This window comes from Alishewanella sp. HL-SH06 (assembly GCF_052656265.1).
The window spans coordinates 2,270,515-2,328,185 of sequence record NZ_CP199752.1 but is presented as its reverse complement, the minus strand read 5'-3'; the positions used below and the strand labels follow the sequence as shown (position 1 = coordinate 2,328,185).

Sequence of the window (57,671 nt, the reverse complement as noted above, 5' to 3'; positions counted from 1 at the left end):
ACTTACTGTCATACACTAGATTGTTTGGCGCAATTTCACGTAAATAAGTATTAATGTCTTTTGACGCTTGTTGGCGAGCGATACCAAAACTGTTACACAAATGATTAGTCGTGAGCCGACCTTCCCATTGCGCCACAATTTCAATCAGCCGATAACGCATCAGTAATTCCCAACGTAGCGGCCAATTTTCGGTGGGCGCTGATACAGCAATAGCGTTAGATAGCATAAAAGTCCTTTTCAAATGCAGCTGATCTGTTTACAAAACAGACACCACTAAATGGGCCAAGCTAAATGATGCTCGTTTAAAATGGCATGTTATTGCACTAACCCGGTGACAACACTGTCGGTATTTAAATCGAAGTGTTTTGACAAAAATAATACTGGTAAACAAGATACACTAAATCAGCAAAACACCCTATGCTGCCTGCATAAATCGCTTTATCCTGACAAGCCCTTCTTTTTGTGTTGGTTTCACGCAGGTTGGCTAAACGAATAAGCGTAAAGCGACAAAAGCGAAGCGTGGCTAGGTACTTGACTTAACCGTTTACCGGCTCATCAAACCGTAGAACATACTGAGGTTAAGGCCTAATACTTTTTTTGCAAGGTAAACGAGATCTGCCTGAAAAAGCGACACTGCATACTTACACAGTATGGTGGCTTTTTTACGTTGCGTTATGCTGTTTGCAGCAAGGATGTACGCCGCTGTTGATTCAGTAGTTAACGCGGCGCGACTGCTAAAAGTAGGTCAGGATGAGCAAGGGATAACGAGGCAGGGATGCCATTTTAGGGAGATAAGTATGTGGTTTGCAGCGTTAACCGGTTTTAAAGAGCAGGGCGCTGCCCAGATCAGACAATTACTGCAGCTAGAGGGTGATTATCTTCGCAGTAAGGTGAATGGTGTAAGCTATAAAGTGGGCTCGTTAATCACGCCAAGTTTAGCGGAGCTACACACCCGTGCAGCGGCTGTGTCAAAACAGCAACTACAGCCGTTATCACATCTGCAACTGCGCGAGGTGGTGGCAGATGCACAAGCCTTACATGCCGAACCGAAAAATGCAGGGGCGCTATTTCAAGTCGCATCACAATTTAACTTGTTGGAAATGGTGTCACCGACCATTACCCCAGATAGCGGTATTACTAATTATCAATTTGATAAAACCCAGGGCCCAGCCTGCGCGATGGCCTGTGGTGCTGGGCTGATTTATCGCAACTACTTTGTGCCGGTGCAAGGTGAACTAGGCCAAACGGCTGAGCGCCAGTTAGATATGTTGGAAGATTTTTCTGACGCTTTACTTAGCCATATTAAAACAAGCACGGGGCGCAATGTTCAGCCACTTTGGTTGATGAAAAATGGTTACGCATTACCAAATCAGCAACAACTATTATTGATTAATCAGGTGTTAACTACCTGCTCTAGCGCTGAATTGGCGCAGTTACGCGGCCGGATAAAAATTGGCTTGCAACTCGATACCCAAGTTACGCTCAAAGGCTGTTTTCATGCCGTGTCGCAAGCATATTGCTCGGCCATGCCAGTGGCATATAGCCAACACAGTACAGCGTTATGGCAACCGTTAGCCACCTTGGTATTGCAGGCTGCATACGAGGCAACGCTGGCTGCAGCAGTAGTAAACGCCGCAGCAACGGGTAATAAAACGCTGTATTTAACACTACTCGGTGGTGGCGCCTTTGGTAACCCGACAAAATGGATTATCCAGGCGATCAGCGCTGCACTAGAGCAATATAAACACAGTGGTTTAACCGTTAATATTGTCAGTTATGGCGCGAGTAAACCTGAGGTGCAAGCGCTGCTGAACGACTATCACGCAGTGCCAACTAACAAAATAGCAGATCCAGCCTAAAGCATGAGCGATAGCATCACCAATAAGACTTTAGCCTGTTAGCAACGCAAAATGGCCAATCTTTTTTTAAATAAACGGTATGTGCCAGCAACAGGCAGGTGATAAAAATGTTGTCTGCAGAGCGGTGCGTTTCGTCACGGCACGGCGATAAGACCGGGTCTTTAGGATCCTCGCTTGCCAAAACAGCGTGTTAGCAGTTAACGTATACGGCATCATTGCTTTGTAATGCATGAGTTACAAGGCGTAATCAGTATATCGAGACGGTAATGAATAACAATAAATGGCCACTTTTGCTGCTGTGCATTATCATTTCTGGCTGTTCTGGCATGAACAAATCGCAATGTATTACGGCAGATTGGCGCACCATCGGTTTTGAAGATGGCGTTAATGGTAAAGCAGAAAACGCCATTTTCACTTACCGGCAAGAGTGTGCAGAGCACGGTGTCACACCGCAACTGGAAGCGTATCGGCTGGGTCATCGTGAAGGTTCAGAGCGTTATTGCACTACGCGTAACGGTTTTATTGAAGGCAAGCGCGGAAGTAGTTATCAAAATAGCTGTATGCCCGACTTAGAAAAGGGCTTTTTGCTCGGTTATCGCGATGGTAAAACCGTGTTTGAATTGCAGCGAGCGTTAAATTCAGCGCGTTCGAGCCTTGATAAACAACGTCGTGTTATTGCGAATTTACAGCAGGAAATCGTCGATAAAACCGAATTATTGGTAGCCGATGGCTTAACGCGCGATGACCGAGTACAGTTATTAAATGAAATTGAGCTGCATAAATATGATATTAATGAAGCGCTTAATGCGTTGCCTAGGTTAGAAGAACAAGCCTATAGCGCAGAGCAAGCCTATATCCAAGCTGAGCAGCGTTTTAAAAACTATTTATAGCCTAGTACGTGAAAAGCTTGGGTTTTTCATTATCCCGCCATGCTTCTTTGCTAAACAAACCGTTTAGCGTTATTGCCTCAGATAACAGGCGTAAAGCGGTTGGGTTTTATTCACTAAAGCCTGCTGATTTAATTAACATAAAACGTATTTATTAGCACGTTGAACGGTTTTCACTTGTAGATATTTAACCGTTACGTTTCAATCGAGAGTATCGTGAATCAGCTAAAGGTCCATCTTATGTTGCTACGTTATTTTCTCTACTTCATCTTGTGCTGTTGTTTTAGCGCTTTTGCCGATACCCGAGGCATGCAACCAGAAGACTACTATCGTTTTGTGTTTGTGGCAGAGCCGCAATTAGCGCCTAACGGCAAGCAGGTAGCCTTTGTACACACCACCATTGCAGCCGATAAACGTGAGCGGTTAAGTAACCTGTGGTTAGTGGCGACCGATGGCAAAAGCCCGCCACGGCAACTGAGTTTTAGTAACGCCGATAGCAGCCCAGTGTGGTCTCCTGATGGCAGCATGTTGGCCTTTATCTCTGGTCGTGAAGTGGGGCAACAGCTGTATATCCTACCCATGGAGGGCGGCGAAGCCCGAGCGATAACCGCATTAAAACAAGCTGGCATTCGGGATGTTAAGTGGTCACCTGATGGCCAACAGCTGCTATTGACATTATCTGTGGATCCAACTGTTACGGATCCCAGAACAGAAAAAAGCAAAAGTAACCAAGCTCAAGCCGATGTGGTGGTGATTACGGATGCGCTGTATAAACGCAATGGCGGTGGCTATTTAAATGAACGCCGCTCTGGCTTATGGTTATTGGATCTGAACAGCGAAAAACTGACAAAACTCACCGGTGATGCGCGTTGGCATGATCATTCAGCGGCATTTTCTCCTGATGGCAAACAGATTGTATTTGCTTCAGATCGCAGTGCTGATGCGCTGGAAGGCAGCATGCAGCAAGGGTTATATCTTTATCAATTAAGCGATGGCTCTACCAAGCAACTGACTACCTTGCCTGGTAATGCCAGCGCGCCGCAGTGGTCACCCGATGGCCGTCGACTGCTCTATCAATATCAAGCCGATTATTTTACGCCAGAGCAGTTAGTGTTGCTGACTTTACGCGATGGCACTAACAAGCAGGTGGCAGTTGATTGGGATCGTAATGCTAATAGCATGCAGTGGCTTAATAATGATCGTATTTTACTCAGTGCGGATCACTTAGGCGCTCGGCCTCTTTTTGAACTCAACTTACGGCGTGATAAAACGCAAATTCGCTTAAGCGAACAAGGTAGTGCTTCAAATGTGAGCCTTTCCGCCAATGGCAAACAGCTAAGCTACCTGTGGCAAGATGCGCTAAACCTGCCAGAAATTTGGTTTCAAACAGAGAGCAATGCGCCGCGCCAATTAACCCAGTTTAATCAAGCGTTATTGGCTGAGTTAACACTACAGCCATTAGAGTCGTTTTGGTTTGAACATGAGCAGGGCAAAAGTCAGGGCTTTTTCATTAAACCGCTTGGTTGGCAAGCTGGGCAGTCGTATCCACTGGTGCTAAATATTAAAGGTGGCCCCGGCGGCATGTGGGGTGACGAATGGTTTCATGAATTTCAGATGATGGCCGCCAGGGGGTACGCCGTGGTCTTTACCAATTATCGTGGTAGTACCGGCTATGGTTTTGCTCATCAACATGCGGTGCATGCCGATTACGGCGGTGTAGATTATCGCGATAATATGGCGGTGCTGGATACGGTATTACAGCAACATGACTGGCTTGATGCAACACGCCTGTTTATCACTGGCGGCAGCCATGGCGGTTTTTTAACCAACTGGATCACTACGCAAACCAGCCGTTTTAAAGCGGCGGTCACCCAGCGTAGTGTCAGTAACTGGATCTCTGAAGCGGGTACTCAGCAATTTCCACCCAATTCAATGCGTCGTGAATTTGCGGGTAGCATTTGGGAAAACTATGATTTGTATTGGGATCGCTCGCCGTTAAAGCATGCCGATAAAGTCACGACACCCACCTTGATTATTCACAGCACTGCCGATCACATAACGCCAATTGGTCAAGGCGAAGAGTGGTTTTATGCGTTAAAAGCCAACCAGGTTCCGGTTGAAATGGTGGTGTTTAAAGATGAGAACCACAGTTTGTCTCGAAGCGGGACACCGGTAAATTTGGTTGAGCGCTTAAAGCGCATTTTAGACTGGTTTGAGCGTTATCATCAGCCAACCAAAGCCTAAAACAAAGCGATGATCTGATGCAGGTTGCGCTGTTCTAAACACCGTAACCTGCCGTTATTGCTCAAGGCATAATCACTGAAAAGCTCATTGTTATTAAGCATGACAGCAAACAGTGGTTTTCATGAGCTAATTCATCGAAATAGCCAGGTGCTACAAAAGCAATTTCACCGTTAACTATCGGTTAAATACTCAGTTTTATCGCTAAAAAGTACGCAAGCCATGACGGGGATGATAATTAAATATTCATAACCCCGTTAAGCCAGTACTGACGTTGGTAACAATGTTTAATGAAAATTTGAGGAGCCATATGAAAAAGTCTCTACTTTACTGCGCAGTCGCGCTCTTTAGTTTTAGTGCCGCGGCAGTCACACCACAGCCCTTTTTAAATACGCAGGTGCAATTCAATCAAAGCCAGCAGCAGGCTGACATCTTAGTGCTTTTGGTGCCTGAAAATACCACTGATCTGGCGATAACTAAGTGGAGCAGTGCCAGCCGCGCGCACATCAACCGCGCCATGCAAGTGGCCGAGTTTACCGGTAAAAGTGGCAGCAAACTGGAAGTCGTTGCACCCGTTGGGTTAGATGTTGGCCGAGTAGTGTTACTCGGTGTGGGTAACCCCGCAGAGTTAAGTCGGGCAAAAGCCGAAGAGTTGGGCGCGACGCTAGGCGTACATGTTAACAGCACCTCGGCTAAACGGGTGCAAGTCAATAGCCAGTTGATCAGCGATACCGCCCTGAATACCCACATCAGTACTGCTTTAGCCCATGGTATGGAGCTGCGTAATTACCGCTTTGATCGCTTCAAATCGAAACCGGATGCACGGCCTGTGCAACAATATACTTTGCAAGTCACTGATGTTAAAGCCAGCCAAGCACAATACCAGCAACTGCATGCGCTAGCACAAGGCGTATTTACCGCGCGGGAACTGACCAATTTACCGGGTAGTAGCGGTTATCCTGAAGCCTTTGCTAATTATGCCAAACAGGTATTAGAGCCACTGGGTGTGAAGGTGACTATCTTAGGGCCAGAGCAAATCAAGGCGTTAGGCATGGGTTCGCTGTATGGTGTCAGCCAAGGTAGCGATAAAAAATCACATTTATTAATTGCGCATTGGCAAGGCGCCGACGGGCAACCCGTTGCCTTAGTGGGTAAAGGCAATACCTTCGACTCTGGCGGTTATAACTTAAAAACCTCATCCTCTTCTATTATTCGTATGCATACCGATAAAGCCGGTGCGGCCGCTGTTGTTGGCGCAGTACAAGCGTTAGCAGGGCAAAAAGCGGCGGTGAATGTGGTTGCGGTAGCACCACTGTCTACTAACATTATTTCGCGTGATGCGCAGCTGCCGGGTGATGTGGTTACCGCCGGTGATGGCAGTACCATTGAGATTGGTAGCACCGATGCTGAGGGCCGTTTAATTTTAGCCGATGGCATCTGGTATGCGCGTGAGCATTTAAAGGCGCGGGCAATTGTTGATGTGGCTACCTTAACCGGGGCCAAAGTGGGCGCTTTAGGCACGGTTTATTCGGCCGTGTTTACCGAAAACGCGACCCTTGAACAAACGCTACGCGAGGCAGGCGAAAAAGTGCAAGAGCGTGTATGGCCATTACCTCTTGACGGTTATGACGGCATTATTAAAAGCCGTATTGCCGATAGGATCAATACCGGCTCACCCGGTGCGCAAGCGGGTGCCATCTTCCTACAACACTTTGCCGCTGATACGCCATGGGCACACGTGGATATGGCTGGTGATGCCTTTAATAGCAGCGCGAAAGGCATTCATCCAGAAGGCAGTAATGGCTATGGTGTTCGTTTATTAACAGAGTGGGTTAAGTTGTATCAGCAACAGAGCAACTAACATGCTTGCCAATAGCACAGTGTGAAGTATTGCAAGGGCTAGGGAAAACTCTGGCCTTTTTTAATTTTTAAATAGCGGCGCGACTTATCTTGTCGAGGTGATACTTTACATTGTGTTTAAACTATGACTGGCTAGGGGTAAAGGACAAGTGCAAAACAATCAACAAAAAATTGTGGTGATCAGCGGCGCGGGCATCAGCGCCGAAAGTGGCCTGGCAACCTTTCGTGATCCCGAAGGGTTGTGGCAGCAATACTCGCTGGAAGATCTGGCAACGCCGCAAGCCTTTGCACGCAACCCTGAATTGGTACACCACTTTTACAATGCCAGGCGCAGGCAAGCGGCGCAGGCAGAGCCAAATGCCGCGCATTTGGCTATTGCTAAATTGGAACAGGCTTATCAAGTGGTGGTGATCACACAAAATGTGGATGATTTGCACGAGCGGGCTGGTTCAAGCCAGGTACTTCACTTACATGGCAAATTATCAGAAGCCCGCAGTAGCCGCGATCCACAACTAATACAAGAGATTGGTAGCCAGGCAATTAACGTGGGCGATCTCGCCGCCGATGGCTCACCGCTTAGACCTAACATTGTTTGGTTTGGTGAAGAAGTTACCGCTATGGCAGCGGCTATGTCAGAAGTGGCCAGTGCCGATAAAATTTTGGTGGTAGGTACCTCATTGCAAGTGTACCCGGCAGCCTCATTGTTGTTTTATGCCAGAGAGGATGCTGAAAAAGTGCTGATTAACCTGGATATTGCTGATATTGAAACGGGCTATCAATTTATTCAAGGTAAGGCAGCAACTCAGGTGCCCGCGTTAGTGGCGGCATGGGGCTGTTGACACAGTTAATCATAAATTGTGGCAGTGTCGGTTCATTTCAGCCAGCGGTTTAGTGATAAGCAGCCGGCTTATAAAAGTCGTGCTAGCTCTGACTATGTTTTTCTTTTGAACACCAGCAAGACTGCATTTGCACAAAGGCAAAGCTCTCTATCTTGTGTTATGAGAATAATTTTCTTCAATCAGCGAGTTTTTGCGCCGTATCAAAATGCTATCTTTTAATTTTCAATGCTTTTACCAGACGAAAATCCGATGATTAAGGCACTGATACTATTTGTTTTTTTAGTAAGCCATTTTGCCAAAGCAACAACAGCCCGTGTTAAGACTGACGCAATTTGTTTGCGAGCCGTTACAGGAAAATCGAGCCTTTAACTATCTAGCCTTTCGTTTACATCAAGAAGGCATTTTGCATTAAGATTATTTTTTGTCACAGAAAACGGTGCATGGCTTTTTTGACTAAGGATTTTAACGCAAAGGTCAAAAATAAGTGATTTTAGGTACAGGCAGGGTATTTGATTTTGAGCTTAATGAAAATTTTGTCACAGATCCGTCACAACAGTGTGCGAAAGTTAAATGCTAGAAACCCCATTTAAGGGAAATTTATATTTATCAGTGAGTTATTAAGAAGTGTAAAGTGGTTGCGGGCTTCGGGTTATGAGAATAAAAATTTAAGGTTATTTCTGGTTTTATTAATCCACACTTATTATAATTATTTTATTAAATGTATTATAAATCAATGGATTAAAATTTAATGAAGGTGACATGCATTTTCTAGAGCGTTATGGAATGGCTAAGCATTATGTCACTTTTATTTTTATATTTGTCACTGCCTTTGTCACAAGTAATTTTATGACTTGTATCTGTTTTGACCATAATGCTTGAGGCTAGCCCAAACTTGCTCTGATATCAGCAATGTCGAAAACAGCTTTTGCTCTGCATCCTCAATTGGCAGGAAGCCATAACGCTGATAAAAATTTGTTGCGTCATCTTTTGCATCAGCGAGTACGGCCGAGAAGGCTACCCTTTCGACAGAGGCAACTTCAGTGCCAAAATGGTACTTAATGTTTTAGGTGTGATTTGGCTAATTTTCGAATGCGGTTCTCTATGGGTCAGCGTATGTTACATACGATCTTTCTCAGTAAAAAGTGTATACTTTCTTAAGTCTTACTAACATTGTGAAAACATTGCCATGCACCTGCTTACTGAAAAAGTGTGGAATATGAAACCCAACAAGCCTTTAGCTAAACAACTTGCTAAAAGGGATTTGCCTGCTTTGGTGTGTGATGCCGTCAACCTGGAAGGCGTAGCAATGACGCTGCCGGAAGTGCAGACCATCCTTGATGGCATTACGGTGGGAGGACATCGCATAAGTGATCAAAATATGGCAATTAACCAAGCTAAAGCTTGGGAATATCTGTTCAGTCTAGTTGAGCAAGATAGGTTTACATTTGATAAAGAAACTGCCATCCAAATTCATAATATTGCCGGAAAAGAAGAGGCGTTAGAGTGGGGGAAATTCCGCTCAGGCTATGTTTCTATTGCTGGCTCTGATTATGCCCCGCCTGCACCTGAGATGTTAGACGATAAATGGCGTGAAATTGAGCAGTTGGTTGAATGCGAAAGCGATATCTACGACAAGGCTATTACAGCTTTCCTACAAATGGCTCGAGTACAATTTTTCTGGGATGTGAATAAACGCACTGGCCGTTTTATGATGAACGGTATTTTGTTAGCGCATGGCTATCCTATCATTAATGTGCCAGCTAAGCGTCAGCAAGAATTTAACACCTTAATGCTTGATTTCTATGCTGATAATAATATGACCGCAATGAATAAGTTTTTAAGAAGTTGTATCGATGAAAGAATCATTCGGAATTTTAAGCTCGATTTGCCAATAGGTTAGTCTCTGACCTAAGTTTTACCCGTTAAAAAGGTTTTTACCATGAGCAATACCTGGGTTGTCGACCTTCGCCATTATCTGAACGAAAACGGTGCTATAGAGATCCCATCCGGCCCGGGTTTACGTTTGGCTCAGCATATTGTCGCTATCTTGCAGGAGACCACGGGGGATCCTTACGACGAAGGTTTATTTCCAAAAGTGCCTTGTCGCAGACGGCCAAACCGCAAGCCTTGTACTGGTGAGATTGCCAGCTTCATTAATCCTGATAATCAGCAAATTATCTGGGTTTGCCCAATATGTGAAGATAACGGCTTGATATCAGGTTGGCAGGGCACAATGTGGGATTTGACTCGGGAAGATGCTATCGAACATTGAGTATAACCACTATGTTATCTTGCGGGGCACAAAACGGGCGCTAATTTTAAAATCACCTGGTGCAAGCAACTTGCTTAGATTGGACAAGCGGGCGTCGGTATGGCCTTTTTCAATCTCGCGCAGTGTTTTATCAGATACTTTGGTATAAGCCGCATATTGAGTTTGCGTCATACCGTAAAGTTCTGTGCGTATTCGCCTTATAGCTTCACCGAGACTAATAGCTCCGCTGTTAATATCTGCTTCAATCTGTGAGAGTAATGTCAAACGCTCCTGACCGGAAGTTTCAGTCATACTGCACCCCTAAATTCGCCAGCTTTTCATGCATACGGGAAAATCCTAGCGTTGGAAAGTTTATAATTTCGATGGGGCATTGACGATGCAAGACCAACAGTCAGTGGCATCGTATGAAGTAACTTCAGTTATGTAAGATTTCAGATAAGTGAGTCGGACGAGATTGCTTAATTCATTACCTAGAAAACAGAGTTCCGTAGCATCCCACCACTTCCCGTTATTGAACAACTGTAATATGAGGGTTTTCATACGTATTCCGGAGTTTTGTTACCGATTCACAGTGACATTAGCGCATGAAACGGAGTTAATCCGCAAGCCCAAACTGGTGTTGGGTAGATGCATAAGCATATAATTCAGCAAGTTCTGAATGTCTGTTTTGATCAGCATACCAATCAAAAAGATTCATGACAGAAATTCGCTTTCAAGTTGATACAACTTGTTTTGCCAAGAAGAAAGTAATGGCTGCAATTTCAACTTGCGTATAACCAATATAATTTCATTGCCTGATAAGCCAAGCCGTTTTATGGCTGTCTTAAGTTGCACTAATGAAGTGTATTCGGCTGACATAACAAGTAGTGCGCGGTACAGGGAACCTTCAGGTTTGTTAACCCATAATAGTTTACTTTCAGCTACATGTTTTATGATAACTTGCTGATTACCAGCCTTGAATTCTCTGGAAGGACCAGAGCACCAAAACACTGTTTTGACCGGTGCCTGTGTCTGCAAACCTAATCGATAAGCCTCTTCAATACCTTGGCGCACCATGGTGTAGTTGTGCTTTCGAACCCATGAAAGTGCAATTTCTTCCGCATTAGCCATGATCTTGATAGCGGGAAAGCTCTTTAGAGGTTTCGGCCGTGTATAAATCCCTTTTGCTACTCGAACAACAGAACCTTCTTTGGCCAGCCTGCTAAATGCTTTTTGCACCGACGTAACAGAGCCAAGAGCATAAAAGCTCTCAATGGTGAATGGCATCCCCTTTTGTAAGCGAGATATTCTCTGAGTGACTAAGGCTGATACTGACATTAAGCAATTCTGACTGAATAGGATTCATGTTATTTCATTGTAGCTCAATGTTTACAAGGTATACATAGATATTTTTGTCAGGATTAAGTGGCTTTGCTTAGAGGAAGGCTAAAGATTTCTGTCAAAAATTCTAGATAAAACTGTCACTTTTTGTTTGATTTATACTATTGATTTACTATGTTTATTTAGTAAGTTTTCTGGGTGGTAGCTATGCACGATAAAGCGGCAATAAAAACAGTAATTGACTACTGTCGAGAGAATAATCTTGACGAAACGTTCTATTTGAATTTTATTGCGGCCTTGCGTTTACCACCTAGCTATCTCCACCTGCGTCTTGCAGTTGAAGCTTTGCAAGGTGAATACCAGCGCGCTTCACGTTTTAATTGGTTTTCGAATGAACCGCTCTTTACTCAAGAAAAACTGATTGTTTCAAACATTGCCAGTGCGCTTAAAAATACGAGGAGACACTCAGATAATTTGATTGGCTTGTATGATACGTTTCCACTCGCAGTTTTTCTTATGTTACCCCATCATGAAAGTGTTGGCATTGTTTCTGAAATCTATGCTGTTCTTAAAATTTTTGCACTGAGGTATTCACTAGAGCAGCTAAGTTCACAAGAGGGATCTCAATCAAGATTAGGTAACTTAGGTAACTTAGGTAACATGGTTACTGAAATACGCCGACACTTTAAGAAAACCAGCTCAAGAAATTACGTTATCAATAAAGAGTTTTATTCAGATTTTAAAAGTTTTATCACTCTTTTATCTGATAAGAATGGTCAGATCTGGAGCATTCCGACTCCATTTATCGATTGGATGTCAACGCTAGCGATTGCACCGACTCGCTCAAAGACAAACAACATAAAGCGGAATTTAACTTTAGTAAATGGAGTTACTAGTTCAGTAAAACCAAATGAAAAACACGTTGACGTTGAAAAAATAAATAACATACCTGGCAAATCGACTCGATATTTACATACCAAACCTCAGCAAGTTGTCGAAGAGGATGAGTCACTCGATGAGATTTTTGAATTTTCGGCAGATCCTGAACATCCAATTAGTCTTGAGACGGTTGAACAAAGCCTGCTGTATGGCAATCGACTGCGTACTCAGGAACGACTGCTGCTATCGCTTCGGACAAACGTTTTAACAGAGCATGAATTAGCGATTTTTATTAGTGGCTGTATCAATTCTTTGCAAGCTGAAAAAGAGAAAGAAGCCTTTTGTGCTGCAACCTTACTGCTGAGTTTTTTGACTGCACGCAATTTGGATCATATTAATCAGTTTACTCTGGGGCAGAATTTAGCCTTTGACACTGAAGGCATCGATATTACGAAAGGGATATGGCGGCGTAAAAGCATCGTTATGCCAAATGCAGTAAAACTCGGTCACAATCATCCGATTTTATTTGAGCATAGCGATTATGCTGCTTTGCCGCTACCGACGGTGTTAGTTCGCTTCTTACAAAAATCATTTACTGCTATTACTGAATGGAGTCAGCTTCTTCGCAAAGTTGATGTCGAAGAGGAGCAGCTGCTGGCTTACCTCAAAAAAATTATGGCAAGCATTCCGCGGCGAAACACATTAGCTCAAATCCGCCTGAGTTTATTTCAACAGTTGGCACTGAAAACAGACCCAGGATATGCCGCATTGGTTCTGGCTACAACAGAGCCATTAACGCCAACACCACTTTATTACAAAAGCGTTTCACTTCATAATTTGCAACAGTCTTACTCGGATTATCTGAGGGAAATTGGTTTATACCCTCAAACGGCCGAGCACCGACCTGATGCCGAGCAAATTTACACCGGTAGTTATATTGCAGTAGATGATACTCAGTTGGCGGATTTTTTTAGTCGTTCTTTTGAAAATCTAACTGAACTTTTTGTTCAAAGTAGCCAAACAGAGCAGGGAGTGATTGCGTTTTTAAATGCCCTCACTTGCTACACAACGGTAACTTTACTGGCATGTACGGGTCATCGAAACCGGACGGAATTTCAATTCGAGCCGGCGTTGTTCAACCTTGAACTCGATATGATGATTTTATCGGACAAGACGCAGTACGACGATGCCTCAATTCGTTTTGTGCCGATTGCTGATATCGCTAAAGCAGCTTTGGTTAATTATGCAAAAACCTGTCGGGCGTTAGCTGCGAAATTGGACGACCACCACTTAAAGGTGGCGCTTCTCAAAAAAGGTCTGTGGCAGCAGGGTGATATTGACATACCTTTCCTCAGTATCATCAAAGGCAGTAATGTCAGAGCCGTTTCAAGTGAGGATGTGAGCCTCTATTTAGTAAATGCAGGGCTTAATCTGCCGCTGAATTTTTTCAGGCATCGGTTATGCTCAAGATTAAGTGAAGTGCTGAGCGTCGACGCAGTAAATTGGATCTTGGGACATGTTGGTGAGGGTGAGCATCCGTTCAGTCTAACATCGACACTAACACTAACGGACATCAGTGAGTGCCGACAATATATTAACGATGCAGTGGCACTGCTTAATATTCAAATTTGGGAGGCGCCTTCGCAGCGTGGGTTAGCTGCATTACCACTGTTCAAGCCTTCATCTGAGGGATATGTGCCCGAGTACTTAACGGTTAAACGCATGTCGTTTCGAGAACGCGTAAAATGGGTGAAAGATCTTTTTCGTGAGTTTAGTAAGAGGCTTGAGCCTGACGAATCCATTTTAGAGCATCTTGACGAATTTATGGATGCCGCCTTAAACAGAGCGTTAGAGCTGGGAAATCATGATGACTCTGTTGCATGTGTAAAAATTATAAATAGAAAAATCGAACGTTTAGCGGTCAATCATGAAGAACCTCAAGCCCAACATTGGCGGATGCCGCTTTCTGAATCATTAGTCGCCTTGGATACGCGATTTTTTTACGAGGGTAGGCGAGTCAGAGCGCTGCGTGAGAGACTCTCCGAGCGGATTGTTCATCCTGATTTTGTCATAGATCCGAAAGAGGCGGTTTATGAGGTTGTTCTGAGTGTGTTGATCCAGAGCGCTATCCATTTTACGACAACGGATTTTATAAAATCGTTGCAATCTGAGCGTTTTACCCTGAATGGGCTGCATTTTTTTGATTATCGAAAAAATGAAAATCTTCATCGGATTTACATTGATCCTTTATCAGTAGGCCTGATAAAACGCCATCCGTATTTTTCAGAACAACTCTTTTCAGAGAAACGTTTTCTAAAATTCGCGCGGGCAGTCATTCAAAACCTGGGTTTAGCGCTACCCGGCGAGTTTTTTTCATCGTTGTCCGAATTTAGCCGGTATATTGCGTTTTACGATAATCAGTCGACCGAGCCAGCGCTGATGCGCTCGTTTAGGCTGAACAAAATACAGACAAATCCATTATCACAGTCTGCATTGGCGCGTCTTCTTACGCCCGGGGTTTTGCCGGAAAAACGACAATTATCGGAACCTAAACAATCTGCAAACTATTTAAAACGGCACTCAGCCCAGTCGGTTCAATTACTCAATGAGCGTAAGTTTTTTGATAATTTCATAAAAATTGTTGGTTATAAACGTGCTTCGCGGGAACCCGGTGTGACCATAAAAACGGTTATCCCCCACATCTGGGCTGAATTCGTCAACAGTCGCAGTATCGAAATTAGTGATTTGCTGGCCAAATCAGGGCATTTGTCCGATGCCGCTATTGCTGTGTTGCTGTTCATGGTGGACGTGGGAAAACGCCCAGGTCGGCGACGTAAAAATATCAGCTTTAATACAATAAAAACATATTTTTCAAAGATTTGCGTACCACTTCTTGATGTTGCGCAGGAGCAAAAAATTCTTGCATATGATGAGGATGAGTTATCTGATCTGTATAGTGGCGTGCTTGATTGTCGTGAGCTGGCAACCCGTCCCCGACATGCGGAAATGTTGAGTGATTTACATCGTTGTGTTGAAAAACATTTCTATCTGCCTGAAATTAATTGGTTTGAAATTGAGCCGAATATTCTAAAAAAAGACGAAAAACGTTACGGGAATATTTTGACGACATCAGACTATGAACAGATTTTGGTGTTGTTGCGCAATGATCCCTATTCAGATGAACGGACGCGATTATATCAAGCGGTGATATTTATCCTTGCTTATCGCTGCGGCCTTAGGCGTTCTGAAATAAAAAACCGCCTGCATCGCGATTTAGAGTCCGCGGATGGTTTGTTGTATGTATTTACAAACAAACATTACCGCCTAAAAACCATCAATGCTAACCGCCGAATTCCGGCCACATTGCTTTTAAATCAGACTGAACGAGACATTATTTCTCAGCTTCTGGCTTTTTCAAAACGCCTCGATTCCAGCCCTAAAGGGCGGGTGTTTAATGTCTCAGACAGTGAGTTTGCTCACTTATGTTCGCGCGTTACGGAGGCCATTGTTACTGCTACGGAAAATGATAATGCCAGATTACACGATTGTCGGCACTCATTTGCCACTTATATGTGTTGGGTAGGAATTATTCCGGAAAAGAGCCAGTTGAGTTTGGCTGTAACCAGTTGGTGCCGTCAGCCTCCCGAGGTATTTCTAAAAAATTGGATGCTCGTCACTACAGGTAAATCTTCTGCTCAGGGACATAAATTTATGGCCACACTCGCGTTGGCGATGGGCCATGGCTCCCCCCTGACCACCCTGAGTCATTATGTGCATGAGTTACCCCTTCTAAATCTAGAATATCAGTGCTATTACGCTGAAAATAATCGGTTCGTCACGCATAAAAATCTTGGTGGTTGGTTAGATACCTCCGATCAGAATACCCGTCAAATATCAGTGCGTTCAGAGATATCAACGCCAATCAGTTTGATGCAGCGGATAATGAAGACAGCTTGGCGGTTACCAGAGTCGATCCTCCTAACACCACGAACTTTAAAAGCACTGCCTGAAAAGGACCTGAGAAAAAGCCATCTGGAATGTTGGTTAGAAAAATTAGCAGATTTTCGCGCTCTTGCATTAGCAGACGAGGATGATTTAGATCCATCTCAACCTTTGATGAATCGCCTCTATGAATTATTTGAAAATCGGCAACATGCAGCACCATTATTATTGATGTCTCCCGAGGGGAAAATTAAACCCAATTCTCATATTCGTAGTCGTGTCAGGCGAGTTTTAACAGGCCGTAAAATTATAACGGTTTTAACATATTTGGCAGAGTGCGATATCAGTCCTGAGCAATGTCGTGTGGCGTTAGACACGCTGATAGAGGCTTATATGGGTAATAGGAATTTTTTCATGACTAATAAAAAATTAGCAGCTCTAGGCTCGTTTGAGCAGCTGGGTTTGATCATTATACCCCTTGCAACAGGGGTTCGAAAAACCGGTAAATCCATAAAGAATGGTGCTTTTTATCGTTGTCAACTGAAAAGTGTCGATATTTCTGACGAAATGTATGTTAGTTGCGTCATCTTAAGTGCTTGAATATTAGAAGATAATTTTTCATTTGGAAATTATATTCTTAGACAGGTGTTTTTAGGGTGGCCTGTCAAAATTTCGCGGTTGTTTTGCGTTGTATGCTGATTTTGGTTTAAACCAAAAAAGGAAGATACAATGATTTTATTAAACACGTTCCCTATAAAACAGCATCTGCGCCCCGGCCTCTTTCAGCAACGTGAGCTGATGCACGATATAAATTCAATAACTGCACACCAAAAAATTTACGCCGATTTGCTCAAAAGCAGAGGGGTAAATAATGTTTCAATAATTACATTATTAGATGATGTGGCCAATGTAAAAATATATGCTGATGTTTTGGATGGTGGTGAATTAAATATGTCGGTTGAGGAAGAAATTATAGAACAGTTAAAATCAGCTGTCATTGAATTTAACAACGAATATAACAGTGTTCTAGATGAAAAAATTTCCGGTAGTGACGTTAGTTTTAGTCCGAATTTCAAAAAAATCTTTAACAGCTTGAGTAATTTGGATGACGTTGAAAGTTTGAAAATTGCTGATGAGAGCATTCCATTAGAGAAATTTGATGGAACGCTTTTTCGTAGCGAACGAGCGCTCTGTGAAGCGCCGCTCCAGGGCTATGGAACTCTCGAGATCTTTGATTACAATGATCTTTGCATCATTATTACTCCTCAGTCAGATAGTAAACAAAAATTCCAAAAAATAAAAGCTTATTGCACTCTAGAACATAATATTTATATTACGAAAGCTCGCTATTCAGATAGCTTGTTATATGGTGAGTATGTTGTTGAAGAGGTGGATGGTAAGTTCCATTTAAAATCATTTGATTTGATACAAATGAATCTGGGTTTTGATTAGTTTGGAGTGATAAGTGCTAGGGTAAAGACGTTGTTTTCCTAGCACTTAATGTTGAGCATTAATATTTTTTGAAAGCGGTAGTTTAAAAATATCCTGCTAAAAGTAGTGGTGCGCTAGGTATAATTTTAGTTTAGCGCATTTCAATTCAAAAAGGTAACAATGTTTGAAGTGGTTAATTGATAATGATGCGGTCAAAGGCATTCCAATATCCATTGGTTGTAAAATAATGAACTTTGCCATTATAAACAAACATTGAGTTGGTTTTGTTGCCCATATAGTGGTTGGTGTTATCTAACAATTGGCGATGTACATAACGACCAAAAGGAGTATTAGCATGGTTATCCCATCCATTAACCGATACCGACAACCCTTGGCTTCTCGCTGGAAGAATAATCAACTCACCTTGTTCATCAAATTTAAGTTTATCGCGCATTTCTATCATGGCACCATGATGGCCTATCGTGCGCCATGCCACCGGAAAACCAGCTGCTAAAGAATCTAATTGTTTAGTGTTAGATGCAGCTACAAACTCATCCAAACGAATGGTTATTGAAAAAGATTCTGGTTCATAGTCAAAACGTTGTTGTCGGTTAGTCGAAACTTTGAATAAATAAACAGGGTTAAAACCATTGCAATCGTGAACACAGCTAACGCCATACTCTATATTACTCGCCAAATGTTGAACTTTCCCTTTAATGTTAGCTATAGCTACCGTTCTGGCCTGCTCAGCAGAAGTGATTTCTGTACCATCAATATTTGCAGGTAGTAAATAACCAGAAGTGGCTGCCTTGCTTCCATCTCCAGCTAGTAACCCAACAACCAGGCTAGTGGCACCAAGTGCATTACCTAAACCTGAATTAACACTACCAGCTAATAAATCTCCGGTCATGCTTGCTGCAGTAGAATAGTCCAAAACATCCCAATCTTTAGGTATGGGTTCAGCCGCTAATACATCAACTAGATATTTTCTCGTAGCAGGTTCTAATAAAGCATGTGCTAGCCAGGCAACTTTTGCATTTTCAACACGCTCAGTAACCTTAACAGTATCTTTTTTAGCTAGAACCGACTTAAGCGCAGGGTCACTGGTCATTGAGGCACAGCCCCCTAAAACAGCAATAACACTGATTCCAGTTAAAATACGGCTTAAATCTGATATTTTAAGATTGATATTCATAATCAGCTCCATCTAATTAAATTTTAAAAAGAATTTATCTATATCTTTCGTATTCCTTGGAAAGCAGGACTTGCTTATACGTAAGATTTTACAGGTAAAATGCTTCATTTGTTGCTAAAACTTTACAAAATGAAGAGTTAAGTCCCCATATCATGTGAATGTTATGAGGCAAGCGTAAGATAAACGATTTTTCAGCGCTTTTGAAAATTATTTTTCAGTGGTGTTAATGTAATTAAGACGGTTATTGAACGAAGTTTAGTGCAGCGGGGTTAATGCATTAATACCGAGGAAACCTGAAAACATTTCCGGTTTTGCGGTAATGCCAACTTTCGAATTGGCAGTATGGTACGGAGAGAAATTTCGCTATTAACTTATAGCAGCCAAATCATGCCATTTCACCAAACTTCATTTCTTGGAGAACTGTTAACAGTTCTCTGCGTTTTTCCTCAGTGAAAAGTAGGTCTCGGGGGCATTGACCATCTAGCCTCGGGATTGGCGTATCAAGCCATTCATCTAACCGAGCTTTATCATTATTGAAGAACATGTTTAGCTCATGCTCGAGTTGCAATTCTGAACAATTATGATTTATTTGCATGCACTTACCTAAAGATATGGGGCGCGCTTAAATGTCAAGAATCTAGAATAGATATGCGCAGAATCGTTAAAGTTAAATATCCAAAGCGCTTTGATGACCATGTATTATTTGGTTTCCGGGTAGCCTTTTTATCCCGCTCACAGGCTGGGGGAGCGTCGCTCCGGCATTGCTACTCCAGTGTCCTGGCCCCGGTCAGTAGCAATAGAGTTATTATAGCGTAGTAATAAAAATTGTTGTACTCGTTGCTCTGGCGAACAATTCAATCATTTTACTACGGCACTGAAGAGAGAACATTATTCTTTTTTTTCATTAAGTTGCTGCTGTTTTATTTGCTCAGTTTTTTCCTTTTTCTCAAGCTCAAATGCCCGAAAAAGCCGCACCATCATATAGACAAAAGATGCAGCGATGGTCAGCAGCATCGCAATCTCATAACCGTTAAGCATATTATTCTCCTTAAGTAGGGTCTAGGTAGCTAAGCCGCCACAACTTATGCGGCGGCTGATTTGAGATTAATTGTAGATGTCGTCCGCTTGAGCAAGTAGCGCTTTGCGAAGATCATTCGACAGTGTTCTTGCATCATCCTGGCGCATACAGCTTGGACAGCAGAGTTTATCAGTGACCCATGACTTTACTGCGGCTTCATTATTGCGATCGCCGTCCTTGCCGATAAGTAATACTAAACCGACATCGTAACGATTAATTTTTAAAAGGTAGATCAGAGAGTGCGTCATTTTATTGATTTTCTCTGCTAGTTCTTTTTCCGCTTTATGAGCCCGGTAGGCTGGGGTATTTTCAATTTTTAACATGTTGGTATCCTCGATTACAGGGCTGCACCTAAGGTGGACGTTAATAACTGTTCAAACGCTGAGCCATCATTGCGTGTCAGGTTTGGCACAAAACGTGAGTAGGTTTTGAACAGCATTTCGGTGGTCGAATGACCCATTTGCCGGGCAATCCATTCTGGCGACTCACCAGCGGCTAACCACAGAGTGGCTGCCGTATGGCGGGTTTGGTAGGGGCGACGCTTTTCAAGCCCCAGGCGTAACAACATCGGATACCAGACTCGCTTGGTGACATTGTTATGTTCAAGCGGTTTGCCTTCACGATTACAAAACACGTATTCAGAAAAATTACTGGTAGCTCGGTATTGACGACGCAGTGCCTCCATTACCGGACCAATCATTTTGATATCCCGCTGAGAAAAGTCGTTTTTGGTGTAATCATCTTCACCGGCGACGATGGTTTCCCTTACCAGGATGAGACCACGATTAAAGTCTACATAACGCCATTTCAGGCCATCAACTTCACCCGTGCGCATCCCGGTAAAAAAGCGGACGATATAATAGTTGCGATAGTCAGAGCGGCACTTCTCCAGGATAAGATTCACTTCATCCAACGAGAATGGCTGCACGTCACTCTTGGGTACCTTTAGCGGTTTAATGCGCGTAAAAGGCGTGTTAAAGTTATACCGGTCGGCGGCTTCATCAAAAATCCGCCTTAACGGATCCATGATTTTGTTAATACGATTATTCGATAACGCTTCTTTATTGCTCCGGCCAGGGACTTTTGCGAGGTTTGACCGGAATTTCAATAAATCAGCACGGGTGATGTCGCCGACACCTTGAGCGCCAAATGCAGGCAGGTAGTACTTATCAACTGAACCGCGAATACTGATGCGGTAGGACTGGCGCCACTGGATCACGCTTTCCTGATACCACTCTTCCACAAATTCAGCAAAAAGCGGAGTGCGGGTCGCAGTAATTGCAGCTTGTGCGACCAATGCCTCAGTATCCAGCTCAGCCAAGGTGCTCAGGTAACTGCTATTGGGAAAATGCTTTGCATAATTAAAGGTACCGGTTTGAATTTCTGCTTCAATTTGCTGCAGGTGCTTTTCCAGTTTTTTACGGTTACCCTTATTATCGAGTAAGGTAGTTTGCTCGCGGCAACGGCGCCCTTGATACATAAAGTCGTAGTAGAGGCGGGCAGTCTCACGGCGGACAGAAATTTTACCCATTGACCACCTCCTGCTGCTCACACATCATGCCGATGCTGTCGTGTGTTGAACTCAACCAGTCAGCTTCAATGGTTTCCCAGATAAACAGCAATTTGCGCCGCCCGAATGGGCGAATGTAATGCCGTCCTTCAATCAGGAAGGTGTCTAACAACATGTTACGGATAGAGCACACATCGTAGTGAATGCGCTCGGCTAACTGCTCGGTAGTTAAATAAGTACGTGTTGCACTCATTGTTATTTCCTCTTGTTGGGTATCGCACCGTTGCGATACAGATTTCACGTTACCGCGCTTTTAAATTCCCGCCACAAACCTCGCAGCTGAGGCAAAACAACTAAAAGACATCGCTAACCGTTTTGTCTGTGCCGATTTCTCGCCACATAAGAGCAGGCTAACCGAGATACAAATTGACGCCACAAATCGGAAAATGAGGAAAAATCCCAGAAGGAAATAACAGCCGTTACGGCCAGATCGTTTTGTAGCGCAGTTGCGATCCTGCGATAGGCTGGTGCTGAATCAATCAGAGGAGAGTGACTATGTTGCGTTATAAAGTTCGTGAGTTGTTAGCTGAGAAGAGTTTTGTTGAAAATCGTCGGATCACATTTAAGGAGCTGTGTGATGTCAGCGGCGTCAGCCGGCAAACATTAACTCGGATGGTTAATCAGCGAGGCTATATTACCGGGACAGATACCCTAGATAAGCTTTGTGCGTATTTTAACTGTGGGGTAGGTGAGGTGTTGGAGTTTGTGCCAAACGATAGGATTGATAACACCACCCTCCCTGCGAAATAACGTCTGGCATATGGAGAGTGCCACTGAACTGGTCAACAAGAGACAATAAGTGGCATTATCATCTTGCGGTGACTTTACGCAGTTGCACATCGTATTAATTAAACAGCCCTGAGCATAACCATTTTTTACGAAAACCATGCTAGATTTTAATTGTTTTCAACAGGAGAAATAAAAATGCAGGTTTACGGTATTGTGGCTTTGATTGTCGGTTTTTTCGCAATTGGTCTTACCCTATACTTAGCGTTACGCGTTGCCAAGAAAAGAGACCTTGGCGAGTGACAAATAGCCATACTAATAAGAAAAGCTGCGCAGCACATACGCTTCGAGTAAGACACCTCAACTTTTATCATTATCAGATCCCTGATTACATGCAAAGCGGTAGACCACGTATAGGTTTACGCCAGCCATGATAAGAAAAAAAACGCCGATACTGATTAATATTCCAACCAAAGTGAGTTCCTAAACCTGATTTGGTTTTATTTTTTTGGGTATACGGATTTAATGGTTGATGGGGCACCTTCACCCCATCAATCTGATACCACCCTCAGATGGTTGATAGATCGACTCCGTAGTTGAGTTCCTCTGCGAAGTCCGGCAGTCCGTAACCGATGGTTTTCTTGTAGAAAGGAGAGACCTTCGCAGTCGGTGCCTTCTTCTTGTGCTTCGTGGTGTAGAGCATTCGTGCCCGCATCACCTCGAAGGAGTAACCGCGCCCTTCACGGTTCTTGTCCTTGGCCAGTCGGTTGATGGAATCCGTGTAAGCGTTGGTGACGGGCATGTCCGTCTCGAAGTAGGTCATGGTCTCTTCGCGCCAGTTTCCCACTGCCCTGACCAGATCGCTCCAGACTTCCTTTTGGCCCTTCGGGATGGTGGCTATCCACTTGTCCAGGGCGGCTTCTGCCTGGAGCCGTGTGGTGGCGTCCCAGATGCCGTAGAAGCGCTCCTTGTGCTCGTAGGCGGCCAGCAGTTGCGGGAACGCGCCTGTCCAAGTCTCCATGATGAGGCGCTCCCGGTCTGAGACTTCGTGAGCGCGTTTCAGCAGGATTTTCCGGTCTCCCTTGAGAGTCCGGCTCTGGGACGGTTTCAGCTCCTTTCTGAGGCCCTTGCGCACTCTCTCTAGGGCATCGTTGGCCATGCGTACCACATGGAACTTATCGACCACGATACGGGCCTGGGACAGCACAGCCTTGACCGCTGCCCGGTAGGGGTTCCACATGTCCATGCTGACGATCTCGACCTTCTGGCGGTCTTTCAGCTTCATCAGGTAGTTGGTCACCACGTCCTGACGGCGGGTAGCCAGCAGGTCGAGCAGGGTTCGCTCCTCGATGTTGGTCAGGATGCAGCGGTAGCGCTTGTTCAGGTATAGCTCGTCAATGCCCAGGATGCGGGGCGTCTCGAAGCGGTGCCAGCGCCCCAAGAACTCGGCGCGGGCGTCCGTTGAAGATGTCGCGTACCGTCTTCTCGTCCAGACCTGTCTGTGCCGCCACGAAGGTGTAGGGGTGGTTGAAGGATTCCTTCTCCACGTATTCATGCAGCCGCAGCGTCATACGGAAGCCGTCCACCATCTCCGGTAGCTGGGGCCTGAAGGTTGTCTTGCAGGCCCGGCAGGTGTACCGGCGGCGGACCACCCAGAGGGTGACCCGCTTGCCGTGGATGGGCAGATCACGATAGGGAACATCACGCTTGCCGAACCGCACGAACTCACCCTGCACTCCGCATTCTTCGCAGGCAATGGGATCGGGCGCGTCCACTTGGAAGTGCATGTCGTCGTCGGTGGTTTTGTAGCCCAGTACTTGGTATTGCGGCAGGTGAAGGATGTTGTCGGGAAGTTCGGTCATGGTGTTGTATAGGCGAAGGTTTCAGTCAGATCCATCCGACTCGGCATTGGTGTTTGTTTTTTTACCCAAAAAGCTGCCGGAAACTAAAAGTAAGGCACCGAGGACAATTGCAATATCAGCCAGGTTGAAGGCCGGCCAATGCCAGTCTCGCCAATAGAAATCAAAGGAATCCACAACATAGCCGCGAAAGACCCGGTCAATCAGGTTGCCCATGGCGCCACCGAGGATAAGACTGTAAGCGATGGCTTCTCCTTTATGACGATTTTCAAGGATCAGCTTGATCAGAAAAATCGAGACCACTACCGCGATTCCGATAAAAAAGTAGCGCTGCCAGCCTCCACCATTCGCAAAAAGACTGAATGCGGCACCGGTATTCCATACGTGTACCCAGTTAAAGAATGAGGTCACTGAAATAGACTCGCCATAGGCCATTGATTGTTGCACCAGCCATTTTACGGCCTGATCAGACGCTGCCAGCAGGCCGGAGATGGACAACAGAGCGTACGGTGACAGATGTTTGCCAAAAATGGACATTGCTTAATCCTTGAGCGCCAGAATGCGTCTAGCACCGTTAAGCACAATTACCCCCGCGATGGTGCCGATAATCAGATCCGGATAATTGGACCCGGTCCACGCGACCAGAGCGCCGGCGGTGATGACCCCCAGGTTGATCACCACGTCGTTGGCCGAGAATATCCAGCTTGCCTTCATGTGCGCCCCGCCCTCCCGATGTTTGGATATGAGCAGCAGACAACTGGTATTGGCAATCAATGCGACGAATGCGATAGCCATCATCACCAGGGATTCAGGCTCACTACCGAATACAAAGCGTCTCACCACCTCTATGAGTACGCCCACAGCCAAGATCAGTTGCAGTACACCAGCAAGATGCGCGGCACGTACCTGCATTTTCACGCTATGTCCAACCGCATAAAGGGCAAGCCCATACACCGCCGCATCGGCAAAATTGTCCAGGGATTCTCCAATCAGGCCGGTGGACCGGGCGATCAGACCGGCAGTCATTTCCACCACGAACAGAAGTGCATTGATGCCGAGCAACCAGCGCAGGGTCCCGGATTCTTGCTTAGCAGAAGCTGCCGAAAACTCGGCGGCCTTGATGGTCTCCGGATTTGCAGCAACGCTTTCCTGAAGCGCGGCGCCTAGCCCCAAGGTCTTCAGTTTCGAGGTGACGGGCTCGACCTCGCCGTCATGCACGACCTTCAGCCGGCGGTTCGACAAGTCGAAGGACAGCGCCCGAATCTCCTCAAAGCCGTTCAGGGCTAGGCGAATCATTCGTTCTTCTGATGGACAGTCCATCTTCGGCACGGCATAAACACTGACCCATCTCCCCGACGCATCGGAGGAGGCCTGCATATCGGTATCCGCCGCAGGCCTTGCATGGTCGCCACAGGGGCCTCCGCAGTTTTTACTCATGATATGACTCCACTTGAATGTGATCGGGTTTTCATTTAAAACTATATAGTCGCTATAAGGTCAATAGCGTAGAGAATCCGTTGCGGAGGAACCCGATGCGTATTGGTCAGTTGGCACAGTCAGTAGGGGTAGATACACAGACGATCCGCTTCTACGAACGGCAGGGCTTGTTGCCGCCGCCTGGTCGGCAGGAGAACGGTTACCGTGTCTATACCGAGAAACACGTTGAGCGGCTGGCCTTTATTCGTCGCTGCCGCATCCTGGATCTGTCACTGGCAGAAATTCACGAACTAAAGCGCTATCAGGACGACCCTCATCAGTCCTGTACCGCTGTCAACGCCTTGCTCGATGATCACATCTCTCATGTGCGGTCTCAGATAACCGCTCTGCAAGCGCTTGAGAAACAACTCGTTTCACTGAGAGCGAGTTGCAACGATGACCGGGAAGTTGAGGCGTGTGGGGTTCTTGCTGGAATTAGCGAAGGAAACATGCACCAGCAGTAGGTGAAGCATCAACCAGATAATCCGATGAGATGCCGGTCTGTCTCACTCTCATGCAAAGGTAAGATCAACCATTTAATCCGCTTACCCCAAATTCCCATTTGGGCAAGAACAGCCTTGCCCGACAGTATTGCAAGCTTTGTGGCGTGAATTTTTATCTGTGTTGAGATGGCCTGGTTCATTTAACCCAAAGGAGGCCATATGAACATTCCATTGATGAAACTTGATAACCAAACTTTGCTAGACCTGTCTGATTATAGCCATTCGCTGGAGATGGAAAACCTAAGTATTCACCTCTATCTCGAATACAAGGGTGCGAGAACCGGTGTGATTGAAGGTGATGATCCTTTTGAAGAGCCAATTTCTGGCATCAGCCCCAAAGGATTTGCATTGTTAATGTTGGCCAGCTTAAATATGTGCTTTCGGCCTGCGGCAGGCCACCCAAATCGTGAAGTAATGCTGGCCGTTCCCGTCTCGTTTGGCACGTTTCATGTCTACAGCATGTTACCCGGCTGTTGGAAAAAACCAACATCAGGTTCACGCTATCTGGGCTTTACCATGATCTTTAATCAACATCACAGAGCCTTGGCATCGATTATTCAAGCAGAATACCCGGATATATTGGTGCTCCCCGAGCCAGAATGTGAGCAGTTAGTGCTGGCCAGTTATTTCACCATTGATGAAGAGGTGTATTTGGCGGATATCTGCGATGAGGTGTATGGTCAAATTCAGCAGTTTAGCGAAATAGATAAGCGGTTATCTGCTCTAAGTTAGAAAGCAACACCGGAGCAGCATGCCATAGGTTTGAGTCTGTGAAGTGCTGTTCCAAACTGTTATTACGCCGTTGTAGTTTTGCGTTGTCTAATCTGATAATTACTTAACTTAACAGTTAATCTTAGGGTGAGCTTCAGGTATCAATCATTGAAACATCGGTGGTATACACTTGGAATATATCCAACCAAGGAGTGTATCTATGACAAGCCAAATCCTTCGTGACGCTGCCGGACATCCCTATGCTTTTATTGATCATCATCCAGGTGGTGATCAATCCATTCGTACAGTGGATGGTGTGATTGGACGCTATTATGCTGGTATGAACTACACCATGGATTTACGCCGCGGCACTGTTATAGCGAAAGGGAATGCCCTGCAGAGTTTAGTCGCGCCTAAGATTTACTAAGGAGAGTGCCAATGCAAAAGCTCCCGATTTTTTATCGTGATGAAATTATCAGTGATGTTAAGAGCTTTTCTCCGAGTGCTGCTAAGCCTGCGCTTGTTGTAGAGCGCTGGCTTAGCCTTTCACAGCCAATTGAGGTGTGTTCCTTTGAGCCTGTAACACCAGACAGCCTCAAATTAGCTCACGATACTGATTACGTTGATGGCGTAATGAACGGAATTCTTAAGAATGGTTTTGGTAATAAAGATATAGCTGTTGCTAACAGTTGTCTTTATACCGTTGGGGCCATGCTTGCCGCTTCAAGAAGTGCACTTGTTTCCAAGCAGGTTGCCGTTGCACCCGTATCAGGCTTTCATCATGCAGGTTATGCGGATGCGTTTGGGTTTTGCACCTTTAACGGTTTAATCATTACTGCCTTAATGTTAAAGCATGAGGGGGCACTCAGCAAAATAGCGATCCTAGATTTAGACGTGCATGAGGGCGATGGCACTCGGGAGATTATAGACAAACTGCACTTGAACGATTGGATTGTGCATCATAGTTTGGCCTACGCGGTTGACCCAATACCTGACAATGCACCAGCTTATCTTGATTCGCTGCCGAAGGTTTTAACTGAAATGGCCGGTTGTGATCTTATTTTGTTTCAAGCCAGTGCAGATCCGCATATCGATGATCCACTGGGAGGTTTTCTTACAACAGAGCAGCTACGAGAGCGAGACAAGATCGTATTTACTTTTTGTCAGCAGCACAAGATACCACTGGCCTGGAATACGGCGGGAGGGTATCAGCGCGATGAGCAAGGTAACATCTGGCCCGTGCTTGATTTACATGACAATACACTGAAGGAGTGTGTCAGTGCTTACCTAGGAACAGTTCTAGATTAATACTTGAAAAGTATTGATTAATCTGACGCTTAGATTTAATTTGATTGTTTTGAGCAAGGAGGCTTAAATTGCCTAAAGCACCCAGTATTGAGCTATCAGACCTTGACATAGTCTCTGTAATACCTGAAGAACCTGCTGCCCCGATTACATTGGGTGAGATAATCAAACGATTAGAGAATAATCATACATTTGACAAAAAAAGTCTTGAAACCCGCAATTTAGAACAATTTGTTCGTCGTGTAATAAAGAATGAAAAGCTTCGTTTTTATAAGGTATATGAGGATTGTTCAACGCGTCCATTTTTATATGGTCGCCTAAGAAATCCCTATATACAAGCTTTAACTGTATTAAAGCAGCTCAGTTTTCTCAATGACAAGGTTACTCGTTTCTTACCTTTGCACCACCAGGCGATCTTTCAAAGTTCGGCAAAGCAGAACGTGATTGACAGGTGGCAACAATATATCTATGTCGCGCCCTCAGCTGTTTGGCGTTCACCGGACTACAGCGCCGAAGCATTAAGAGTACTTTATTCGGCGATTGAAAATCAGCACCCCATTGCGTTTGATTACCGCAATATGAAAGGGCAAGCCAGAAGAAAACAGCTGATGCCTTGGGGGTTGATGTTTAAAGCAGAAAAGATCTATTTGTTGGGTGTTGAGGTGCACTTAGATATTGATAAACCCGCCTCTTATGCGGTGCATCGAATGGAGAACCTAGCTCCATTACCCATGGAACAGAATTATCGCTGTAAACCAGACACCAAAACGCTTACCCAGATTTGTGAGGAACATGAAATCGGTTTGTTCAGCTCACACCGAGATAAAAAAATTGCCATTGAACTTAAGTTTTATGGTGATGCAGCCCGTTATATCGATGAAACACCGCTAAGTGATGATCAGAAGGTTATTTCGCTTGCCGATGATTGCCGAGTATTAAAAGCAACGGTGCGTGATTGCTACGAACTAAAGAAATTTATTCGAGGCTTTGGCGTGAATGTCGAAGTGCTTGCTCCTGCTGAACTTAGGGCGGAACTTACTGCGGAATTACAAGCGCTGCTTAAGCGTTATGCTGACGCATAAAAATCGTGTAAAGGAAAACCAAGCTATTTCTTATCAGTGGAAATAGCCATCAAAAGGAGAATATATGACCAAGGCCCGCTACCTTACTAAATCCCGCTTTAAGCTTGCGCTGGAGTGCCCAACAAAGCTGTTTTATACGGCAAAGCCAGAGTACGCGAATCAATCTCTTGATGATCCGTTTCTACAAGCCTTGGCTGATGGTGGTTTTCAGGTTGGCGAACTGGCTAAACAATACTTCTCTGGTGGCATTGATATCGAAACACTGGATGTTGAAAAAGCCTTAGCCGAAACGCGTCAATTAATGACGCGCGATCATGTCGTTATTTTTGAGGCGGCAATCCGTTATCAGCAGTTATTAATTCGCGTAGATGTGCTGGTTAAATCGCCGGGTGCAATTCAGCTCATCGAAGTTAAAGCTAAATCATATAATCCAGAAAAAGATGGCGATTTTTTAAATAAATCTGGGAAAATTGACAGTAAGTGGAAGCCTTATCTTTATGATGTTGCCTTTCAGAAATACGTGATTGCTGCAGCCTTCCCCGAACATAATGTTTCATCCTATCTTATGTTGGCAGATAAGCAGCAAGCTTGCCAAAGCGCAGGATTAAATCAGAAGTTTCTATTAACCCGTGATGAGCGATCGCGGCGAGGCGTAAAGGTCATACAATCACTAACTCAACAAGATCTTGCTGTGCCATTGCTTAGAAAAGTGAACGTAGACCATGTGGTTAACAAAATTCTTAGTGGAAATAATTCAGATGACTTACCGCTATCTTCCTTTAGTGAAAATGTAGCGTATTTTTCTAAAGCCTATGCTGACGATGTTCGCTTATCTGCAGAGCTCGGTGCCAAGTGTAAAACCTGTGAATTTAAAACAATGCCTAATCAAACCGAGCTTGCTTTAAAAAGTGGCTTTATAGAGTGTTGGCAACAAAGGCTTGGCTGGCAAGAAAGTGATTTTAACGACGCTAATGTATTATCTCTTTGGAATTTCCGTAAAGCAGATCGTTTTGTCAAAAACGGCCTCATAAAATTAAAACAGTTTACTGAAGAGGACATTGATTTTGATGGAAATCTCAGCACGCCTCTAAGCACAACGGCCCGTCAATGGTTACAAATTTCTAAAGCCAAAAATCAGGACGATACTGTGTTTATTGATAAAGCTCAGTTACGTCGGGTCATGGCAAGTTTTACCTATCAATTGCATTTTATTGATTTTGAAACAAGCACTGCGGCATTGCCCTATTTTAAGGGGATGGTGCCATATGAGACGGTAGCATTTCAGTTTTCGCATCATGTGTTACATCTCGATGGCAAAATAGAACATAAAACGCAGTTTCTTGAGGCCGCGCCTGGTCAGTTTCCAAACTTTGATTTCGTCCGTACATTAAAAGCAGCATTATCAAGTGATCAGGGCACTATATTCCGCTACTCAAATCATGAGAATACCGTTTTAAATCACATTGCTAATCAGCTAGCCGCCTCTGAAGAGGCAGATAAAGACCAGCTAATCGATTTTATTAAAAGTATTACGCATTCAGGTCAGGATAAAACGGAAAAATGGCAAGGTAGCAGAGATATGGTCGATCTGCTGGAGTTAGTTAAAGCCTACTATTTTGACCCCACAACCAAAGGTTCTAATTCACTAAAAGCGGTGTTACCTGCGATACTGAATCGTTCTGATGCGCTGAAAAATTATTATAGTTCTCCAATATATGGCACGGCTGATATGCCTAGCCTTAATTTTCAACACCATACCTGGATTGAACTTAATGATGAAGGAGAGGTTATTGATCCCTATAAAAAACTTCCCAAACTGTTTCAGGATGCCAGTGAGCACGATATTGCATTACTCAGTGAAGCCGATGAGCTTAATCATGGTGGTTTAGCGCTGAGTGCATATGGCAAGCTACAGTTTACTGCCATGTCGGATTATGAGCGGGCAGAACTTGAATCTGCACTTTTAAAATACTGTGAATTGGATACCCTGGCTATGGTTATGCTTTATCAAGGTTGGCAATTTTCTCTAGCTGAGTGAGCATAATTGCAATTTAATGATAGGCTTAGCACTTGCTGGGGTTGTATCAATCAATGATACAACTCTCTGCTACAATCTGCGCCCAGTCAACGATGGAGGGGATATGGAGCAGATTTTTCTAAAAGGTGACCAAGCAAACACCTTAGTCGTAAACCCGATAATTTCAACAGATCTGGCCATTGCCGTTCGTTGGTTAATTAACATCCAACAACATTTTTGCCGGTATCGCTGCGAAAAAGTGCTTACGGGTCTTGGCGTGCCTGATGAGCTGGCGTTTGCCATTTTTACTGAAGAAGCTGACCTAAATTACAACGCTATTATCAACCAGCTTGATACCTTTATTGCTGACCGTCCGCCTTTAGCGTTGGATAAAAATACTCAAGTGTTTGGCACCATGATTGGTTTAACGCCTATTGAGATAGCGGTATTCCGGTTTGTCCTGATAGCGCGTACCTGGGTAGGCATTTTTAATGATGTGCGAAACGCCAGATACTATTCATCTAGCAACGATACGTACGAGATCCTGGCAAATTGTATTGGTGCTGACTTGTACGATGTTGAATTAGCCCTGCACGACAAATCGCCCCTTGCTTTATGTGGTTTGCTGAAGCAGGAGAGGGGGCATACCTTTATTGATCATTTTAGAACAATGAATGTATTCGGAAAGCTCTTCTCAGACAATTTTAATCCGCAAAGCTTACTTGAACAATTTTGCACACGTGTCAGTGAGCCTGAGCTGAACATATCCGATTTTGATTATTTAACTGAGCAAATGACGCTAGCGTCAAAATTAATTTCAGCAGCCATAAATCTCAAACATCGTGGTTGCAATATTTTGATTTATGGCCTGCCTGGTACAGGTAAAACAGAAATTGCTAAGCTGCTTGCGTATCAAAACTCGCAGCAGGTAACAGGCGTTAGCGCTGGATTTGAGCAAGAGGTTTATGGTGCTAAATCCAGACTAAATGCACTTTTAATGTGCCAAAAAATCTACGGCGCAAATGCGGAGCATGTTGTGATACTGGATGAGGCTGACGATGTGCTGCCCAGTCAGATTGGTATTTTACTGGGTAATGCCGATGCGCAAAAATTGGCGATAAACACCATTTTAGAAACGAATAATTGCCCTTGTATCTGGATTTGTAACAGTATTAGGCAGTTCGATGCAGCGCAGCTGAGACGTTTTAGCCAGATTATCCCTGTAAACGCGCCACCAAAGAACACACGGTTGAAAATTGCCCAGCGTTATTTGCAAAACACGGGGGTGTCGGCAGCCTATATAGATGAGCTTGCTGCAGATGACAATATCACTCCGGCGTTATTAGCGAGACTCTGGGCTAATAATACTGTTCTTGGCGAGATGTCGCCTTTACAAAAAGAGCAGTGCTTCGATTTAATATTAAACCCTATGTTAGAGGCACAAACAGGGCGTAACCGCATTAAGCCTGCAAAGAAACTTATTCGCCCTGAGTTATATAACAGCGATTATTCGGTTTCTAAATTAACCAACTATTTAACTCAAGCCGTTGATTTAAAGTTATGTATCTATGGGCCTCCCGGAACCGGTAAAACGAGTTTTGCCCAGTATCTAGCTGATCAATTAGGACGCCCCTTGCTGCAGAAGAAAGCAAGTGAATTGCTGGGTAGTTATGTGGGCGAAACCGAGCGTGCGATTGCCAAGGCGTTTAGCCAAGCACAAAACGACAAGGCAATTTTGCTGCTGGACGAAGTTGATACATTAATTGGCCATCGAAACCAGGCAGAGCGGCATTGGCAAAAAACCATGACCAATGAGTTACTGATGCAACTCGATCACTATCAAGGCACTTTGGTATGTACCACCAATTTTATTGAACAAATCGACGCTGCAGCGTTACGCCGCTTTGATGTAAAAGTGCAATTAAGCTTCTTAAAACCTGAACAAGCAAAATGCCTGTTTAGTGAATGTGTTCAAGCGCTTGGTTTACCAGCACCGTCAACTCCACTTCTGGCGCGTCTGGAAGGAATGCAGCTTACGCCAGCCGATTTTGAGCTTGTCATAAAACAAATGCGATTCAATCCGATTGAACAGATTGATGCTGATGCCATATTGGCTCAGTTAAGGGCTGAGATCGCGTTACGAGGGCAGGTAAAATCTAGAATGGGGTTTGTACTCTGATTTAGCATATTGATAAAAATATTAACAGCGTTGCTAAGAAATTTCATAACTTAATACAGGCATAGCTCAAAAGGTTGAGTAGCCTGCAGCTATCGCTATGTTCAGCTGTATTTAAGGGTTGTTCGTAAATCACTATATTAGTCAACAAGATTGGATGGGGAATTTAATGCAATACATTGAAACGTTAATAGAAAACTGTAAAAAGGCCAAAGCGGCATTGCCTGTTAGAGAGTTTGTTTTATCTGAATTGACAGAGCTGAATGATATTGGAACAGCAATTTATATAATCGAAGAAATTGATGGAGATCCCGCAAGAACCTTCATGACCCTATCAAATTACAAAAAGACCAAGGAACGAGCTTGCCCTAAGCTAAACTCAGCATCCCCTGTGATGTATGTAGGATCTTCGACTACTGGAATTAGAAAACGGATTGAACAGCACTTGGGTGATGGCCCAGCGACTACCTATGCCTTACATTTAAAGCATTGGTTCAAAGGTAAATATAAAATCACGATAAAAATCTATGATCAGCCGATTGAAGTGATTCAAATCATTGAAGATGCGCTATCACATGCTTTGTCGCCAGCTTTTGGTAAAAGTGGTGGCAATAACAAGTAAATGTTCTATCAAAGCAATCTTGCTAGCGGTATAGATGTATTATGTTTTGATTCATCTATAGCTTAACCCGTTGTCGCGCTTAAATATCTCGGGCTTACCTGATCTCGATAAATCATATATAGTCTACTAAATTAACAAATGGAGTCTTGTTGTCGATGAGTAATATTCAAACTAACTTAATTGCCCATTTTAAAAAAATTGGATTTTCGTCACCAGTGTTTACGTTGGCAGAGCCGGAGTTTTTCAAGGTAGTTGTCCGATTTTCCCGTTTTATGCTGCTGCCTGAACTGGCACGATTTCCCGCTCAGGATTCAGACTTACTGGCCCTATAGGGCTCCAGTTTCTTGTTGCTCTGCCAGCCCATCGCTGTGGGTAATCTGACTTTGCTTGTTCATATACCGCTTTACGCTTTTCCAGCAGAGCCGTATCTTGGTGCTGATGCCGCTGCGCCGGTGTCACGAACCTGATACCACTATGGCGATGCTCATTATTGTAGAAGCGTGTAAATTCTAACATCCACTCTCTGGCACTACCTACGGTTGCAAAGCCGCCGGTTGGCCACTGCGGACAATATTTCACCGTCTTGAACAACGACTCCACATACGGATTATCATTGCTCACTCTGGGCCGGCTGAATGAGGAGGTTACACCCCATTCTTGCAATTTTACCCTGAGCGTACTGCCTTTCATCGGACTGCCGTTATCTGAGTGCAGTACCAGTGGTTTAAACAGGCACTGCTCACGGAGTAATGCACGCTGTACCAACTCACTGGCCAGTTGACTGCATTCCTTGTCGTGCACTTCCCAAGCCACCAGTTTTCGGCTGTAAATATCGATGATCGCGTATAAATACCAGTATAAACCGCGTATGCCTGAGGGCATATAGCTGATGTCCCAACACCACACCTGATTGGGTGCTGACGCACTGTAACTGGTGGGCATTGGCCGCTTCTGAGGTGCTTTGCTTTTGCCACGATGGTGCTGTTGGTTTGCCGCTTTTAATACCCGATACATCGTCGATTCCGACGCCAGATAAACACCTTTATCTGCCAACCTCGGCACAATTTGCGATGGCGGTAAGCTGGCATACTCTTCGTCATTACAGGTGGCCAGTATCTGCTCGCGCTCGGTTTCACTAAGCTTGTTCTTCGGCTCTTGCCTGATGGCTACTGGCCGTTTATCTTCAAGCACCACACCTTGCTCATCCCGCCAGCGGCGCAGTGAACGCAACGGTATCTCAAGCTCCTGTGCAGCCTTATCACGCCTGGCACCGGCTAACACGGCTTCATCAAACCAGACCAGGTTTAAGCTGCGTTCACTAACCGACGTTAACTGTCCTCGTCCTCCTCGCCGTAGTACGCTCTGAGCTTTTTTCGCAGCACCAGCAACGCTGCCGCCTCCGCTAAGGCTTTTTCTTTACGGTTAAGCTCGCGCTCTAACGTTTTAATGCGCTTTTTATCTTCTCTAGACTGCTTTTTCTCAGCAGCCTTGCGCTGAGCTTCGCTCATATTGCCCATCACACAGGCACTGCGCCACTCTTTAACCTGCTCAACCAACAAGCCTTTTTCACGGCAATACTGGCTTAACTCAGCCTCTGATAGCGGGGCAGTTTCAATCACCACCGCCAATTTTGCTTCTCCTGACCAATCATCAGGCTTTTGTCCACTTACCGGCACAGCATATCCTTGAGCTTTTAACTGATTACGCCAATTGTACAGCGTCTGCTCGCAAATGCCTTCCTCTCTTGCCAACTGCGCTACTGAGCGACTGACTGGCGGTAATAACTTCTTTAAGATCGCTTCTTTTCTTTCTGGGGATATAGCCATTTCAACCTGCTAACCACCCGCCGTCTGACGCTAACTATTGTGAAAAAAAGACCGGACAACTATCCTGACACGGCGGGTGATGCAATCAGTCCAAATGAATGGTTCTCCGAATGCCCAAAATGTGGGAACAAAGAGTTACAACTTTCACAAGCGGGAAAACTCACTGCATTAATTGCAAATGCTAGGAAATACCTAAATATTTAGACCTAAGACCAAGAAAAAATTTTCTAATAATTGTTATATTGTATATTAACAAATCGAGCCGATCAGCATGCAATCATTTTATTCTTGCAATGAGGCTTTACTAAAAATGTCCATGCTGGACTTACCTAAATGCTAGGAATGCTATGAAAGAACAATCAAATCATCTCTATGAACTAATTCAAAATCAGATAAAAAGTGTTATTCAAAACTTATCCGTGCAACAGAGCAGCGATCGTTTAGCAAGCGATATTTCAGATGCGCTCGAAAACCTGAGTATTCTTAATGAGCAGCTCCAAACTGAACTTGAAAAATTAAAAGCAAACAGTGAATGGAAGCGATTTACGATTGCCCTCTATGGTGAGACAAATGCAGGAAAATCTACATTAATTGAAGCATTACGTTTACAGCTTGGAGAAAAAACTAAGCTAGAGAGCCAGCAAAAATTTAAGGAAATACAAAAGCAGTTTGGATTGAGTCAAGAAGCATTTGACGAGGTGCGTCGTGTAATAATGGATACGGAAACAGCTCTTAACTCTATCGAAATGGAGCTTGATGAAATATCGAAGAAATTCTCTGACCTAGTTATGAAAGCAGAATTATCTGTTCGTCACGTAGAAGAACAAACTACTCAGGAAGCTGCAGCGTTAAAATATCAACATACGGAACTATTAAAGCAACTCGAATCAGACGTTATTAAACTGAATGACCTCCTTGTAAAAATTATCAATGATCGAAATTGGTGGCAAAAAATTCTAGCTTTGTTTTCATCACCGCCTGAAAAAAAACAACTAGCAGAAAAGATTAGTCATTTTGAAAAAGTAAAAAAACAACAGCAGATTGAGAATGAAAACCTGCTAGCTAAACACCATGAGCTTAAACAGCAGGCACTGGCTAACCTTGCTACGATCGATGCACAATATCAACAAGAGAAAACCTCGATCAATAGGAAGCAACAAGAATTACATGAAAGACTGCTCAGTGCCGAAGCTGAAATGAACCGGTTAGATAAGGAAGCGAGAAGACTAACTGAATTTGCTGATGGTCAAATTATAGGTGATGGGCGTTCTGACTTTACTCGAAAAAATACTACTTTTGACTTTAATTTAGGTGAACAACAGTTTTCATTAATAGATGTTCCGGGTATTGAAGGCGAAGAAGCAATTGTTAGTAGTCCGATTGAAGATGCAGTAAGAAAAGCACATGCAGTATTTTATGTAACTCGTACGCCTCGTCCGCCGCAAACGAATGATGGTAATAACACTAGTAAAAAAGGAACTCTAGAAAAAATTAAAACACATTTAGGGGCACAAAGTGAGGTGTGGTCTATTTACAACCATCCTGCCAACAGCCCTCGCCAGTTAACCTCGCCATTATTAAATAATGATAATCTAGAGAGTTTGGCTGCGATGGATGGAAAGTTAAAAGCGGAATTAAAAGAGCAATACTGTGGGAGTTTTGTTATTAGTGCTCGGCCTGCATATCTTGCACTGACAGAATGTATTGTACCTGGAAGTAGAGATGCGACAGAGCAGCGTAAATTCATAGAGAAATTTAGTAACATCCAAACTGTATTGTCGTTAAGCGGCATGACGGATTTTGTCAATTTTTTACAAACTACGATTATCGGCGATTTTAAAAACAAAATACGTCGGTCTAATTTAAATAAAGCTTATAAAGCTCTCGAAACCTCTTTAAATGAGATTGAAAAAGAAAAAACTAAATTTTCCAGTATTGAAATAGAATTAAAGCATGAGGTTTCCAATGCAAAGTCACAAATTAACGTTGGCTTAGAAGAATTTACAGGTAATTTAAATACGGCATGTAGCAAAATCCGTCGTTCGTTTAATGATGAAATACAGACGCATATTTATAATGATATCGCAGGCGATATAAGTAACGATGAATTCAAGCGTAAATTAAAAAATTTGCTCAATAAAAACGCTGATGCAATTCAAGAAAAATTGAAAGAAGCAATTCAACGTGAAGCCAACGCTCTAGGGCACAAAATAGAAAATATTATTAAACGTTCTGCTCATCACTTAAAAAATATTGTTGAAGAACAAAATAGTACATTTGGGAAAACCAGAGATTTTAACGTAAATATCAATATTGATAGCGGTTTGAAAGTTAGCGGATTAGTTGCAAGTGGAATTGGCGCTGCTGTAGGGGTTGCATTCTTATTAAGTAATCCCGTGGGATGGACTGTTGCATTTGTCGGCGGAGTTCTGGCTCTTCTGGGGTCGATGGTTGGAATTGCCAAATCTGTATGGGGCTATTTCGATTCAGACTATAAAAAGTCTCAGCAAAGAAAAGAAGCGGACAAAGTACTGCGTGAAGCAGCTAGTAACATTGAAACTGAAATGGATAATATAGTAAATCAAGTTAAAAGCGAAATCTCAATTGAAATGGATAAGATCAAGTCGCTTCTTGATGAGCCAGTAGAACAATGTATTGGAATTAGAACTTTTTTATACCGAGCGAATGACGAATTAGCTGCTATTGCTCGAAACGTAAAATTATAAGAGGATATTATTATGAGTGAAACTATCGTTGAATTTAAACATCAACAGCATAAAATGCTTCAAGCACTTCAAAAATTGGCATCTTTCATTCAGAAAGGTCAGGCTTACGGGTTGAGTCCTGATACTGCTATGTTAAATAAGCTCTCGACTGCCTTAAAGAGTTCTGAAGAAGGCATATTAAAAGTTGCTTTGATTGGAGGGTTTTCAGAGGGAAAAACATCTATTGCAGCAGCTTGGTTGGAACGTTTAAATGGCAGTATGAATATTAGTCAGCAGGAGTCATCCAATGAAGTGCAAGTATATCGCTTTGATGATGAGATTGAACTAATTGATACGCCTGGACTTTTTGGCTTTAAAGAGCAGTTAAATAGCGAAGGTCAAATTGAAAAATACAAAGAAATTACAAAAAAGTATGTTAGTGAGGCACACTTAGTACTGTATGTAATGAATGCTGTTAATCCAGTTAAAGAAAGCCATCAGGACGATTTGACTTGGTTATTTCGAGATTTAAACCTACTGCCTCGAACCGTTTTTGTTTTAAGTCGTTTTGATGAAGTTGCTGATATAGAAGACGATTGGGACTACAATCAAAATTTAAAAGTGAAAAAAGATAATGTTATAAGTCGTTTGAAAAGCTTAATTCATCTTAATGAGAAAGAAGCAAAAAACTTAAAAATTGTTGGTGTATCTGCAAATCCATTTTCTGAGGGCACTTCGTACTGGTTGGATCATTTAGAAGAGTTCAAGAAAATTTCTAGAATTTCGACCCTGCAAGAGGCTACTCGGCAAACAATCAAAGAAAACGGCGGGATAACACCTATTGTAATTGAGACACAAAAAAGTATTATTCAAGATGTATTAGGTAGGCAGATGCCGAATATAAAAGAGCAACAAGCTCTTCTAGATAATGAGCTGCTTAAATTATCTGATACGACAAGTCATTTGCAAAATGAACTTGCACCAATGGAGTCCAAAATAGCAAATGTGCGTGTAGAGCTAATTGAGTTCGTAAGTAGTCATTTCACCTCGCTTATTCGGCAAGTCAAAGGAACTGATTTAACAACCTTTACTGATTTTTATGAAAGTGAAATCGGCGCTGAAGGCATTGTATTAAACACAACAATTGAAAAAGAGTTTAGTCGTCAATGTCAATCTATATCTAGTAGTCTTCATCGTATCAGTTTGGATTTTGATAACGAAATGTTACGTTTTGAATCATCAGTTGGCGCTGATTTAGCTATTCAAGGGATTTCAAATCTAAAAAATATCAAACTAAATAACACACATATATTAGCTGCTCGTGATGGCATTGTCTCAGCCGGCAAAATGGTTGGTGTAGATTTAGCTAAATATATGAAATTTAAACCTTGGGGTGCTGTTAATTTTGCTGCTAAAGCCAATGCATTGTTGGCGGCTTTTAGTCTTTTGATGGAGGCTATTGATAGTTACAAAAAAGCTAAAGCTGAAGAGGAATTCAGAGAAATGGTTGCAAGTATTGTGTCATTGCTAGAAGAGCAGCGAAAAGGCTTATTAGACTCTTTAAACCAAGAGGATTTTCTTAATCAGCTTTTCCCCGCTTATAAAAAATTGCGAGATAATTTAAATACAGTTTCACGGGCTAACGAGGAGATTTCTACCCGTAAGCAGTCTTTTGATGAATGGCAAAGGGAGGGAGAAATTATTGAAGGAGAATTTCGTTTAATCGCTGAAAGCCATTTTTAGTCTTTGCAAATAATGGCGAAGCACTGAATTTTGTTAAGTAATTAAATTTGTTACATCGTACATCGAGGGACTGTAGCTAATTCTCATGAAGCAATTTAGTTAAAATTCAAAGGCAGGCATTTCCTGATAATCAAGGGAAGTGTCTGCTCTATTCATACAAATTTGGCCAATTAGATGATAATTAGTTTGTAAGTGGTTATTAGGTTAAGTTACAAGTGCTTGTAATTTTAGGGTAATTTGTCATTTTAGGATATTTTCTTATGACTCAAATTTTGGATGCACGACCTTTAAAAGTATGAAACTTGCTTGTGAAGTGTTTAAAAAAAGCCAAAAGATATTATACGGGTTGTGTACAGACCCTGTAACTAATAAAAATAACAACTTGGAAATGCAATAATGAGCATGGACAGCAAAATAGATACGACTAACTATAGTTTAATAAAATTATGGCCTGAGTTTTCTAGGCTTTGGGCTGGCGATTTTACCTCAGCAGAGGGCTTAAGTGCGGCGTTTGTTGCGGCACTTTTCACTTTAGCCATTATCTTTTCAGTGATGTCGCTTGTTAACTATATTAGAGCAAGTCGTCATTTGAGTTTTTATAAGCGTTTATTAAAAGGGCTTACGGTTGAGCAGTTATTAGACAAGCGCCGTGAGTTAATCAATACCGCCTTACAAAATCAGACTTATGGCCGACTATGGCGGGAGTTTGATGAGTCTCTGGTGCATATTCCGCAAAAGCAACGCCTTTGCAATACGCTTGATGCCGCTCACTTTTTTAATACTCACACTATTTCACGCGGCTTAACCGAAAACCGTTTGTTGGCTGCAGTACCAGGCTTTCTTACCGCTATTGGCGTTATAGGTACTTTTGCAGGGTTGCAGCTTGGTTTGGGGCCTTTGGGCGCGTTAGACCCAGCTAATGCCAAAGTGGATGATCTAACCCACGGTATTTTCGGCATGATTGGTGGGGCATCGATAGCCTTTATGACCTCGGTTTGGGGTGTGTTAATCAGTGTGCTGTTTAACTTTTTTGAAAAATGCCTTGAGCGTAATATTCGTTCTGCCATTAGTTCTTTCCAAAATGAAGTGGACTATTTATATCCGCGTATTACTGCTGAGCAAAGCCTATCAAATATTGAAGACTTTACCCGCCAGAGTAACGAGAGCCTAGCTGCGCTGGATGAAAAGATTGGGCACAAAATGCAAGAGGCTATGAAAGAAGCCTCCAATGTGATCAGTGCTAGCGTAGCGGATAGCCTAAACACCATACTCGGGCCAGCAATTGAACGACTCGTCAATAATGCACACTCTGGCTCTGAAAAGGCGTTGGAATCCTTATTGGATCGCTTCTTACAAGGCATTGGCTCTGCCGGAAACTCACAAAAAGCGATGATGGAGCAGGCGGCAAAAGATATTGCAGCCGCCTCTACTGGTATGACGGATGGTTTAAACCAGTTTACCGCTAAGTTAGACGGCCAAGTGAATAATCTTATGCAACGCAATGCTGAGGTGTTGAACCAGGTTAATAGTTCAGTGCAGCAGCAGCTTGAAGCGCAAACTAAACAAGAGCAACAACGCCAGCAACAACTCAATACCAATCTTAATGAGTTTATGCACAGCATGAAAATGCAGTTATCTGCATTGGCTGAGCAAAACGCTACTACGTTAAAATCCGTACAAGCCGCGTTTTCAGAACAAATGGCTGAGCAGCAAGGCCGAGAGGCAGCAAGACAGCAGCTTCTGCAACAACAGCAAGTGGCACAACAAGAGCAGGAAAAACAACGGCAAGAGCAGCTTACCGTTAATTTGGCAAACTTTATGGGCAGCATGAAAGCCCAGCTTGCTGAGTTGGCGGAGCAAAACGCTAGTACATTAAAAAATGTACAAGGTGAGTTAAGCGGGCAAGTTGAAGCACAGCAAAACCGTGATGCAGTTAGGCAGAAACAACTGCAAGACCAACTTTCGGTATTCCAGGCTGCTCAAGAGCGGGTAACGCAAGGCATTGATAATGTATTGGCGGTACAGCAACAACAAAACACTGAACTCTTAAGTGGTTTACGCGCCGTTATTGATAGATTTGAAGCCCTATCTGGCAGTCATCAAAATGCCACTTCTGCCATGCAAATGGTTTCCAGCGAATTAAAAGCGGGTTCAAACCAATTAGGTTTGCTCTCTTCTAATCTTAAAGCGGCTATTGATACCTTTGGCCAGCAATTATCTGCCGCCCTTAAGCACGCCGATGAAGTAACGAAAAACAACGCTGAGTCAGCTGAAATGTTTAAGGACGTTGTTGCAGGATTAAATCGGGCTGGCGATCAGATTACTCAAGCATCAAGTACGTTAAATGAGGCATCAGGTAAAGCTGAGAATGGTTTAACTGCTGTAGATAAACACTTTAATGCATTGTCTCAGTCGTTACAGACGCATTTGGCTGAAGTACAACGGCAGGTGGCAGATCTACTGACTTCTTACAGTGACAGAGTGAAAGATCAAACTGTTGCCCGGTTAAATGTTTGGAATGAGCATACCGCAGCCTATATTGGCGCAATGACAAATGCGGTTAGTGCACTAAACAGTGTTGTTGATGAAATCGATGGCAAAGTCAGTCGCCGTCATGAAGGTACTACTGTATGAGGGGGCTAAATAGCCGCGGAAGCAGCCATCAGGTGGATGAAGAGAACCCATATTGGATTTCTTTTTCAGACATTATGGCAGGCTTGCTGGTAATTTTTGTGTTAGCAGCCGTAGCGTTAATTCTGGAGCTGACACAAAAAAGTGAGCAATGGGATGAGGCAATTCGGGAAATTGCAAAAGCAGAACAGGTAAGAAAAGACTTGCTGCGGGAAATAGAGCAAGAACTTAACGCCATGAATATTCCAGTGAAAATAAGCGATAACGATACGGTTTTGCGCATTCCTGAAGATGTTCTTACCTTTGCCCAGGGGCGATTTGACATTCCGGATGATGCGCGTTCGCAGCAAAATGCTTTGGATATCGGCCGTGTGCTTTTTAACAGCATTACCAAGGAAGAGCGCTGGAAATATCTGGATACCATTTTTGTTGAGGGGCATACCGATCCCGTTCCATTTCGTAACAATGCGATAAAAGGTAACTGGGGGCTTTCAACATTCCGGGCTATTTCAGTGTGGAATTATTGGAATGAGGCCATGGCGCAAAGCTATCGCCTTGATGCTTTAACTAACCATGTTGGAAAACCGCTATTTTCAGTGAGTGGCTTTGCCGAAACGCGGCCTATACCTTGTTCATTGGGAAGTACTGAGGTAGCTGATAGCAGTATCTGTCCGGATGGTGTTATGACTGCTGAAGAATCGCATAGCAAAAATCGAAGAATTGATATTCGCTTTACCGTGCGTCGGCCTGCATTGGAAGAATACCAAGCGGTAAAACAGGTGATAAACTAACGATGCGCTTGCCAGATTTAACCTTTGAGCTGCCGGATTGGAAAGCCTCTGATTTTACGCGGATACATGATGCTGAGAAGAAGGTAAAAATGATCGGCCGTAAAGCGGGAACTGGCTCTGATTCATTTCAGAAAGCTTGCCTTAAATTACTCAATATTGTGCTGCAAAAGCAGCCGGAAAAGCTCGTCTCCAATATTACAAGTAGCGTTGATGTCAGGGCCTTTACCTTTTTGCTTGGGGTTTCAGAAGAGTTTATCAGGCAGTTTTCTTTAACCCGTGCTCAGCTGGATGTGTTGATAGCGCCCCGTGACCCCATTAGTAAGTTATCTTTGCTCCAGTTGATTCGTGCTTATTTTGTTCGCTATGACTCTATCGCCAACACTCAGGTATTAGCGGATTGGCGCGCTTTGATTTGCTCGCAACTTAGTCAGCTAAAGTTGTCAGCTGCGCCAAGTGACTTAGCCTCTTATGTTAAGCATGCAGCAGTATTGTTTTCCGCAAGTGGCCCAGCGCAGGTGGTTGCATTTGCCAAAAACAAGCAAAGTGATTTGGATGGTGTATTGCGTGAGCTGGGGTTAAATGCTTTTAGTCATGGCCGTTTTCTTACTTTGTGTCGCTACCAATATTACCTTGAAACATTAAAAACGATACCTGTTGGTGCTGAGCATGACATTTTAAGTGAGGTTGTAAAATCAGAAGTCATTAATGCCCCAATTGATGACAGCCATTTGCTAGGCCATGCGGTATTGGAGATTTTAATTGATCGTGCTGCAGGTTCACCAATTTCACCTGCCTGGCAGAGTGTTATCTTAAGTATTGCCGGAGATCCGCGAGTACCAACCTCTAGCCCTAATTATCAAAAATGGTGGGTATTATTAGGCGAACAGCGTATTGGCTTAATGCGTGGCTGGTTAAGCCGTTTCGATCTTGCGCTATTTTTGAAAGTGCTGGAGCAAAGTGCTCGTGATGGCAGTATTGGGGATATGGAGCGTATGTTTGAGCCCCGTAAACAGTTTATGGAGGGCTTGCTAGAGCAAGGGTTGGTAAGCCAATCTCGTTTGTTTTTAAGCCGACATGCCGAACATTATCTTCGAAAATCCTTTAAGAAAGAAGAGCTTCCAGAGTACGCGCTAGTAGATTCCCCAGAAACGTCAATGATTTATCTAAATCTTGCTGGCAAAGTGCATATGATTGAAGGGAGCCATAGTTTTACATTGAAATTGCTAGATAAATTACCAAGTAAGTTTAATTTGCTGGATTACAATAAACGCAGTTTTGCTGACGCTGAATTTAGAACCAAGATTGCCCTGTTATATCACAAAGAATTTCGAAATAGCTCTGGAATAGAAGAGTTGAGACATGATGTGCATTTAAACTGGCAACATAAAGCAATCCAATTTTTAACTGACCAACGCATTCCCGTTTCAGCTTTTGAGTTGATTGGTGCTGCACGGTATCGGGAATATAAGTCGAAGTTTGGGGTGAGTTAGTATGGGAATCCGCGATCTTATTCGAGGTTTTAGAACATCAGGGCAAACAAATTTGTTGCACTGGCGCATAGATCCGGTTGAAGGTGTCGACTTTATTATTGATCGTAAAGCGCTTGCTGACGAAGAAGGTTATGCGATTAGAAACCCCTATTTTGGGATGCAATTGGCTTACCTAAAAGGCATGCTTGAGCAAAACAAGGCAGTAAGAAACGCTGATGGCTTTACCATCTTGTCGCAAGATATTGTGGGATTGGGTGAAGACTTTATTACGCTCTTTGATTTTCCTGATTTTTATCCCGGCAGTTTTAATACCCGTTTTGAAGGTAACACAGGTAAAGCTGCATTTAACGTTGCCCTTGAGTTGATGCTACCTGGTGGCGATAGTGTTCCCCGTTTTACTGTTTTCGGCCCTTTATTAAAGCTTGCTGATAACGAAATGTATATGTTACAGCCAGCGGAGTGGCGTGCTGTGCAGGCACTTAAATTTCATCAAGGCTTAGCTGCTGATAAGCGTGGTGAGTATGAAAATAATTGGTTAGTGTTCCAACTGCAATTAGCAAAGCGAGCAGGTATGAAAATTAACCTGGCGCATTTTGAGAACCTTGAAGTTTTCCAGCCTGAGAAAGTTGGTGTAGCTGTTGATACCTTACCTAACGGTGATTTAATACTGACACCCTCTTTTGGTTCAGGAGTAAATATTGATGATATCCATAACCGGCTTGGGCAAGTCGGCTCTGACGATAAACAGTGTATTCTTAGAGTAAAAAATAAATTTGTTTTACTGGATGAGCAAAGGCTGGAAGCCACAAAAGAAATTCTAACTAATAGACGCATCCCTAAGGCACAGGTGGCTTCTTTTTTGAAGTCGCCTACTGCCTATTTAAATGCAGCATTAATCGACTTAGATACCGGCTTTTCGTTGCGGGTGCATGGTGCTGAAAAATTTTGTCAGCGCTATTTCGGTGACGTGGAGAAATCTGGCGTAAATTGGTTTGGCAATACAGACGATATTGTTGAACCTGTTGAAAAGCTTACTACCATTATTGATGATCAGCAGAAACTTGATGAGGTTAGGGCGCTATTTGCGGATGCTCAGAAGACTGGCGCTGATATGATTGATGTTGACGGTTGCACTTTTGATGTTTCTGATAAGCCAAAAGTTCAAAGCACACTTGATGATATTCAGTTGGCGATTGATGAGGGCAGGCTTACCCCGAAACCAGCCGAGCAGGGGCTTACCGATGAAGAAGTTACTACCACTGAAAGAGCCGTTGTTGCGATAGACAGCAACGATGACAGTATTGAGTACAGTAAAGACTCACGTGTGACAGGCCTTGATTTATCACAAATTACCTTTTCCTCTGAAAATCTTAAGCGCTTACCTTTTCCACATCAGGATGAGGGAGTACGTTGGTTTCTGGCGCATTTAGAGCAAATTAAAAGTACAGTGGAGCCCAGTGGGGCAATGTTGGCTGATGATATGGGGTTGGGTAAAACCTATATGACATTAGTCGCAATTGCAGAATGGTATAGATGTTGTAATCAACTTAACGAGCCACAAAAACCAGTACTTATTGTTGCCCCGTTAAGTCTTATTGAAAACTGGCAAGCTGAGGTAGCTGTAACCTTTAATCAATCACCATTTAGTGACATTGTGGTTTTGCAAGCAGGGGGCGATTTAAGCCGCTTCAGGCTGGAAGGGGCAGGGCGAGAAACCTTACAGGAATTTGTAGATGACGATTTGATTCAGGATGCAGATTCGATTCGTTATGCGCTTAAAATCGGTAAAGTATATGGCTCTGATCGATTGGATCTGCCACGGCGTTTGGTATTAACAACCTACCAGACACTAAGAGATTATCAATTTTCTTTAAGCCGGGTAGATTGGAGTATTGCTGCCTTTGACGAAGCGCAAAATTTAAAGAATCCCAATGCATTATCTACTCGGGCAGCCAAAGGACTAAAAGCTGATTTTAAATTACTCGCTACTGGTACGCCTGTAGAGAATACGCTTAAGGACTTTTGGTGCTTATTTGATACCGCAGTTCCGGGATTACTTGGAGCCTGGCAAGCATTTAGGAAAGATTTTATTGCGCCGATTTTGTCGGCTTCTGCAGAGCAAGTTAACCAAGTAAGGGTTGATGTTGGGCGTGAGTTACGGAAAAAAGTGGGTGACTACATGCTTCGGCGCACTAAAGCGGAAAAGCTAAAGGGGTTACCAGAAAAGCGGATTTTTAGTGGTGATGCTGAAGCGGATGAAGGTAGTTATTTACCTGTGTTGTCAGCAGTGATGTCAGGCCCGCAGCTTGCCTATTACGACGACATAATAACCAGTGTTAAATCCTGCAAACCTGAAGAAAAGCGCATGGTAATTCTACCGAGTTTGCGCAAGTTAAAGGTTGCCAGTATTCATCATGAAATTGATGCTAAAGCGGCGATCCCTAAAGTCAGTAATGAACTGTTAAAGCAAGCGCAGTTATCTGTAAAGCTGCAATCCTTAGTTGCCATACTTAAAGAAATTGAAAAGCGAGCTGAGAAGGTCTTGGTATTTGCAGAGACCAAAGCTGTTCAAGCTTATATTTGTGCGTTGGTGACCAGTATCTTTAAGGTGCAAGTTGAAATCATCAACGGTGATACTCAAGCTGTGTCAACTAAACACGAAACGCAAACCCGCAAAGCCATCATCGATCGTTTCCAAACTGCCGCAGGTTTTGGCGTGATTGTTATGTCTCCGGTGGCTGCCGGTGTTGGGTTAACCGTTGTTGGTGCTAATAACGTTATTCACGTTGAAAGACACTGGAACCCTGCCAAAGAGGCCCAAGCCACCGACAGGGTTTATCGAATTGGCCAAACCCGTGATGTAAATGTTTATATCCCTATGGCGTTACATCCAAAACTACGTTCCTTTGATCAGCATTTAAATGGTTTACTGGCAAACAAAGTTGACCTGAGTGATGCGGTAGTAGCGAATCCGACTATAGAGCCCAGTGATTTGGCGGGGTGTTTTTAACCATGAATATTCAAAAGAACAGTTCTATATTATCCCTTTGCTGGAGTACAAAATGAGAAAATTTTTTGCCGTTGGTTTGATGCTGCAGCTAGTAATGCCGAACTGTGTAAATGCAGCAGAGAACAATCTCATAACAATTTCTGAGTATGCTTCAGATTTTTCAGCGAATAAACTAAATAAGTGAGTCAATTATGAGTGCTTATATCTATACATGGAATCCTAAACGGTGGGCATGGGTTGATTTTGGGGACGCAGTGTATCGTATTTGTAACGGTGAAAGATATGATACTGCTTGGAGCTGCGGAAATACAAAGAGGATAAAAGTTGGTGATGTCTTCTTTCTAATAAAACTTGGAAAGGAGGTAGAGCAGAAAGGTATAATTGGTTGCGGTTATGTTTCATCTGACTATTATGAATTACCTCATTGGGATGAGAAAAAAGCTGCTGAGGGGAAATTAGTAATTGTTAATGATCTTCTATTTAAATCGCTCTCTGATGAGCCACTGATTGCTCTTGAAGACCTAAAACTCAGGTATCCCGATAGAAATTGGACTCCTGAGAAGGGTGGTACAAGCGTTCCTGAATCAATCGCGATTGAAATATTTAACCTAATACAAAAACAATCCCCACATATTTTCACTTCTGAAAATGCAGATGACATTCAAATTTATACTGAAGGCAAGCCAAAGAAAATCACTACTAAAACTTATGATAGAAGTGCCGATGCCCGTCAAAAATGTATTATTCACTATCAGTATAATTGTTCCGTTTGTAACTTTAATTTTAAATCTGAATATGGAGAATTAGGATCAAATTATATTGAGGTCCACCATCTCCGTAGGTTAGCCGATATTAATAAGGAGTATACAATTGATCCAATCAAAGATCTCAGGCCTGTTTGTGCAAACTGTCACAGGATGCTGCATCGGCGCACACCGCCGTATTCTATAGAAGAACTTAGAGACCTTATTAAGGAAGCTAAAAGGTTAAACTTACCAAAATAGCTAATTTCACTTATATCAAAATCAGTAATACTGCATCCAATGTCGGTTTTTAACCAATTGATCATATAGTAGAACATCAGTAATGGCTGAAATTAAAACTGATTGCGCACCCAACGCGTCCCATTGCTTTAGTGCATACTGGATAGCTTTGGACAACGCAGAGCCTTTTGATAAGGTGCGCATGGTTGTCTGCAACCAGTTGTTAAACTGTATCAGGATGGGTTTGGCCTGCAGACTTCGCAGGTGCTGTCGTTCATCCGGTGGTTGGCCTCGTGCCTGTTTCTCAATCACGTATAGTGATTGGATTATGGTCAGGGCTTCTTCTGCCAAGGGGGACGGGCCGGATTGGGTAATGTCATAGAACTTACGCCGCACATGGGCCCAACAACCATGCTGGGTGATGTGGTTTTGGTATAAGGCATTGTAACCGGCATAGGCATCAGCCTGCAGTGAACCTTTATACCCGGTTAAATGGGCAGTGGGGTGCAGACTTTTTCTATCTTCACTGTATTGCAGCCACACGGCAGGCGGTGTGGTATCGCCCCAGGAACGACCATCACGCACATACGTCCAGTAGCGGCCGGTTTGTGTGCGGCCTTTTCCTGGTGATAAGGTTGGCGCGGTCGTGTCATCCGCAAAGATATGTTGACCGGCTTTGACATGGCGTCCAATCGCCTCAGCAAGGGGCGTTAATAATGCACCGGATTGACCAACCCAGTCTGCCAGCGTCGAGCGCTCGATATCAATGCCTTCCCGCGCCATCCGCTCAGCCTGACGGTACAGTGGTTGATGGTCGAGGTATTTATCGACAATCACTTGTGTCAGCAATGCTGCGCTGGCCAGGCCTTTTTTAATCACCCGCTCCGGAGCCTGACCTTGTACCAGCGTGTCGCCGTGTTGGCAACTGAACTTAGGGCGTACAATGCGGATAACCCGATAAGATGCGGGTACGACATCCAACATTTCAGAGACATCCTCACCGATATGGGTTAATTCGCCCTGACATGCCGGACACTGGCAAGGTGCATCAACACGCTTTTCTTCACGTGGTAACTGTGCCGGTAAGGTCACACGACGACACGCAGTGGCTTTCTCTTCGACAGCGCCATCGGTAAGTTTCGGTAAGGCGGCCGTCTGCATCTCCAGCTCTTCTAACTGCAATTCCAGTTGATGGATTTGCTTATCCAGATGCTCCGAGGAGCGACCAAAACGGGCGCGCTTTAATACAGCTAATTGATGGCGTAATGACGCAATAACCGTGTCTTGCTGGGCAAGCGTTTCCTGCAGCTGCAGGATAATCGCCTGCAACTGTTTCGGGTCATTGGGTAAGGTAGGTGCCATCATTTTCATGCGGCGTATTATAGCGCAAAGCGATGGCTAACTCATTGATTAATTGTATTTAAGCTGTGTTTTTTGGCGTATTTTTTCTGGCGGGCGGACGCCAGTCTAAGCCTTCAAGCAGTAGCGCTAACTCCGCTTGGGTTAAATGCACAGCACCGGATTTTGCGACAGGCCAGACGAACTGTCCCTGCTCAAGACGCTTGTAGAATAAACACAAGCCCTGACCATCCCACCAGAGTAATTTCACCCGGTCACTGCGCCGTCCGCGAAAGACAAACACATGACCACTGAAAGGGTCTTTTTGCAGGACGTGCTGCGCCATGGCAGCCAGGCCATCAAACCCTTTGCGCATATCAGTGTAACCGGCACACAGCCAGATACGCACATTATGCGATAACATCATCATGATAACGCTGCCACCAGTTGCGCTAACATGGCCGGTGTTGCCTCGTGTAACATCAACTGATGGCCACTTCGAAATGACACCGTGATGGCAGGTTTAGGCAAAACGGGGGCTGCTGCATTAGCCGGGCGGACGCTGACAGGTAGAAACGCTGAAGCTGCTACAGGCGCATCCGGCTCACCTTTAGCGCGTCTGCCCCACAAAGCCTGACCCGCCTCAGCTTCACGCATCCAGCGAAATACCTGGTTGGTGTTCACATCGTATTTGCGGGCTAATTCAGAAACGGACAGTGTACGCTCTTTGGATTCTCGGACAATCTGCCATTTAAACTCAGGGGAAAAGACCCGGCGCACATCGGGGTGTTTTAAAGCTGGCATTCATAAGTCTCACAGTTGGCAACAGTGAGCACTATGATGCGTGATCAGTTAGCAAATAAAAGATGTGTTCGCCGGACGCTTACGGTATATCAGTCTGTTTTAATGCTAGATTGGAATTTTTACAAAAAGCCAATATGGTTTTGTCACAATACCGCACAACCAAAATTTTACGCTTTTCAATCCCCTCAGCAAGCAACTTAATAATTTACATAGTAAATAAACCCTCTAGTGCAAAAGTTCTTAAGCATAATTAACGTCTATTAAGATCGATTATTGTCACAGATTTTTGTGACGAGCGTTTGTGCAGAGGTAAATTACCTAAAGGTCAATAATTAGCTTTTTCCGGTACAAGGATTTTGGAAAATTTATTGATTGGTAATCGAAGTTGTCACAGATTCGTCACAGGGCAGGGAATTTAGGAATAAAACATTTCCCTTAAATAGGGAATTGTATATGTTTCAATAGGTTGAGTAGGTGTGTAAAGTGGTTGCGGGAGCCGGATTTGAACCGACGACCTTCGGGTTATGAGCCCGACGAGCTACCAGGCTGCTCCATCCCGCGTCCGTGTATTACCCTTGAGCAGTGAAGGTAATAGTTTGATTTGCAAGACGTTAATTGATGACCTTTGGTGTAACTTGGTCACAATTGGTTGCGGGAGCCGGATTTGAACCGACGACCTTCGGGTTATGAGCCCGACGAGCTACCAGGCTGCTCCATCCCGCGTCCGTCATTGCGGGGCGCATCTTAGTGTTTTTAGATAAGCGATGCAAGCGGTTAATTGCAATATTTTCGCGAATGCCATTCAACTGCTGCTTTAAGCAGCGGCTTGTTGTTTTTAACATCAATATCGTTGCTAACGATAATTCTTCAAACGTCTTTAAAGCACATTCTGTTATACTACTGGCCATTTTATTTGAAGGTTGGGTGTTATGCTGGAATTCTGGGCTTTAACGTCAAAAGGCGTCGAAGAGCTGTTAGCCGATGAGATACGTTCACATCAAGGCGAAGTATTAAAAGTTTCTATGGGTGTGGTGCGCTTTAAAGCAGAGCTAAGCAGCGCTTATCAGTTGTGCTTATGGTCGCGCTTAGCTACCCGTATTATGCGGCTGATCCAGTCAGAGCCGGTAACAGCAGAAACCGATCTTTACCAAGTGGCCCGAAAAATAGATTGGCCACAGCTCATGACCATTCGACAAACGCTTGCCGTAGATTGCGTAGGTAAACACGCCACTATCGATAATAGCCAGTTTGGCGGTATGCGTTTAAAAGATGCCATCGTCGATCAATTTCGCGAAGAAACCGGTCAGCGTCCAGATGTCGACCGGTTAAACCCCGATATGCGCTTTCAAGTACGTTTAGAGAAAAACTTCTTTCATTTCTTGCAAGATTTCTCTGGCCCATCATTACATCAGCGTGGTTATCGCGCCGGGCAGGGGGAAGCGCCATTAAAAGAACATCTGGCGGCCGCATTATTAAAGCGTTCGGGCTGGACACCCGAGCAACCGTTATTTGATCCGTTTTGCGGTAGCGGTACCATTATTATTGAAGCGGCGTTAATTGCGCTGAATAAAGCCCCCGGCTTACAGCGCGAGCGTTTTGCTTTTGAAGGCTGGCCTGGCCATCGTGCCGCGATATGGCAGCAACTTAAAGCCGCCGCGAAGGCGCAAGAGCGTAGTTTACCCGATCAGATACTTTGTTATGGCAGGGACACCGACGAGCGCGCATTAGGTAAAGCGCGGCAGAATATTGCGCGTGCTGGTGTCGCACATTTAGTCAGTGTCGATTATGGTGATGCCACGGCATTACAAAAAGCGGTTAGCGAGCAACCGGGTGTGATTGTCACTAACCCGCCTTATGGTGAGCGTTTAGGCGATTTACCCAGTTTAATTCCGTTATACAGCAAATTTGCTTTAGCGTTAAAACAACATTATCAAGGTTGGCGTCTAGCCATTATTACCTCAAATGCCGATTTACTGCGTTCATTGCGTTTATCAAAAAGTAAAACGTACAAATTTACCAATGGCCCATTGGATTGTGAATTCACCTTATTTGATTTAACTGAAAAACAAGTAGCGGTCAGCTCAAGTGCGCCGTCGTTGTTTTATAGCGAAAGCAGCTCCTTTGGTAATCGTTTAGCGAAGAACTTAAAACAATTACAAAAATGGGCAAAACGCGAAAACCTGAATTGTTATCGTTTATATGATGCCGATATTCCTGAATATAACGTCGCGGTAGATTGGTACGACGGTGAAGTGGTGGTGCATGAGTATGCGGCACCGGCTACAGTGGATGAAGATATTGCGCAAAAACGGTTGTTTGATGTGGTCAATCAAGTGCCTACGGTACTAGGTATTACATCCGATAAAATGATTTTAAAAGTGCGGGAAAAGCAAAAAGGTAGCAATCAGTATCAAGCCATGGCTAAAGCGGGGCAATATAAAGAAGTGTTAGAATATGGCGCGCGCTTTTTGGTTAACTTGCGTGATTACCTGGATACCGGTTTATTTTTAGATCACCGCTTAACGCGTCGGCTTATTCAGCAACAGGCTAAAGGCAAAACGGTTCTTAACCTCTTTGCTTACACCGGCACCGCGTCTGTTCACGCTGGTATGGGTGGTGCGGCGAGTGTTACTACCGTCGATATGTCGAATACTTATTTAGATTGGGCAAAACGCAACTTTATGCTGAATGGCCTACAAGGTAATCAGTATCAGTTTGAGCAAGCTGATTGTTTACAGTGGCTGTCACGTAATCGCAATTTGTATGATTTGATCTTTGTGGATCCGCCAACCTTTTCTAACTCAAAGCGGATGGAAGACAATTGGGATGTACAGCGTGATCATGTGAAATTAATCAATATGTTGATAGGGCGGTTAGCACCCGGTGGCAAGGTAATTTTCTCGAACAACAAGCGCCGTTTCAAAATTGATCAAGCCGCCCTAGTCGAGTCTGGTTGGCAGGTAAAAGATATTTCTGCGGCTACCTTACCTGAGGATTTTAAACGCAACCCGCACATTCACGTGTGCTTTGAGTTAACGCGTTAATGGCTGTTTATACTCTTTACAGTACTTGGGGTTGCCATCTGTGCGAAGAGGCAGAAAGTCTGTTATTCACAGCAGGCATTGCCGAGCAAACTCAGGTTCTGGATATTATCGACGATGAACAATTGCTAGCGCGTTTTCGGGTGCATATCCCGGTGCTGGCTGGCACCGATCAGCAAGGTAATGAAACCTTAATTTATTGGCCTTTTACAGCGGCACAGTTACAGCATTGGCTTAAGGATACAAAGTAGTGGAGTTATTACGTTTTCAACAGGCGAGCTTGGCTTTTGGTACCAACCCGGTATTAGATCAAGTCGATTTTAGTTTATTCAGCGGCGAGCGCGTCTGTTTAGTGGGGCGGAATGGTGCAGGCAAATCAACCTTTTTAAAATTGCTGACCGGTCAACAAAACTTAGATGATGGCCAAATCGTTATGACTAACGGCGTTATTTTAAGCCGTTTAGAGCAAGATCCCCCGGCGAAAATGGACGTGAAAATTGCCGATTTTATTCGGGAAGGTGCCGGCGATTTAGCGGATAAAGTACAGCAATTTTATACCTTATCTGAAAACTTAGACGGTGCCGGCGATGCCGAATATCGCTTATTTGAAAGCCTGCAAGCTGATTTAGATGCCCGCGATGGTTGGGGTTTAGAAGCGCGCGTTGAAATGCTTTGCCAACAGTTTGAAATGGACGGCAATAACAGTTTAGCGACCTTATCTGGTGGTTGGTTACGAAAAGCTGCCTTAGCGCGTGCCTTAATTGCCAAGCCCGATATTTTGTTACTCGATGAACCTACTAACCACTTAGATGTAGCTGCTATTAACTGGTTAGAGCAATTTTTATTAAGCTTTGGCGGCGCGATAATTTTCATCTCGCACGATAGGGCCTTTATACGTGCTTTAGCCACCCGCATTATCGATTTAGATCGTGGTCAGCTCACATCGCACCCCGGTAATTATCAAGAATACCTCGATCGTAAGCAAAAAATGCTAGAAGACGAGCAACAACATAATTCACTATTCGATAAACGTTTAGCCGAAGAGGAAGTGTGGATCCGCCAAGGTATTAAAGCGCGCCGCACCCGCAATGAAGGCCGCGTACGTGCGCTTAAAGCATTACGGCAAGAACGCGCGGCTCGGGTTGAGCAATTAGGCAAGGTCGATTTTAATATCGAACAAGCGGCGCGCTCTGGTAAGTTAGTATTTGAAACCAAAGCGTTAAGCCATGCCTTTAGTGGTAAAGCAGTGTTGAATGACTTAGATTTGTTGGTGATGCGCGGAGATCGGATTGCTTTATTAGGGCCAAACGGTGTCGGTAAATCCACACTGATCAAATTACTGTTAGGTGATTACCAGCAAGATAGTGGCGAGATTAAGCGCGGTACCAATTTAGAAGTGGCTTATTTTGACCAACACCGGATGGCGCTGGATTTAAATGCCACGGTGCAAGATAACGTGGCGGATGGTAAACAAGAAATTACCCAAAACGGTCAAACACGGCATGTATTAAGTTACTTACAAGACTTTTTATTCCCGCCATTGCGCGCGCGTACACCCGTGCGTGCTTTATCGGGTGGTGAGAAAAACCGTTTGTTATTGGCGAAATTGTTTGCGCGGCCAAGTAACTTATTGATCCTCGATGAACCGACTAACGATTTAGATGTGGAAACCTTAGAGCTGTTAGAAGATATTTTACAGCAGTATCAAGGTACCGTGTTGTTAGTTAGCCATGACCGTGAATTCGTTAATAATACCGTAACCAGCTCATTATTATTTGCCGGCGAAGGCAAAATTATTGAATTAGCCGGTGGTTATGATGAAGTTATTGCTTGGCAAAAACGTCAACAAACTGCACAAAGCAGCAAAGCGCCAGTAAAAAATAATGATAAAAACAACAGCCAAGTTGAGGAAAAGCCGATACAGGCTTCTGTTAACAATGGTAAAAAGCTATCATACAAAGAAAAGCGCGAGCTAGAGCTGTTACCTGTCTTAATTGAAGAGCTTGATCAACAAGTCAAAGCCTTACAGTTGGAAGTGAACGACGCCGAGTTTTTCAAAGGTTCTGCTGAACACACACAGCAAAGATTGAACCTATTACAAGATACCGAGTCGAAGCTGGCGCAAGCGTACACGCGCTGGGAAGAATTAGAAGCTGCAATTTCGTAAATTTTTAGGGGCCATGCATGAAATTATCACCGATCAGCTTAGCATTATTGCCGTTGCTGACAGTATTTACGGCGCAAGCCGCGGTGTATCAGATCGTTGAATTAGATACTACCACTAAAGTTCGTTCCACCTCGGGTGTTGCGGCAACGCCTCAGGGTGAAGTAATTTTAAATGGCAGTACCTTATTAGACTTTGAAATTGATCTTGATGAAATCGATTTTGAGAGTGAAGTCATCTTAGCGCTATTTACTGATGAGCAGATCGAAGAAATTAATAATGGGATCTTTAGTTCCACGGTTAAATCCACGTTAATCAACTATCTTAGTTCACAAGCTTTTGTCACTATTCAGCCTGTTGGTTTGACACGTGTTATACGTCAAACGCAAAATTCAGGGCAATCGCAAGTGGTGTTGCGTGATACGCAGCAAACCAAAAATAACAGTGAATTTGCTTATGCCGTGAACAACAGCGGATATATTGCAGGTATTGCCACCGCGCCATCCTTTAAAAGCACTTTTACGCCCACGGCTGCGCCGGTAGCTGAAGGTGAAGAGCCGGTTGAACCAGCCAATCCTTATACTGCCTGGATCCCCGAAGCCGGCTACTTGTTCGGCTATGTTGTTAATGGTCAGCAAAGCACCGCTTTACCGCCACAGTTTTCTAGTTATGGTGGTGGCATGTCAGCGGCCCTTGATATTAATAACACTAATCTGGTGGCGGGTTTCACCTCTACCGGTATTACTACAACCACTCAAGAAACCATTGATTCAATTTGTACTGGCTTTAGTCAGCCATTGCAGTTTTGTTTAAATCAAGTTCTGTCTGCTAGAAGCGTGAATGTGCTTTCCTTGTTAAGCAAAGTACGTTTATATGGAACGGTAGACACTTATACCGAGGGTTATGAAGAGCGTGCTGCTCTTTGGCAATATTCACCAGAGGGTACAGCGGTATTAAATCGCACTTGGGGCTTTTTAGGTGAGAAAGGTACTGGTTCAGCAGCAACGGCCTCTGAAGATTATACCGTGCCGGTATATTACAGCCGGGCTAATGCTGTTAATGACAGCGGTATTGCTGTCGGCAGTTCGTTATATTCAGACACCAGCCGTGTTACGACCTTTCTAGATGGTTTTGGTGGTGAATTCCGAATTATTTACAGTGCGCCACATGCCACCATTTTTAATGGTGACAGCGTGACAGGCTTTATTGATACTGAAGAATGGGTGGGTAGTGTCGCTACTGATATTAATAATCAGAATTTAATAGCGGGCTATGCGCTGAAAAACATTAATAGC

43 protein-coding genes, 2 tRNA genes and 2 pseudogenes (2 of these 47 only partly in view) are annotated in these 57,671 nt (G+C 43.9%); 29 read left to right on the top strand and 18 right to left on the bottom strand.

Translation table 11 applies throughout. The features are described 5' to 3' along the window. Positions 1 to 226, bottom strand: partial view of a WYL domain-containing protein gene (locus ACUJFK_RS10695; RefSeq protein WP_445424829.1) — the start only. Its footprint begins 665 nt before the window's first position; only the first 226 of its 891 coding nucleotides appear in the window; it begins with the start codon at positions 224 to 226; the stop codon falls past the left edge of the window. A gap of 571 nt (positions 227 to 797) precedes the next feature. Between ACUJFK_RS10695 and ACUJFK_RS10690 the strand changes: the two genes are divergently transcribed. The 7 genes from ACUJFK_RS10690 (at position 798) to ACUJFK_RS10660 (ending at position 9,958) form a co-directional block, all read left to right on the top strand. Further along, complete coding sequence (locus ACUJFK_RS10690; protein ID WP_445424828.1) at positions 798 to 1,859, top strand: hypothetical protein; 1,062 nt, start codon at positions 798 to 800, stop codon at positions 1,857 to 1,859. A 266-nt stretch (positions 1,860 to 2,125) separates the two neighbouring features. After that, positions 2,126 to 2,749, top strand: coding sequence for a DUF2799 domain-containing protein (locus ACUJFK_RS10685; RefSeq protein WP_445424827.1), 624 nt, complete (start codon positions 2,126 to 2,128; stop codon positions 2,747 to 2,749). 237 nt (positions 2,750 to 2,986) lie between these two features. Then, entirely contained in the window at positions 2,987 to 4,990 is a 2,004-nt protein-coding gene (locus ACUJFK_RS10680; RefSeq protein WP_445424826.1) for a prolyl oligopeptidase family serine peptidase, read from the top strand. 307 nt (positions 4,991 to 5,297) lie between these two features. Next, positions 5,298 to 6,848 (top strand): leucyl aminopeptidase family protein, encoded by a 1,551-nt coding sequence (locus ACUJFK_RS10675; RefSeq protein ID WP_226752080.1) that lies wholly within the window; start codon positions 5,298 to 5,300, stop codon positions 6,846 to 6,848. Positions 6,849 to 6,996: 148 nt separating this feature from the next. Continuing rightward, on the top strand, positions 6,997 to 7,686 hold the full coding sequence (locus ACUJFK_RS10670) for an SIR2 family NAD-dependent protein deacylase (protein ID WP_445424825.1): 690 nt from the start codon (positions 6,997 to 6,999) through the stop codon (positions 7,684 to 7,686). 1,216 nt (positions 7,687 to 8,902) lie between these two features. After that, positions 8,903 to 9,586, top strand: coding sequence for a Fic family protein (locus ACUJFK_RS10665; protein ID WP_445424824.1), 684 nt, complete (start codon positions 8,903 to 8,905; stop codon positions 9,584 to 9,586). Positions 9,587 to 9,625: 39 nt separating this feature from the next. Beyond that, the gene (locus ACUJFK_RS10660; RefSeq protein WP_445424823.1) at positions 9,626 to 9,958 is read left to right on the top strand and encodes a hypothetical protein; all 333 of its coding nucleotides are present in this window, start codon (positions 9,626 to 9,628) and stop codon (positions 9,956 to 9,958) included. A 9-nt stretch (positions 9,959 to 9,967) separates the two neighbouring features. Here ACUJFK_RS10660 and ACUJFK_RS10655 read toward each other — a convergent pair whose 3' ends face one another. Further along, positions 9,968 to 10,249, bottom strand: coding sequence for a helix-turn-helix transcriptional regulator (locus tag ACUJFK_RS10655; RefSeq protein ID WP_445424822.1), 282 nt, complete (start codon positions 10,247 to 10,249; stop codon positions 9,968 to 9,970). A gap of 402 nt (positions 10,250 to 10,651) precedes the next feature. Next, positions 10,652 to 11,275, bottom strand: coding sequence for a DUF6088 family protein (locus ACUJFK_RS10650; RefSeq protein WP_445424821.1), 624 nt, complete (start codon positions 11,273 to 11,275; stop codon positions 10,652 to 10,654). Positions 11,276 to 11,485: 210 nt separating this feature from the next. On the opposite strand from ACUJFK_RS10650, the gene ACUJFK_RS10645 reads away from it, so the two are divergent. Together ACUJFK_RS10645 and ACUJFK_RS10640 are read left to right on the top strand one after the other, a co-directional pair. Continuing rightward, positions 11,486 to 16,699, top strand: a complete 5,214-nt coding sequence (locus ACUJFK_RS10645; RefSeq protein ID WP_445424820.1) for a hypothetical protein — start codon at positions 11,486 to 11,488, stop codon at positions 16,697 to 16,699. Positions 16,700 to 16,828: 129 nt separating this feature from the next. Continuing rightward, positions 16,829 to 17,551, top strand: coding sequence for a hypothetical protein (locus tag ACUJFK_RS10640; protein WP_445424819.1), 723 nt, complete (start codon positions 16,829 to 16,831; stop codon positions 17,549 to 17,551). Positions 17,552 to 17,723: 172 nt separating this feature from the next. Here ACUJFK_RS10640 and ACUJFK_RS10635 read toward each other — a convergent pair whose 3' ends face one another. The 6 genes from ACUJFK_RS10635 to ACUJFK_RS10610 all read right to left on the bottom strand — a co-directional run bounded on the left by ACUJFK_RS10635 (position 17,724) and on the right by ACUJFK_RS10610 (position 21,566). Beyond that, the gene (locus ACUJFK_RS10635; RefSeq protein WP_445424818.1) at positions 17,724 to 18,725 is read right to left on the bottom strand and encodes a hypothetical protein; all 1,002 of its coding nucleotides are present in this window, start codon (positions 18,723 to 18,725) and stop codon (positions 17,724 to 17,726) included. A gap of 385 nt (positions 18,726 to 19,110) precedes the next feature. Continuing rightward, positions 19,111 to 19,269, bottom strand: a complete 159-nt coding sequence (locus ACUJFK_RS10630; protein WP_445424817.1) for an antitoxin Xre/MbcA/ParS toxin-binding domain-containing protein — start codon at positions 19,267 to 19,269, stop codon at positions 19,111 to 19,113. A 344-nt stretch (positions 19,270 to 19,613) separates the two neighbouring features. Continuing rightward, entirely contained in the window at positions 19,614 to 19,763 is a 150-nt protein-coding gene (locus ACUJFK_RS10625) for a hypothetical protein (protein WP_445424816.1), read from the bottom strand. Between the two features lie 66 nt (positions 19,764 to 19,829). Next, entirely contained in the window at positions 19,830 to 20,126 is a 297-nt protein-coding gene (locus ACUJFK_RS10620; protein ID WP_189433619.1) for a hypothetical protein, read from the bottom strand. 14 nt (positions 20,127 to 20,140) lie between these two features. Continuing rightward, positions 20,141 to 21,334 (bottom strand): Arm DNA-binding domain-containing protein, encoded by a 1,194-nt coding sequence (locus tag ACUJFK_RS10615; RefSeq protein ID WP_445424815.1) that lies wholly within the window; start codon positions 21,332 to 21,334, stop codon positions 20,141 to 20,143. Beyond that, positions 21,327 to 21,566, bottom strand: a complete 240-nt coding sequence (locus tag ACUJFK_RS10610; RefSeq protein ID WP_418077073.1) for a hypothetical protein — start codon at positions 21,564 to 21,566, stop codon at positions 21,327 to 21,329. The genes ACUJFK_RS10615 and ACUJFK_RS10610 overlap by 8 nt, the downstream gene beginning before the upstream one ends. Positions 21,567 to 21,868: 302 nt before the next feature. Between ACUJFK_RS10610 and ACUJFK_RS10605 the strand changes: the two genes are divergently transcribed. Next, complete coding sequence (locus ACUJFK_RS10605) at positions 21,869 to 22,123, top strand: helix-turn-helix domain-containing protein (RefSeq protein WP_445424814.1); 255 nt, start codon at positions 21,869 to 21,871, stop codon at positions 22,121 to 22,123. 544 nt (positions 22,124 to 22,667) lie between these two features. Here the strand turns inward: ACUJFK_RS10605 and ACUJFK_RS10600 are convergent. From ACUJFK_RS10600 to ACUJFK_RS10590, 3 genes and pseudogenes are all read right to left on the bottom strand, one after another. Beyond that, positions 22,668 to 23,961: pseudogene (locus ACUJFK_RS10600) on the bottom strand (ISL3 family transposase). Positions 23,962 to 23,982: 21 nt separating this feature from the next. Then, positions 23,983 to 24,495, bottom strand: coding sequence for a signal peptidase II (gene lspA / locus ACUJFK_RS10595; protein ID WP_445424813.1), 513 nt, complete (start codon positions 24,493 to 24,495; stop codon positions 23,983 to 23,985). Positions 24,496 to 24,498: 3 nt separating this feature from the next. Then, positions 24,499 to 25,395 carry a cation transporter gene (locus ACUJFK_RS10590; protein WP_445424812.1) on the bottom strand — a complete coding sequence of 299 codons (897 nt, stop codon included), beginning with the start codon at positions 25,393 to 25,395 and terminating at the stop codon, positions 24,499 to 24,501. Between the two features lie 95 nt (positions 25,396 to 25,490). Here ACUJFK_RS10590 and cadR point away from each other — a divergent pair, with 95 nt between their 5' ends. From cadR to ACUJFK_RS10550, 8 genes are all read left to right on the top strand, one after another. Then, entirely contained in the window at positions 25,491 to 25,898 is a 408-nt protein-coding gene (cadR, locus tag ACUJFK_RS10585) for a Cd(II)/Pb(II)-responsive transcriptional regulator (RefSeq protein WP_024126910.1), read from the top strand. Positions 25,899 to 26,096: 198 nt separating this feature from the next. Continuing rightward, positions 26,097 to 26,669 (top strand): hypothetical protein, encoded by a 573-nt coding sequence (locus ACUJFK_RS10580; protein ID WP_445424811.1) that lies wholly within the window; start codon positions 26,097 to 26,099, stop codon positions 26,667 to 26,669. Positions 26,670 to 26,868: 199 nt separating this feature from the next. Next, positions 26,869 to 27,075, top strand: a complete 207-nt coding sequence (locus ACUJFK_RS10575; protein ID WP_229585690.1) for a hypothetical protein — start codon at positions 26,869 to 26,871, stop codon at positions 27,073 to 27,075. Between the two features lie 11 nt (positions 27,076 to 27,086). Next, positions 27,087 to 27,956: a hypothetical protein gene (locus ACUJFK_RS10570; RefSeq protein WP_445426775.1), complete on the top strand. Its 870-nt coding sequence runs from the start codon at positions 27,087 to 27,089 to the stop codon at positions 27,954 to 27,956. Positions 27,957 to 28,024: 68 nt separating this feature from the next. Continuing rightward, complete coding sequence (locus tag ACUJFK_RS10565) at positions 28,025 to 29,035, top strand: helix-turn-helix transcriptional regulator (protein ID WP_445424810.1); 1,011 nt, start codon at positions 28,025 to 28,027, stop codon at positions 29,033 to 29,035. Positions 29,036 to 29,099: 64 nt separating this feature from the next. After that, positions 29,100 to 31,073 carry a DUF2779 domain-containing protein gene (locus ACUJFK_RS10560; protein ID WP_445424809.1) on the top strand — a complete coding sequence of 658 codons (1,974 nt, stop codon included), beginning with the start codon at positions 29,100 to 29,102 and terminating at the stop codon, positions 31,071 to 31,073. 103 nt (positions 31,074 to 31,176) lie between these two features. Beyond that, entirely contained in the window at positions 31,177 to 33,231 is a 2,055-nt protein-coding gene (locus ACUJFK_RS10555; protein ID WP_445424808.1) for an AAA family ATPase, read from the top strand. Between the two features lie 166 nt (positions 33,232 to 33,397). Continuing rightward, the gene (locus ACUJFK_RS10550; RefSeq protein ID WP_445424807.1) at positions 33,398 to 33,850 is read left to right on the top strand and encodes a GIY-YIG nuclease family protein; all 453 of its coding nucleotides are present in this window, start codon (positions 33,398 to 33,400) and stop codon (positions 33,848 to 33,850) included. Between the two features lie 270 nt (positions 33,851 to 34,120). Here ACUJFK_RS10550 and ACUJFK_RS10545 read toward each other — a convergent pair. Continuing rightward, a protein-coding gene (locus ACUJFK_RS10545; RefSeq protein WP_445424806.1) for an IS3 family transposase occupies positions 34,121 to 35,676 on the bottom strand; the annotation gives its coding sequence in 2 pieces (ribosomal slippage) (positions 34,121 to 35,193 and positions 35,193 to 35,676; 1,557 coding nt in all). A 347-nt stretch (positions 35,677 to 36,023) separates the two neighbouring features. Between ACUJFK_RS10545 and ACUJFK_RS10540 the strand changes: the two genes are divergently transcribed. The 7 genes from ACUJFK_RS10540 (at position 36,024) to ACUJFK_RS10510 (ending at position 49,050) form a co-directional block, all read left to right on the top strand. After that, the gene (locus tag ACUJFK_RS10540) at positions 36,024 to 38,402 is read left to right on the top strand and encodes a hypothetical protein (RefSeq protein ID WP_445424805.1); all 2,379 of its coding nucleotides are present in this window, start codon (positions 36,024 to 36,026) and stop codon (positions 38,400 to 38,402) included. Between the two features lie 12 nt (positions 38,403 to 38,414). Continuing rightward, a complete protein-coding gene (locus tag ACUJFK_RS10535) occupies positions 38,415 to 40,124 on the top strand; it encodes a LeoA/HP0731 family dynamin-like GTPase (RefSeq protein WP_445424804.1) in 1,710 nt (569 codons plus the stop codon). 396 nt (positions 40,125 to 40,520) lie between these two features. Continuing rightward, the gene (gene zorA, locus ACUJFK_RS10530) at positions 40,521 to 42,758 is read left to right on the top strand and encodes an anti-phage ZorAB system protein ZorA (protein ID WP_445424803.1); all 2,238 of its coding nucleotides are present in this window, start codon (positions 40,521 to 40,523) and stop codon (positions 42,756 to 42,758) included. Beyond that, entirely contained in the window at positions 42,755 to 43,546 is a 792-nt protein-coding gene (locus tag ACUJFK_RS10525) for an OmpA/MotB family protein (protein ID WP_445424802.1), read from the top strand. The genes zorA and ACUJFK_RS10525 overlap by 4 nt, the downstream gene beginning before the upstream one ends. A gap of 2 nt (positions 43,547 to 43,548) precedes the next feature. Further along, on the top strand, positions 43,549 to 45,036 hold the full coding sequence (locus ACUJFK_RS10520) for an EH signature domain-containing protein (RefSeq protein ID WP_445424801.1): 1,488 nt from the start codon (positions 43,549 to 43,551) through the stop codon (positions 45,034 to 45,036). 1 nt (position 45,037) lies between these two features. Beyond that, positions 45,038 to 48,046 carry a DEAD/DEAH box helicase gene (locus ACUJFK_RS10515; RefSeq protein ID WP_445424800.1) on the top strand — a complete coding sequence of 1,003 codons (3,009 nt, stop codon included), beginning with the start codon at positions 45,038 to 45,040 and terminating at the stop codon, positions 48,044 to 48,046. 191 nt (positions 48,047 to 48,237) lie between these two features. Next, a complete protein-coding gene (locus ACUJFK_RS10510) occupies positions 48,238 to 49,050 on the top strand; it encodes an HNH endonuclease (RefSeq protein ID WP_445424799.1) in 813 nt (270 codons plus the stop codon). Positions 49,051 to 49,155: 105 nt separating this feature from the next. Here ACUJFK_RS10510 and tnpC read toward each other — a convergent pair. From tnpC to ACUJFK_RS10485, 5 genes and pseudogenes are all read right to left on the bottom strand, one after another. Further along, positions 49,156 to 50,400 (bottom strand): annotated as a pseudogene (tnpC, locus tag ACUJFK_RS10505) (IS66 family transposase); the annotation flags it as partial. 49 nt (positions 50,401 to 50,449) lie between these two features. Then, positions 50,450 to 50,797, bottom strand: a complete 348-nt coding sequence (tnpB, locus tag ACUJFK_RS10500; RefSeq protein ID WP_445424798.1) for an IS66 family insertion sequence element accessory protein TnpB — start codon at positions 50,795 to 50,797, stop codon at positions 50,450 to 50,452. Continuing rightward, a complete protein-coding gene (tnpA, locus tag ACUJFK_RS10495) occupies positions 50,794 to 51,171 on the bottom strand; it encodes an IS66-like element accessory protein TnpA (RefSeq protein ID WP_445424797.1) in 378 nt (125 codons plus the stop codon). The genes tnpB and tnpA overlap by 4 nt, the downstream gene beginning before the upstream one ends. Before the next feature lie 484 nt (positions 51,172 to 51,655). After that, positions 51,656 to 51,732 (bottom strand) — tRNA-Met (locus ACUJFK_RS10490). 85 nt (positions 51,733 to 51,817) lie between these two features. Beyond that, a tRNA-Met gene (locus tag ACUJFK_RS10485) sits at positions 51,818 to 51,894 on the bottom strand. Between the two features lie 206 nt (positions 51,895 to 52,100). On the opposite strand from ACUJFK_RS10485, the gene rlmKL reads away from it, so the two are divergent. The 4 genes in view from rlmKL to ACUJFK_RS10465 are tightly spaced (at most 17 nt apart) and all read left to right on the top strand, a layout consistent with a single transcriptional unit that may run on beyond the window. Next, positions 52,101 to 54,215 carry a bifunctional 23S rRNA (guanine(2069)-N(7))-methyltransferase RlmK/23S rRNA (guanine(2445)-N(2))-methyltransferase RlmL gene (gene rlmKL, locus ACUJFK_RS10480; protein ID WP_445424796.1) on the top strand — a complete coding sequence of 705 codons (2,115 nt, stop codon included), beginning with the start codon at positions 52,101 to 52,103 and terminating at the stop codon, positions 54,213 to 54,215. Beyond that, positions 54,215 to 54,463 (top strand): glutaredoxin family protein, encoded by a 249-nt coding sequence (locus tag ACUJFK_RS10475; RefSeq protein WP_226752192.1) that lies wholly within the window; start codon positions 54,215 to 54,217, stop codon positions 54,461 to 54,463. Before rlmKL ends, ACUJFK_RS10475 begins: the two co-directional genes overlap by 1 nt. Beyond that, positions 54,463 to 56,379: an ATP-binding cassette ATPase Uup gene (uup, locus tag ACUJFK_RS10470; protein ID WP_445424795.1), complete on the top strand. Its 1,917-nt coding sequence runs from the start codon at positions 54,463 to 54,465 to the stop codon at positions 56,377 to 56,379. The genes ACUJFK_RS10475 and uup overlap by 1 nt, the downstream gene beginning before the upstream one ends. A 17-nt stretch (positions 56,380 to 56,396) precedes the next feature. After that, positions 56,397 to 57,671, top strand: the 5' portion of a protein-coding gene (locus ACUJFK_RS10465; RefSeq protein ID WP_445424794.1) for a DUF3466 family protein. Its footprint extends 540 nt past the window's final position; 1,275 of the gene's 1,815 nt are visible here — the first part of the coding sequence; the start codon lies at positions 56,397 to 56,399; its stop codon lies beyond the right edge, outside the window.

Coding starts and splice junctions, on each gene's coding strand:
- ACUJFK_RS10515 (WP_445424800.1), top strand. CDS start 45,038: ATGGGAATCCGCGATCTTATTCGAGGTTTTAGAACATCAGGGCAAACA.
- ACUJFK_RS10520 (WP_445424801.1), top strand. CDS start 43,549: ATGCGCTTGCCAGATTTAACCTTTGAGCTGCCGGATTGGAAAGCCTCT.
- ACUJFK_RS10665 (WP_445424824.1), top strand. CDS start 8,903: ATGAAACCCAACAAGCCTTTAGCTAAACAACTTGCTAAAAGGGATTTG.
- cadR (WP_024126910.1), top strand. CDS start 25,491: ATGCGTATTGGTCAGTTGGCACAGTCAGTAGGGGTAGATACACAGACG.
- ACUJFK_RS10590 (WP_445424812.1), bottom strand. CDS start 25,395: ATGAGTAAAAACTGCGGAGGCCCCTGTGGCGACCATGCAAGGCCTGCG.
- ACUJFK_RS10575 (WP_229585690.1), top strand. CDS start 26,869: ATGACAAGCCAAATCCTTCGTGACGCTGCCGGACATCCCTATGCTTTT.
- tnpB (WP_445424798.1), bottom strand. CDS start 50,797: ATGATGATGTTATCGCATAATGTGCGTATCTGGCTGTGTGCCGGTTAC.
- ACUJFK_RS10680 (WP_445424826.1), top strand. CDS start 2,987: ATGTTGCTACGTTATTTTCTCTACTTCATCTTGTGCTGTTGTTTTAGC.
- ACUJFK_RS10615 (WP_445424815.1), bottom strand. CDS start 21,334: ATGGGTAAAATTTCTGTCCGCCGTGAGACTGCCCGCCTCTACTACGAC.
- ACUJFK_RS10690 (WP_445424828.1), top strand. CDS start 798: ATGTGGTTTGCAGCGTTAACCGGTTTTAAAGAGCAGGGCGCTGCCCAG.
- tnpA (WP_445424797.1), bottom strand. CDS start 51,171: ATGCCAGCTTTAAAACACCCCGATGTGCGCCGGGTCTTTTCCCCTGAG.
- ACUJFK_RS10650 (WP_445424821.1), bottom strand. CDS start 11,275: ATGTCAGTATCAGCCTTAGTCACTCAGAGAATATCTCGCTTACAAAAG.
- ACUJFK_RS10560 (WP_445424809.1), top strand. CDS start 29,100: ATGACCAAGGCCCGCTACCTTACTAAATCCCGCTTTAAGCTTGCGCTG.
- ACUJFK_RS10540 (WP_445424805.1), top strand. CDS start 36,024: ATGAAAGAACAATCAAATCATCTCTATGAACTAATTCAAAATCAGATA.
- zorA (WP_445424803.1), top strand. CDS start 40,521: ATGAGCATGGACAGCAAAATAGATACGACTAACTATAGTTTAATAAAA.
- ACUJFK_RS10475 (WP_226752192.1), top strand. CDS start 54,215: ATGGCTGTTTATACTCTTTACAGTACTTGGGGTTGCCATCTGTGCGAA.
- ACUJFK_RS10535 (WP_445424804.1), top strand. CDS start 38,415: ATGAGTGAAACTATCGTTGAATTTAAACATCAACAGCATAAAATGCTT.
- ACUJFK_RS10645 (WP_445424820.1), top strand. CDS start 11,486: ATGCACGATAAAGCGGCAATAAAAACAGTAATTGACTACTGTCGAGAG.
- ACUJFK_RS10605 (WP_445424814.1), top strand. CDS start 21,869: ATGTTGCGTTATAAAGTTCGTGAGTTGTTAGCTGAGAAGAGTTTTGTT.
- ACUJFK_RS10555 (WP_445424808.1), top strand. CDS start 31,177: ATGGAGCAGATTTTTCTAAAAGGTGACCAAGCAAACACCTTAGTCGTA.
- ACUJFK_RS10570 (WP_445426775.1), top strand. CDS start 27,087: ATGCAAAAGCTCCCGATTTTTTATCGTGATGAAATTATCAGTGATGTT.
- ACUJFK_RS10525 (WP_445424802.1), top strand. CDS start 42,755: ATGAGGGGGCTAAATAGCCGCGGAAGCAGCCATCAGGTGGATGAAGAG.
- ACUJFK_RS10550 (WP_445424807.1), top strand. CDS start 33,398: ATGCAATACATTGAAACGTTAATAGAAAACTGTAAAAAGGCCAAAGCG.
- ACUJFK_RS10580 (WP_445424811.1), top strand. CDS start 26,097: ATGAACATTCCATTGATGAAACTTGATAACCAAACTTTGCTAGACCTG.
- ACUJFK_RS10625 (WP_445424816.1), bottom strand. CDS start 19,763: ATGCTTAACGGTTATGAGATTGCGATGCTGCTGACCATCGCTGCATCT.
- ACUJFK_RS10635 (WP_445424818.1), bottom strand. CDS start 18,725: ATGAATATCAATCTTAAAATATCAGATTTAAGCCGTATTTTAACTGGA.
- lspA (WP_445424813.1), bottom strand. CDS start 24,495: ATGTCCATTTTTGGCAAACATCTGTCACCGTACGCTCTGTTGTCCATC.
- ACUJFK_RS10660 (WP_445424823.1), top strand. CDS start 9,626: ATGAGCAATACCTGGGTTGTCGACCTTCGCCATTATCTGAACGAAAAC.
- ACUJFK_RS10655 (WP_445424822.1), bottom strand. CDS start 10,249: ATGACTGAAACTTCCGGTCAGGAGCGTTTGACATTACTCTCACAGATT.
- ACUJFK_RS10675 (WP_226752080.1), top strand. CDS start 5,298: ATGAAAAAGTCTCTACTTTACTGCGCAGTCGCGCTCTTTAGTTTTAGT.
- ACUJFK_RS10630 (WP_445424817.1), bottom strand. CDS start 19,269: ATGTTCTTCAATAATGATAAAGCTCGGTTAGATGAATGGCTTGATACG.
- ACUJFK_RS10610 (WP_418077073.1), bottom strand. CDS start 21,566: ATGAGTGCAACACGTACTTATTTAACTACCGAGCAGTTAGCCGAGCGC.
- ACUJFK_RS10620 (WP_189433619.1), bottom strand. CDS start 20,126: ATGTTAAAAATTGAAAATACCCCAGCCTACCGGGCTCATAAAGCGGAA.
- rlmKL (WP_445424796.1), top strand. CDS start 52,101: ATGCTGGAATTCTGGGCTTTAACGTCAAAAGGCGTCGAAGAGCTGTTA.
- ACUJFK_RS10640 (WP_445424819.1), top strand. CDS start 16,829: ATGATTTTATTAAACACGTTCCCTATAAAACAGCATCTGCGCCCCGGC.
- ACUJFK_RS10685 (WP_445424827.1), top strand. CDS start 2,126: ATGAATAACAATAAATGGCCACTTTTGCTGCTGTGCATTATCATTTCT.
- ACUJFK_RS10510 (WP_445424799.1), top strand. CDS start 48,238: ATGAGTGCTTATATCTATACATGGAATCCTAAACGGTGGGCATGGGTT.